The organism is Streptomyces daliensis, assembly GCF_054782395.1.
In genome coordinates this window covers 61,797-108,655 of record NZ_BAAGSO010000089.1, presented here as the reverse complement: position 1 = coordinate 108,655, position 46,859 = coordinate 61,797, and the positions used below count along the sequence as shown (strand labels likewise).

At 72.5% G+C, this 46,859-nt stretch carries 44 protein-coding genes, 1 pseudogene and 1 riboswitch; of the genes and pseudogenes, 14 read left to right on the top strand and 31 right to left on the bottom strand.

Annotated features, from left to right (window positions below; genetic code table 11):
- Positions 1-345: 345 nt before the first annotated feature.
- Together ACYVOO_RS22005 and ACYVOO_RS22000 are read right to left on the bottom strand one after the other, a co-directional pair.
- The gene (locus ACYVOO_RS22005; protein ID WP_461017392.1) at positions 346-579 is read right to left on the bottom strand and encodes a hypothetical protein; all 234 of its coding nucleotides are present in this window, start codon (positions 577-579) and stop codon (positions 346-348) included.
- Between the two features lie 98 nt (positions 580-677).
- Complete coding sequence (locus ACYVOO_RS22000; RefSeq protein ID WP_461017391.1) at positions 678-1,919, bottom strand: helix-turn-helix domain-containing protein; 1,242 nt, start codon at positions 1,917-1,919, stop codon at positions 678-680.
- Between the two features lie 302 nt (positions 1,920-2,221).
- Between ACYVOO_RS22000 and ACYVOO_RS21995 the strand changes: the two genes are divergently transcribed.
- Together ACYVOO_RS21995 and ACYVOO_RS21990 are read left to right on the top strand one after the other, a co-directional pair.
- Positions 2,222-2,749 carry a GNAT family N-acetyltransferase gene (locus ACYVOO_RS21995; RefSeq protein ID WP_461017390.1) on the top strand — a complete coding sequence of 176 codons (528 nt, stop codon included), beginning with the start codon at positions 2,222-2,224 and terminating at the stop codon, positions 2,747-2,749.
- A 255-nt stretch (positions 2,750-3,004) separates the two neighbouring features.
- On the top strand, positions 3,005-3,301 hold the full coding sequence (locus ACYVOO_RS21990; protein ID WP_461017389.1) for a hypothetical protein: 297 nt from the start codon (positions 3,005-3,007) through the stop codon (positions 3,299-3,301).
- Positions 3,302-3,455: 154 nt separating this feature from the next.
- Here the strand turns inward: ACYVOO_RS21990 and ACYVOO_RS21985 are convergent, their stop codons facing one another.
- From ACYVOO_RS21985 to ACYVOO_RS21970, 4 genes are all read right to left on the bottom strand, one after another.
- Positions 3,456-3,743, bottom strand: coding sequence for a hypothetical protein (locus ACYVOO_RS21985; RefSeq protein WP_461017388.1), 288 nt, complete (start codon positions 3,741-3,743; stop codon positions 3,456-3,458).
- A gap of 118 nt (positions 3,744-3,861) precedes the next feature.
- Positions 3,862-4,566, bottom strand: coding sequence for a dienelactone hydrolase family protein (locus ACYVOO_RS21980; protein WP_461017387.1), 705 nt, complete (start codon positions 4,564-4,566; stop codon positions 3,862-3,864).
- Positions 4,567-4,684: 118 nt separating this feature from the next.
- Positions 4,685-5,869 carry an alkaline phosphatase PhoX gene (locus ACYVOO_RS21975; protein WP_461017386.1) on the bottom strand — a complete coding sequence of 395 codons (1,185 nt, stop codon included), beginning with the start codon at positions 5,867-5,869 and terminating at the stop codon, positions 4,685-4,687.
- A 387-nt stretch (positions 5,870-6,256) separates the two neighbouring features.
- A complete protein-coding gene (locus ACYVOO_RS21970; RefSeq protein ID WP_461017385.1) occupies positions 6,257-7,336 on the bottom strand; it encodes a transglycosylase family protein in 1,080 nt (359 codons plus the stop codon).
- A gap of 114 nt (positions 7,337-7,450) precedes the next feature.
- A riboswitch (cyclic di-AMP (ydaO/yuaA leader) is annotated at positions 7,451-7,636 on the bottom strand.
- A gap of 447 nt (positions 7,637-8,083) precedes the next feature.
- Here ACYVOO_RS21970 and ACYVOO_RS21965 point away from each other — a divergent pair.
- Positions 8,084-9,478: an MBL fold metallo-hydrolase gene (locus tag ACYVOO_RS21965; RefSeq protein WP_461017384.1), complete on the top strand. Its 1,395-nt coding sequence runs from the start codon at positions 8,084-8,086 to the stop codon at positions 9,476-9,478.
- A gap of 46 nt (positions 9,479-9,524) precedes the next feature.
- Here ACYVOO_RS21965 and ACYVOO_RS21960 read toward each other — a convergent pair whose 3' ends face one another.
- Positions 9,525-9,824, bottom strand: a complete 300-nt coding sequence (locus ACYVOO_RS21960; RefSeq protein ID WP_453348522.1) for a metal-sensitive transcriptional regulator — start codon at positions 9,822-9,824, stop codon at positions 9,525-9,527.
- 79 nt (positions 9,825-9,903) lie between these two features.
- Here ACYVOO_RS21960 and ACYVOO_RS21955 point away from each other — a divergent pair, with 79 nt between their 5' ends.
- Entirely contained in the window at positions 9,904-10,518 is a 615-nt protein-coding gene (locus tag ACYVOO_RS21955; protein WP_461017383.1) for a rhodanese-like domain-containing protein, read from the top strand.
- Between the two features lie 39 nt (positions 10,519-10,557).
- Here the strand turns inward: ACYVOO_RS21955 and ACYVOO_RS21950 are convergent, their stop codons facing one another.
- From ACYVOO_RS21950 to ACYVOO_RS21905, 10 genes and pseudogenes are all read right to left on the bottom strand, one after another.
- Complete coding sequence (locus ACYVOO_RS21950) at positions 10,558-11,352, bottom strand: response regulator (protein WP_461017382.1); 795 nt, start codon at positions 11,350-11,352, stop codon at positions 10,558-10,560.
- 87 nt (positions 11,353-11,439) lie between these two features.
- Entirely contained in the window at positions 11,440-11,607 is a 168-nt protein-coding gene (locus ACYVOO_RS21945) for a hypothetical protein (protein ID WP_461017381.1), read from the bottom strand.
- A 37-nt stretch (positions 11,608-11,644) separates the two neighbouring features.
- On the bottom strand, positions 11,645-12,562 hold the full coding sequence (locus tag ACYVOO_RS21940; protein WP_461017380.1) for an oxidoreductase: 918 nt from the start codon (positions 12,560-12,562) through the stop codon (positions 11,645-11,647).
- Between the two features lie 64 nt (positions 12,563-12,626).
- Entirely contained in the window at positions 12,627-13,886 is a 1,260-nt protein-coding gene (gene pcaDC / locus ACYVOO_RS21935) for a bifunctional 3-oxoadipate enol-lactonase/4-carboxymuconolactone decarboxylase PcaDC (RefSeq protein ID WP_461017379.1), read from the bottom strand.
- Between the two features lie 599 nt (positions 13,887-14,485).
- The gene (pcaB, locus tag ACYVOO_RS21930) at positions 14,486-15,898 is read right to left on the bottom strand and encodes a 3-carboxy-cis,cis-muconate cycloisomerase (protein WP_461017378.1); all 1,413 of its coding nucleotides are present in this window, start codon (positions 15,896-15,898) and stop codon (positions 14,486-14,488) included.
- Positions 15,885-16,487, bottom strand: coding sequence for a protocatechuate 3,4-dioxygenase subunit alpha (pcaG, locus tag ACYVOO_RS21925; protein WP_461017377.1), 603 nt, complete (start codon positions 16,485-16,487; stop codon positions 15,885-15,887). Before pcaG ends, pcaB begins: the two co-directional genes overlap by 14 nt.
- Complete coding sequence (gene pcaH / locus ACYVOO_RS21920) at positions 16,487-17,254, bottom strand: protocatechuate 3,4-dioxygenase subunit beta (RefSeq protein WP_461017376.1); 768 nt, start codon at positions 17,252-17,254, stop codon at positions 16,487-16,489. Before pcaH ends, pcaG begins: the two co-directional genes overlap by 1 nt.
- Before the next feature lie 265 nt (positions 17,255-17,519).
- Positions 17,520-17,708, bottom strand: a pseudogene (locus tag ACYVOO_RS21915) (3-oxoadipyl-CoA thiolase); the annotation flags it as partial.
- A gap of 71 nt (positions 17,709-17,779) precedes the next feature.
- Complete coding sequence (locus ACYVOO_RS21910) at positions 17,780-18,460, bottom strand: CoA transferase subunit B (protein WP_461017375.1); 681 nt, start codon at positions 18,458-18,460, stop codon at positions 17,780-17,782.
- The gene (locus ACYVOO_RS21905; RefSeq protein WP_461017374.1) at positions 18,460-19,293 is read right to left on the bottom strand and encodes a CoA transferase subunit A; all 834 of its coding nucleotides are present in this window, start codon (positions 19,291-19,293) and stop codon (positions 18,460-18,462) included. The genes ACYVOO_RS21910 and ACYVOO_RS21905 overlap by 1 nt, the downstream gene beginning before the upstream one ends.
- A 270-nt stretch (positions 19,294-19,563) precedes the next feature.
- On the opposite strand from ACYVOO_RS21905, the gene ACYVOO_RS21900 reads away from it, so the two are divergent.
- Complete coding sequence (locus ACYVOO_RS21900; RefSeq protein WP_461017373.1) at positions 19,564-20,001, top strand: MarR family winged helix-turn-helix transcriptional regulator; 438 nt, start codon at positions 19,564-19,566, stop codon at positions 19,999-20,001.
- Positions 20,002-20,061: 60 nt separating this feature from the next.
- Here ACYVOO_RS21900 and ACYVOO_RS21895 read toward each other — a convergent pair whose 3' ends face one another.
- Positions 20,062-20,802 carry an IclR family transcriptional regulator gene (locus tag ACYVOO_RS21895; protein WP_461017372.1) on the bottom strand — a complete coding sequence of 247 codons (741 nt, stop codon included), beginning with the start codon at positions 20,800-20,802 and terminating at the stop codon, positions 20,062-20,064.
- A 222-nt stretch (positions 20,803-21,024) separates the two neighbouring features.
- Here ACYVOO_RS21895 and ACYVOO_RS21890 point away from each other — a divergent pair, with 222 nt between their 5' ends.
- Entirely contained in the window at positions 21,025-21,351 is a 327-nt protein-coding gene (locus ACYVOO_RS21890) for a hypothetical protein (RefSeq protein ID WP_461017371.1), read from the top strand.
- 2 nt (positions 21,352-21,353) lie between these two features.
- The gene (gene aroQ / locus ACYVOO_RS21885; RefSeq protein ID WP_461017370.1) at positions 21,354-21,833 is read left to right on the top strand and encodes a type II 3-dehydroquinate dehydratase; all 480 of its coding nucleotides are present in this window, start codon (positions 21,354-21,356) and stop codon (positions 21,831-21,833) included.
- Between the two features lie 37 nt (positions 21,834-21,870).
- On the opposite strand, the gene ACYVOO_RS21880 is transcribed toward aroQ, so the two are convergent.
- The 10 genes from ACYVOO_RS21880 to ACYVOO_RS21835 all read right to left on the bottom strand — a co-directional run bounded on the left by ACYVOO_RS21880 (position 21,871) and on the right by ACYVOO_RS21835 (position 34,240).
- Complete coding sequence (locus tag ACYVOO_RS21880; RefSeq protein ID WP_461017369.1) at positions 21,871-22,326, bottom strand: NUDIX domain-containing protein; 456 nt, start codon at positions 22,324-22,326, stop codon at positions 21,871-21,873.
- Positions 22,327-22,364: 38 nt separating this feature from the next.
- Positions 22,365-23,186 (bottom strand): hypothetical protein, encoded by an 822-nt coding sequence (locus tag ACYVOO_RS21875; protein ID WP_461017368.1) that lies wholly within the window; start codon positions 23,184-23,186, stop codon positions 22,365-22,367.
- 2 nt (positions 23,187-23,188) lie between these two features.
- Positions 23,189-24,202: a hypothetical protein gene (locus ACYVOO_RS21870; RefSeq protein WP_461017367.1), complete on the bottom strand. Its 1,014-nt coding sequence runs from the start codon at positions 24,200-24,202 to the stop codon at positions 23,189-23,191.
- A gap of 18 nt (positions 24,203-24,220) precedes the next feature.
- Positions 24,221-24,955, bottom strand: coding sequence for a TauD/TfdA family dioxygenase (locus ACYVOO_RS21865; protein ID WP_461017366.1), 735 nt, complete (start codon positions 24,953-24,955; stop codon positions 24,221-24,223).
- 167 nt (positions 24,956-25,122) lie between these two features.
- Positions 25,123-25,887: a DUF1152 domain-containing protein gene (locus ACYVOO_RS21860; protein WP_461017365.1), complete on the bottom strand. Its 765-nt coding sequence runs from the start codon at positions 25,885-25,887 to the stop codon at positions 25,123-25,125.
- A 358-nt stretch (positions 25,888-26,245) separates the two neighbouring features.
- A complete protein-coding gene (gene nirD / locus ACYVOO_RS21855; protein WP_461017364.1) occupies positions 26,246-26,635 on the bottom strand; it encodes a nitrite reductase small subunit NirD in 390 nt (129 codons plus the stop codon).
- Complete coding sequence (gene nirB / locus ACYVOO_RS21850) at positions 26,632-29,223, bottom strand: nitrite reductase large subunit NirB (protein ID WP_461017394.1); 2,592 nt, start codon at positions 29,221-29,223, stop codon at positions 26,632-26,634. The genes nirD and nirB overlap by 4 nt, the downstream gene beginning before the upstream one ends.
- Positions 29,224-29,335: 112 nt before the next feature.
- Positions 29,336-30,757, bottom strand: a complete 1,422-nt coding sequence (locus ACYVOO_RS21845) for an NAD(P)/FAD-dependent oxidoreductase (protein ID WP_461017363.1) — start codon at positions 30,755-30,757, stop codon at positions 29,336-29,338.
- An 854-nt stretch (positions 30,758-31,611) separates the two neighbouring features.
- A complete protein-coding gene (locus ACYVOO_RS21840) occupies positions 31,612-32,916 on the bottom strand; it encodes an FAD-dependent monooxygenase (RefSeq protein WP_461017362.1) in 1,305 nt (434 codons plus the stop codon).
- Between the two features lie 106 nt (positions 32,917-33,022).
- On the bottom strand, positions 33,023-34,240 hold the full coding sequence (locus ACYVOO_RS21835) for a cytochrome P450 (protein ID WP_461017361.1): 1,218 nt from the start codon (positions 34,238-34,240) through the stop codon (positions 33,023-33,025).
- A gap of 362 nt (positions 34,241-34,602) precedes the next feature.
- On the opposite strand from ACYVOO_RS21835, the gene ACYVOO_RS21830 reads away from it, so the two are divergent.
- Positions 34,603-35,352, top strand: a complete 750-nt coding sequence (locus tag ACYVOO_RS21830; RefSeq protein ID WP_461017360.1) for a helix-turn-helix transcriptional regulator — start codon at positions 34,603-34,605, stop codon at positions 35,350-35,352.
- Positions 35,353-35,398: 46 nt separating this feature from the next.
- On the opposite strand, the gene ACYVOO_RS21825 is transcribed toward ACYVOO_RS21830, so the two are convergent.
- On the bottom strand, positions 35,399-35,803 hold the full coding sequence (locus tag ACYVOO_RS21825) for a VOC family protein (protein ID WP_461017359.1): 405 nt from the start codon (positions 35,801-35,803) through the stop codon (positions 35,399-35,401).
- Between the two features lie 129 nt (positions 35,804-35,932).
- Here ACYVOO_RS21825 and ACYVOO_RS21820 point away from each other — a divergent pair, with 129 nt between their 5' ends.
- The 3 genes from ACYVOO_RS21820 (at position 35,933) to ACYVOO_RS21810 (ending at position 38,591) form a co-directional block, all read left to right on the top strand.
- A complete protein-coding gene (locus ACYVOO_RS21820) occupies positions 35,933-36,979 on the top strand; it encodes an ornithine cyclodeaminase family protein (RefSeq protein WP_461017358.1) in 1,047 nt (348 codons plus the stop codon).
- A gap of 71 nt (positions 36,980-37,050) precedes the next feature.
- Positions 37,051-37,389 (top strand): divalent-cation tolerance protein CutA, encoded by a 339-nt coding sequence (gene cutA / locus ACYVOO_RS21815; RefSeq protein ID WP_461017357.1) that lies wholly within the window; start codon positions 37,051-37,053, stop codon positions 37,387-37,389.
- Between the two features lie 122 nt (positions 37,390-37,511).
- The gene (locus tag ACYVOO_RS21810; protein ID WP_461017356.1) at positions 37,512-38,591 is read left to right on the top strand and encodes a hypothetical protein; all 1,080 of its coding nucleotides are present in this window, start codon (positions 37,512-37,514) and stop codon (positions 38,589-38,591) included.
- A gap of 50 nt (positions 38,592-38,641) precedes the next feature.
- On the opposite strand, the gene ACYVOO_RS21805 is transcribed toward ACYVOO_RS21810, so the two are convergent.
- Positions 38,642-39,349 (bottom strand): SanA/YdcF family protein, encoded by a 708-nt coding sequence (locus ACYVOO_RS21805; protein ID WP_461017355.1) that lies wholly within the window; start codon positions 39,347-39,349, stop codon positions 38,642-38,644.
- Positions 39,350-39,426: 77 nt separating this feature from the next.
- Positions 39,427-41,640, bottom strand: a complete 2,214-nt coding sequence (locus tag ACYVOO_RS21800; protein WP_461017354.1) for a molybdopterin oxidoreductase family protein — start codon at positions 41,638-41,640, stop codon at positions 39,427-39,429.
- Positions 41,641-41,949: 309 nt separating this feature from the next.
- Here ACYVOO_RS21800 and ACYVOO_RS21795 point away from each other — a divergent pair, with 309 nt between their 5' ends.
- From ACYVOO_RS21795 to ACYVOO_RS21785, 3 genes are all read left to right on the top strand, one after another.
- Positions 41,950-42,909 carry a sirohydrochlorin chelatase gene (locus ACYVOO_RS21795; protein ID WP_461017353.1) on the top strand — a complete coding sequence of 320 codons (960 nt, stop codon included), beginning with the start codon at positions 41,950-41,952 and terminating at the stop codon, positions 42,907-42,909.
- A gap of 33 nt (positions 42,910-42,942) precedes the next feature.
- Positions 42,943-44,334, top strand: a complete 1,392-nt coding sequence (locus ACYVOO_RS21790) for a deoxyguanosinetriphosphate triphosphohydrolase (protein ID WP_461017352.1) — start codon at positions 42,943-42,945, stop codon at positions 44,332-44,334.
- Between the two features lie 158 nt (positions 44,335-44,492).
- Positions 44,493-46,697: a LuxR C-terminal-related transcriptional regulator gene (locus ACYVOO_RS21785; protein ID WP_461017351.1), complete on the top strand. Its 2,205-nt coding sequence runs from the start codon at positions 44,493-44,495 to the stop codon at positions 46,695-46,697.
- The last annotated feature ends 162 nt before the right edge of the window (positions 46,698-46,859 follow it).

Below are 46,859 nucleotides of genomic sequence, written 5' to 3'. Positions count from 1 at the left end.
CAGCTTCACCGCACTGCTGCGACAGCACAGCGGCGAAGGTCTCTCACCTCCACTCGGAAAATCAGCGCCTCACGGCGCACGATTGTCGCGTCCCACTCGCGCCCGGCGGGCCGGATCTCCCAGCGCATCCGCCCGGGCGGAATCTCGGCGCTCACCGCCGAGGGCCTTTCCGTGTGCATCGTCGACAGCTGCACGGTGGGAAGACGCTGCTCGTGGGAAGCGGCTCCGGAATGGGATCGGCCACCACGAGCGTGGCGGGGCCGCGCTCCAAGGTGCGCGAGTTCACCCTGTAGATCTTCATCGTCAGTCCCGGGTGTCCGGTGGCTGCCGCAGGCGTCACTCGCATCAGGGAGCCACCGCCCCACGTCGATGCGGGAGGTCGGTGCGCGGAGTCAGCAGGCGGGAAAGCGCCGCGTGCAGCAACTCGGCCTCGACGCGTGACAGCACCAGCGGTGCGTCGCCCTGATGATCATCGATCTTGTGGAGGGACAAGGGGATACGGATCTCCCCCGTCGCGCTGTCGGTGGTTGCTACAGCCCCGTCCTGGGGTGAGGCGTGCCAGCCTCGGACGCCGCCCATGCCAGCTCCTTCGCCGCGTGGTCAGGAGCCTGCGACTGTAGGAGCGCACAAGCGCGGACAGGGGGGCGATCTGTCCCCCTGTCCCAGGCTGTCCCCTTCTACGGGGCGGCGATCCCCACCTTCACCGCGAGATCCCCTGCCTCGTCCCGCAGGGCACGCGGTGCCTTCCGCCACAGCTCCGCCGTGGCGGTACGGGCGGAGGGTGTGTACGCGACAGTCTCCGCGCCGATCGTGTGCGCGCGCTGCATGACGTGCAGCGCGGCCGTCGTATCCCCCCTCTGGAGGTGTCCGCGGGCGACCTCGACCCACAGCCGGGCCCGGCGCTCGATGGAAGGCATCACGTCGGGGTCGATGTCGTCGGCCAGGCCCAGAGCCTTGTGGGACTTCATCAAGTCGGTCGCCACGGATACCTCGTGGAAGTCGACGTTCGCCCGGCCGAAGACGGTGCTCGGATGAACGTAGCTAGCGGGCAGCGACTTCGCGGTCTGGTGCCCGGCGTCCCAGTACCGCCAGGCGTCGCCCTCGCGTCCGTCACGCGCGCAAGTGACCGCAGCGTGCAACTGGAGTGCGCCGTAGATGCCCCGCCAGTCGTCCGGTGCCCCGTCCAGGTGCGGGCGGATCAGCTCGGCGGCCTCGGTCGCCGTCCGCAGCGCCTCCTCCGGATACGCCGTCTCGCGCAGGATGTTGCCCAGGTTCCACGCGGCAGCGGCTATGGCGGCAGGTGCGTCAGCCTGCTGGGCGGCAGCCAGCGCCCGGTCGGCGACCACCCACGCCAACTCGGCCGGGGCCACGTAGGCAGTGGCCTGCCCGGTGAGCCGGTAGGTGTCGGAGAGCGCGACCAGCGCGGCCCGGCGCTCCGTCCCGTCCAGAGCACGGACCGCGGCCTCCGCCTCCCTGATCAGGTCCGGGAGCAGTGCCCCGACCTCGGTCCTGTTCTGCTTGGAGGTGTGCCACAGCCGCCAGGTCTGGTCGACGCGGCCCTGAAGCAGGGACACATCGACCGGCTCGGTTGCCGCCGGGGTGAAGCCGCGGTTCATCACGGCCGCCCAGATGTCCGGCATGGCCGGGTGGTTGAGCCTGCCGAGCGGTACGGGCTGCACGATGTCGGAGTCCCCTCCAGTGAGGGCGGACAAGTCGGCGAGCTGAAGCGCGGCAGCCAGCCGCAGCAGCAACGTGTAGGAATCGAGGTCGCGTTCGCCTGTTTCGATTTTCTTGAGCCAGTCGGGACCGCGCCCACACAGCCCGGCGAGAACTGCCCGGCTCATCCCGCGCGACTCGCGGAGGCGGCGGACGCGTTCGCCGGTACTGAGGTCTGCTGGAGTGTCGTCGTACTGGGGCATACTGGCCCTCCCGTTCTCGACCTGGACACTTGCGACGGTACGCCTCCGGCCGCTGCCGGGGCAGTGGTCCAAGGCCCTCAGTGCCCGGGGGGCTTCGTCTTACCGGGCCCCGCGCCGCTCGGGCGACCGTGCTGTAACGCTGTGCGCAGGGGAACGCCGGCCGTATGGCCGACGTGACGCTCTCATCAGGCCGAGTCAGAGCCAGTCGCTGAAAACGTTTGAGCAGCAACTTACGAACGCTGCCCCGGATGCCACTGTCACACGTGAATGGACCGAAGCTCACTACGCAAGGAAGACGCCTCATGCCCCTCACGATTAAGCATTACGGACACGCGGACGCCCCCGCTCTGCGGGAGGTGCTGCTCGATATCCACGATGCCGTTTACCGCGACGACCAGGACACCTTCCACAGCCGAGCGCGCTTTGCCGAGTTCGTCGATTCGTGGTCGGGAAAGGGCTCGTGGAGCTGTGTGATCGGCTACGACGGTGACGAAGCCGTCGGCTTCGCTTACGGGGCCGCGTTCCAACCGGGCGGCTGGTGGAAGGGCTCACCACTACCGCAGGACTACGGGTCGGAAGCAACCTCCTTCGCACTGTCAGAACTGATGATCCGCGAGGGCTGGCGCAAGACGGGAGCCTCCTCGCAACTCCACGACGCACTGGTCAGCCAGAGAGCGGAGGACCGCGTCACGCTGCTGGTCGACACCGAGCACCCGAAAGTACAGAAACTGTACGAATCATGGGGGTACCGGAAGGTGCAGGAACAGCGCCCCTTCAGCGACTCGCCGCTGTTCGCCGTCATGGTCAAAGACCTTCGCAACGGCACGTGAGCGCGCTGTGGAGAGTCGGGGCCCGTCGACCACCGGGGCTCCGGTGACCGGGGGCGGATGACTCGTCGGACCATCCCCGCTTGCGCGGGGACGACGCGTCGCTCACGGAGGAGCTGCATCCGCTGGCCGAACGTCAGCGGCTCGGCTCACCGGCCCCGCCCCACGGGCCCCGAGGTGGCTGAACGGATGTGCCTCTCCGTCCGTACCCAGTGAAGAGGTCAACCGAATCCGAGCGACGAGGGGCAGGGATCGACGATGCAGCGACCATCTGGACAGATGACCCGGGGTGCGCTCTTCGTGGCCGGGACGGCGGCGGCGTTGCTGTCCGTCGCCGCGCCCGCGATGGCGAGCACAGCGCAGTACTGCGGCGCTGGGCGCGGTCTGACCGCCGAGGTGGCGGTCCAAGGCGCGATCGACGACGCGCAGAACTCGGCGAGCGGCGACGGCAGGTTCCACTGCGAGCTGGAGGGCCAACCGCAGATCTTCGAGATATTCGACGATCCGAACTTCGGCCACATATTCCGCGCCAGCGTCATCATGAACTGCGATTGACCACCCGCCGTACCCGTCGGCGCGAGGATGAGCGTGCTGGACACCGCAGGCTGTGCCGGTAGCGCTTCCCCGCCGAGGGCGGAAGGCGCGCTCTCCTCGCGCCCGTACGGCCCCGGCCGTCCCGTGCCCTCGTCCGAGGGCACGGGAGCGGGGCTCAGGAGGGGCGGGAGAAGTTCTGGCGGGAGGTGTTCTGGACGTTCTCGGCGTGCGGGCGCTTCACCGGGGTCGTGTGGGCGACGTGGTCCGTGGCGCGGTCCGGGGTGGTCTCGGCCTTGCCCGTGACGTGCGCCGGGACCTCGGGGACGGGCCCCGCGCCCTGGGCCTGCGCGCTGCGCGCGCCCTCGTCGTCGCCCGCCAAGCCCGTGGCGCCCGCCGCGCCCGCGCCGCCCACCACGCCCGCCGCCGCGAGGGCGGCTGCGGCGATCACCATACGCATGCGCATCGTTCGTCTCTCCTGTCGTCGGCTGTCGTCGGTCGTGTGACGTTGCTGTTGTCCGCCACACGGCGCCGATAACGGGAGCGGGCCCGAAGACACCCGAACGGCCCCCGGCCGCCCCCGGTCAGCCCTCGCCGAGCCGGGCGCGGAGGAAGGCCAGGGTGCGGTCCCAGGCCGTGGCGGCGGAGGGCGCGTCGTACGTCGCCGGGTTCGCGTCGTTGAAGAAGGCGTGGCCCGCCGGGTAGAGGTGGAAGACCGGGGTGATGCCGGACTGGGCCTCGATCGTGGCGCGCAGTTCGTCCAGCGACGCGAGGGGAACCGTCGGGTCCTGCTCGCCGTAGTGCCCCTCCACCTCGGCCTTGAGCCCCGAGAAGTCGGGGAGGGCGCCCGGGATGACGCCGTAGAAGGGGACCGCCGCCGAGACGCGGGGTTCGCGGGCCGCCAGCGCGAGGACGAAGCCGCCGCCCATGCAGAAGCCGACCGCGCCCACGGTCCCGCCCGTCGTCTCCTCGCGGCCGAGGAGGTAGTCGACGGCGCCGGAGAGGAGCCGCGCGCCCTCGTCGGTGGGCAGCTCGGACATCATGCGGGCCGCCTCGTCGGCGTCGTGGGCCACCTGGCCGCCGTAGAGATCCGGCGCGAGGGCGACGAAACCGGCCTCGGCGAACCGGTCGGTGACCTCCGCGATGTGGTCCGTCAGACCCCACCACTCCTGGATGACGACCACGCCGGGTCCCCGGCCCGAGGGCGGGAGGGCGAGGTAACCGTGCGCGGTACCGGCGTCAGTGGTGCTGGGGAAAGTGACGTTCTGGCGGGGGTTCGCAGCGGTCACGGTGACTCCACGGTTCGGGGAGGGGAATGGGGGCGTGTCCCGAGCGTAGGGGTGCGGGCTGTGGATCGCCTGGCACGGTCCGTCGTACGGCGGGCCGTGCCAGGCCGGGGCGGGCGCTTCAGGCGCGGAAGGGCCCCGTGACCTCGAACGTCACGCCCGCCGACGAGCTGTTGCCCGTCCCGCGCTGGCTGGAGAAGTAGAGGCGGCGCCCGTCGGGCGAGAACGCCGGTCCTGTGATCTCCGAGCCGCTGTGCCCCGTGACGCGCAGGAACGGGGCGACGACGCCCTGCGGGGTGATCACGCAGATCTCCATGTTGCCGCCGTCCTCCGCGACGTAGAGGTCGCCGGACGCGGTGCCGGTCACGTTGTCGACGCCCGTCAGCGGCGCCTGGCCGCCCGTCACCAGGCTGTCGTCGTAGGCCAGCTCGATCGTGTCGGCGGCGCAGTCGAGCTGCCAGACGCGGTTGTCGCCCTTGGTCGTGAACCAGCAGGTGCCGTTCGCGTAGTAGCAGCCCTCGCCGCCGTCGAAGTGCTTGGCCGCCGCGACCTGCGCCCGCGTACGGGTGCCGAAGACGCCCGGCGACGGGTTCGGCACCGCGGCCCAGCCGACCGGGCCCGACGTGCCGTCGCCCATGGTCAGCACCTCCAGCGTGCCCGTGGACAGGTCGCCCCACGTGGCCGGCCGGAAGCGGTAGAGGCAGCCGTCGCTCTCGTCCTCGGTGAGATAGACGACGCGGCGGTCGGGATCGGCGGCAGCCGCCTCGTGCTTGAAGCGGCCCATCGCACTCCTGCGCGCGGCAGAGACGGTGCCCCACGGGTCGGTCTCGTAGACGTAGCCGCGGTCGATCTCCTCGCAGGAGAGCCAGGTGTTCCACGGGGTCCGGCCGCCCGCGCAGTTCACGCTGGTGTTGCTCAGCACGCGGTACGCGCCCGTCACCGCGCCCGAGGAGGAGAAGCGCACGGCGCTCGCGCCACCGGTGAGGGCGACCTCGGAGTTGGAGACGTAGATCCAGCCGCCGCCGCTGTCGGCGAAGCAGGCGCCGCCGTCGGGCGCCGGGTGCCAGGTGTACGAGGTGCCGGAGACCGCCTGGCCCGATCTCGCGATCACCCTGCTCGTGAAGGACTGCGGCAACTGGACGCCGTTCGCGTCGGCGGGGCCGAGCGCCCCGTACGGGCCGGTGCCCGGCTGCGCCGGGTCCGCGTGCGCGGCGCCGCGCCACAGCGTGCCGCCGAAGACGGCGGCCGAGCCGGTGAGCACGGCCGCGCGCAGGAAGGTACGACGCCGGAAGTCACGGCGTTCCACGGTCACTCCACGTTCCACGGTCACTCCACTCGACGAGTCTGCGGTGCCCGGCGGTGTCGCGTCCGCCGGGGAGAGCGGTGGTGCGTGCGGTGCGTGTGCCTTGGTGCCTTGCGGGTGCTGCCCGTGCTGCCCGTGCTGCCCGTATGGCCGGTACCGCCGGTACGGGACGGTCCGGTCCGGTCCGGGCGGGGTGGAACCTAGCGCTCGGGCGTGACCGGCGCCACAACTCCCCGTGAACCGGAGGCGCGACGGAGCGGGGCCGAACGCCGGATGCCCGGTGTCCCTGGCGGGGACACCGGGCATCGGTGTGGCTTCGCCTGCCGCTTTCCGGAGGACGCGTGTGGCCCGCGCCCTCCGGTCCGTTGCGGGCGTAGGGGAGGGAACGCCTCAGACGGAGAGACCGTGCGACTGGAGGTAGCTCACGGGGTCGATGTCGGAGCCGTAGTCGGGACCGGTGCGGACCTCGAAGTGCAGGTGCGGCCCTGTGCTGTTGCCGGTCGAGCCGGAGACGGCGATCTGCTCGCCCGCGTCGACCTGCTGGCCGGGCTGGACGGAGGAGGAGGTCAGGTGGCCGTACTGGGTGTACTTGCCGTCGTCGTTCTTGATGACGACCTCGTTGCCGTAGGCGCCGCCCCAGTCCGCCGAGACGACGGTGCCGGAGGTGACCGACTTCACCGGGGTGCCGGAGGAGGCGGAGAAGTCGACGCCGGTGTGGCTGCCGCTGGACCAGGAGCCGCCGGACGCCTTGTACGGGGTGCTGGTGCCCGCGTCGACCGGCTTGACGTAGTCGCTGGAAGCGGACTGGCCGTCGTCGGAGCCCGCGTCCGAGGTCTCGGCGGTCTTGGAGGCGCCGCCCTGCGGCTGCGTCTTCACCTCGTCGCCGGAACCGGAGGCGGAACCGGAGAGGGTCAGCTTCTGGCCGGGGACGATGACGTTCGGGTCGCCGCCGATGGTCTGGCGGTTCGACTCGTACAGCTTCTTCCAGCCGCCCTCGACGCCCTCGGACTTGGCGATCTTGGCGAGGGTGTCACCGCTCGCGACGGTGTACGAGCCCGAGCCGCCCTGGGGCTTGCTCTGCTGCTCGGTCTGCTTCGGCTGCTCGGTCTGCTGCGGCTGCGCGGACTTCGTCGCGGAGTCGTCGGAACCGGAGCCGGAACCGGAGTCGGGGTTCACGTCGGGGGAGCCGCTGTTCTGGCTCAGCCCGGCCTTGGGGCCGCAGTTGGGCCAGGCGCCCGGACCCTGCTTGGCCAGCACCTTCTCGGCGATGGCTATCTGCTGGTCCTTGGTGGCCTTGTCGGCGGTCGGCGCGTACTGCGAACCGCCGTAGGCGTCCCAGGTGCTCTTGTCGAACTGGACGCCGCCGTAATAGCCGTTTCCGGTGTTGATGGACCAGTCGCCGCCCGACTCGCACTGGGCGACCTTGTCCCAGGTGCTGACGTCGGCGGCGTGCGCGTTCGCGGCGCCCATCAGCGGAAGGGCGATACCCGCGCCACCTGCGGCGAGAGCGAGCGAGACGCGGGAAATGCGCCGCGCGTTACGGCCATTGGACTGTCGGTTAACGCTTTCGCGTGCAAACACAGAAGTGTTCCTCTCCTACGCCTGCGAGGTGAGCTGTCGGATTCGGGCTGGAGTTGCCCGGCCACCTGCGCACATGCCCGTGGCATGTGCGCGAGGGGGCTTCACCCCAAGCCGGTCGCGTTTCCGCGACGCGGCACTTACCTGTGGTTCCCCCGCTCCTGCCGCCCTTGGGTCGGGTGATTTCCGCTGACCGGGCGGCAGGATTCGGCGTCCCGGTCACGGGCCACCGCATGGGACGTGCGATGGCGGATGCACCGTAAACAGATGGAATTCGCGGGGACAACTAAAGACAGGGAAGGAGAGCCATGTGGGGACCCGCGCATTTCTCATACGGAGTGTCGAATAAGTCCGTAAGAGAACGCTGTGCGCAGGGCATTCGAAACACGCGTGCCGCGTCCGCGTCAAAACCGGAACCCTTTCGATCTTGCCTTCCTGTGTCGCTCCTCACGCACCTCCTGTGGAACGCGTCACGTCATTTCCGGCTCGCGCGGGGGCACTCGGCACGATGCCGGGCGTGTGTGGAATACCCCCTGGGGTACCCGTGTTACGGTCGATGATGGATACCCCGGGGGGTACATGAACGAGTCGGTCCGGGAGAACCGGAGCGAACGGAGAGCGGAGAGGAGAGGGTCGGCCGTGTTCTTCGTCGACACCATCGGGACCGAGGGCCTGGGCAACCGCGGCTATCTGGCGGGAGGCGCGACGGAAGCCGTCGTCGTGGACCCGCCCCGCGACATCGACCGCGTGCTCGCGGCGGCGGCACGCAGGGGCGTGCGCGTCGGCCTCGTCGCGGAGACCCATGTGCACAACGACTACGTCAGCGGAGGCCTGGAGCTGGCCCGCGTCACAGGCGCCCGCTATCTCGTCCCCGCCGAGGCGCACGTCGCCTTCGCCCGCGTGCCCGTACGCGACGGCGACACCGCGACGGTCGACGCCGGCGCGGGCCTGACGCTGCGGGCCCTCGCCACCCCCGGCCACACCCCGCACCACACCTCCTACGCGCTGGAGGAGAACGGCCGCGCCGTGCTGGCCTTCACCGGCGGCTCCCTCCTCATCGGCACCACGGGCCGCCCCGACCTGGTCGAACCCCGGCTGACCGAGCCGCTCGCCCGCGCCCAGCACGCCTCGGCGCGCCGGCTGGCCGACGAACTGGCCGACGACGTGCGCGTCCTGCCCACCCACGGTTTCGGCAGCTTCTGCTCCTCCGGCGGCTCCGGTGGCTCCGGCGCGGGCTCCGGCGGCTCCGACGGCTCCACGACGATCGGCGAGGAACGCGCGCACAACGACGCGCTCACCCGCGACGTGGACGACTTCGTCAAGGACGTACTCGCCGGGCTGGAGGACGTGCCCGCCTACTACACGCACATGGCCCCGGCCAACGCCTCGGGCCCGGCCCCCCTGGACCTCACCCCGCCCCGCCCCGCCGACGCGCACGACCTCGCGCGGCGCCTGGCCGAGGGCGAGTGGGTGGTGGACCTGCGCTCGCGGGTGGCGTTCTCCGAGGGGCACCTCGCGGGCGCGTTCAACTTCGAGGGCGACGGCAAGCTCGCCACGTATCTCGCCTGGCTGATCCCCTGGGGCAAGCCCGTCACCCTGCTCGCCGAGACCCCCGGGCAGATCGCGGCGGCGCAGCGCGAGCTGGCCCGCGTCGGCATCGACCGCCCGGCGGCGGCGGCGACCGGAGGCCCGTCCTCCTGGCTGCGTACGGGCGAGCGCCCGCACTCCTTCCCGCGCGCCGGCTTCGCCGACCTGGCTGCGGCCAGGGAGCGGGACGGCGGCGAGGGGATCGTGGTGCTCGACGTGCGCCGCGCGTCCGAGCGCGCGAAGGGCCACGTCGAGGGCTCGTTCCACCTCCCCGTCCACGAGGTGCACGGCCGCGCCGACGAGGTGCAGCGCGGCGTGGTGTGGGTGCACTGCGCGAGCGGGATGCGCGCCGCCGTCGCCGCCTCGATGCTGGCCGCCATGGGCCGCGACGTGGTCGCCGTCGACGACGCCTTCCGGGCCGAGGACTGGGTGCGGGGCGCGGAGTGAGGGGGTGCGGGCCCGGACCGGGTCAGGCCGGAGAGCCCGCGCCCGGTCAGGCCAGGGAGAGGAAGAGCTTCTCCAGACGGGCCCGCATCTGCTCGCGGTCGGCCGCCTGGACGGCGCCGTCCTCGCCGTCGGCGCCCGGCTCCGCGAGACAGCGCTGGAGACCGGTGGCGATGATCGCGAACCCGGCCTTGTCCAGCGCGCGCGATACGGCCGCGAGCTGTGTGATCACGTCCTCGCAGTCCCTGCCCTCCTCGATCATCCGGATGATCCCGGCGATCTGGCCCTGCGCCCTGCGCAGCCGGTTGAGAACCGTCTTCAGGTCGTCGGCCGCCAGTTCAAGATCCACGGCTTCTCCTCACGTATACCCTCTGGGGTATAGCGTACCCCCGGCGGAGCCGGTGCCACCGAACACGAAGGACCCTCCTGTGACCACCCCTCCCTCCCCCACCCCCACTGCCACGTCCTCCACCGCCCTGGCTCCCGTCCAGGCGCGCCCGCGCCTGGACGAGTTCACCGTCGTCGACGTACGCGCCCCCGGCGAGTACGCCTCCGGACACCTGCCCGGCGCCCACAACGTCCCCCTCGACCGGCTCGGCCGCGCCCTGCCCGCGCTGCGGCACGCGGCCGGGCGGCGCCCCCTGCTCATGGTCTGCGCCTCCGGGGCGCGCTCGGCCAAGGCCGTCGGCGCCTTGGCCGACGGTGGGATAGCCGCCTCCCGGCTGGCCACCCTCACCGGCGGCACCAGCGCCTGGACTGCCGAGGGCTACGAGGTGGACAGGCCGGAGACGGGCCGCGCGACCTGGGCCATGGAACGCCAGGTGCGGCTGGCGGCGGGCTCCCTCGTGCTGCTGGGCCTGCTCGCCGACCTCGTGCTGCCGGGCGCGCGCTGGCTCTCCGCCGCGATCGGGGCCGGGCTGGTCTTCTCCGCGCTCACCGACACCTGCGGCATGGCCGCGCTGCTCGGCAGGCTCCCGCACAACAGGCGCGGCGGACGCGCGGCGGACCTCGACGCGACCCTGACCCGGCTGACCGCCGACTGACTCCCGACCGGTCCCGGCCCCCCGTCCCGTGCGAGGCTCTCAGGCGGAGCCGTGCCGCTCCGTGCCGGGGGCGCCGGGGCCGTGTGCCGGGGCCGGGGGGCGGCCCTCGCGGTGGTAACGGCGCTCGGGGCGGCCCGTGGTGCCGTACCGGAGGGTGACGCGGGCGCTGCCCGTCGCCACGAAGTGCTCCAGATAGCGGCGCGCGCTCACCCGCGACAGCCCGCTGCGCTCGGCGCACTCGGAGGCCGAGACGCCCTCGCCCTCCACGCCCGCGTCGAGCGCATCCCGCACGAGCGCCGCCGTCTGCTCGGTGAGCCCCTTCGGCAGCGAGGCGGGCGTCCGCCCGCCGCCGTGGCCCTGGGCCGCTCCCGCGCCCAGCGCGCCGCCCGCGCCGCCTGTCCCGCCGAAGAGGCGGTCCACGTCGTCCTGGCCCGGCGCCGCCAGGGCCGCCAGCTCCTTGCGGCGCTCCGCGTACTGCCGCAGCCGCTCCTGGAGCAACTGCCCCTCGAAGGGCTTGATGATGTACTGCACGGCTCCGCCGCGCTGCGCGCCCCGTACCGTTCCCGCGTCCCGTGCGGCGGTGACGACCAGCACGTCGGGACCGCCCTCGGGGGCCCCGCCGCCGCGCAGCTCGCGCAGGACCTCCAGGCCGGGGATGTCCGGGAGGTAGATGTCGAGCAGCACCAGATCGGGTGCCAGCTCGCGCACGGCCGTCAGCGCCTCGGCGCCGCTGTGGGCCACGCCAGCGACGGCGAAGCCGGGCTCGCGCTCGACCAGGGTGCTGTGCAGCCGGGCGACCATGAAGTCGTCGTCGACGACAAGGACGCGGATCACTGGCCTCTCCTTCCCGGTGGCCGCCGGTGGCCGCCAGTGGCCCCTGTCGGCCCAGCGGCCCTGGTGAGCGGGGCCGTCCAGGGCCTTTCAGGCCACGGTAGCGCACGCCCGCAAGGCCCCCGGTGCCCGTCCACCGGGCCGTACGGGCCCCGCGCCCGTGCGGCGGCGCAACGATCCGGCCACCGCGTCGGCCACCGCGCCGATCACCGTGTCGGGCACCGCGTCGGCCACCGCGCCGATCACCGCGTCGGCCACCGTGGCCCCGGAAACGCTCCCGCACGCCGCACCCGCGTCACAGCGCCCCGTAAGTGACCCCCGTGAGCTGCTCCGACGCGGCCCACAGCCGCTCGGCCGCCACGTCGTTACGGGTCCACGGCGCGCGCCACGACGGGCCGGGGCCGCCCCGCAGCCCGAGGAAGCGCGGGCCCGTGAAGGAGTCGCCCCGCACCTCGGGGGACGTCGCCGCGTACAGCGTCGGGGACGCGCCCTGCTCGGCCGAGGTCGCCACCAGCACGCCACCTGCCCGCATGAACAGCTCCGTGGCGCGCCGCCCGGCCAGGCGCGGGCCCTTGGCCTGAAGCTCCGTCGACGCGTAGCCCGGGTGCGCGGCGGCGGCGATCAGGGGCACGCCCTTGCGGTCGGCGCGACGGGCCAGCTCGTGCACGAACAGCAGATTCGCGGACTTCGAAGCCGCGTAGGCGAGCCAGCGGCGGTAGCGGCGCTCACTGTTGAGATCCGCTATGTCGATGTTGGCCAGCGTGTGCGCCATGCTCGACACGGAGATCACACGCGGGCCAGGCGCGGCCAGCAGCCGCTCCAGCAGCAGCCCCGTCAGCGCGAAGTGGCCCAGGTGGTTCACGCCGAACTGGGTCTCGAAGCCGTCCGCCGTGCGCGCGTACGGCACGGCCATCAGACCGGCGTTGTTGACGAGCAGATCGACGCGCGCGCAGGGCAGCGACTCGGTGAAGGCCCGCACGGAGGAGAGATCGGCGAGGTCCAGCTCTCTGAACTCGGCCGCCGCCTCCGGCACCTCCTCCTGGAGCCGGTCCCGCGCCTCCTGGCCCCGTCGCACGTCGCGGCAGGCCATCACCACCCGCGCGCCGCGCCGGGCCAACTCCCGTGCTGTCACATATCCCAGCCCGCTGTTGGCACCGGTCACGACGACGGTGCGGCCCTTCTGATCCGGAATGCTGCGCGCCGTCCAGCCCATGCGGGTCAGGGTAGGCGCAGCGCCTGCGCGGGGGGAGGCCGCCGACGAGGCCGGTTCCCCGGGGTCACCCCTGGTCCGTGCCGCCCCGGTCCGTGCCGCCGGATGCCGGGGCCGCGCCGTCCAGCTCGTCGAAGACCCGCTGCGCGATACCGAAGGCCGCGTTCGCCGCGGGCACACCGCAGTAGACGGCGCTCTGGAGGAGGACGTCGCCGATCTGCTCGCGCGTCAGGCCGTTGGTGAGGGCCGCGCGCACGTGCATGGCCAACTCCGCGTGGTGCCCGTGCGCGATCAGCGCCGTCAGCGTGACGCAGCTCCGCTGCTTGCGGTCGAGCGCTTCGCCGGTCCAGATCTCGCCCCAGGCGTAGCGGGTGATGAAATCCTGGAAGCGCGCGGTGAAGGGCGTCGTCCCGGCGACGGCGCGGTCCACATGCGCGTCGCCCAGCACCGCGCGGCGCACCGCCATCCCGGCGTGGTGGCGCGCGCTGTCGTCGCCGTAGCCGCCCAGGTGGGTGAGCAGCGCGTCCGTCACGGCCTCGGGGCGCTCGGTGTTGGCGAGGTGCGCGGCTCCGGGGATCTCGGTCAGGGCCGCGCCGGGCACGCCGTCGGCGATCTCGCGCGCGTGCGACGGTGGGGTCGCCGGGTCCTCACGGCCCGCGACGGCCAGGGTCGGCGCGAGGACGTCGCCGAGGCGGTCGCGCAGATCGAAGGCGGCGAGCGCGTCGCAGCAGGCGGCGTAGCCCTCCGGATCCGCCGTGCGCAGGTCCTCGACGAGCGCCGCGCCGCGCGGGGTCGTCTCGAAGCCCGGCGCGAACCAGATGCCGGGGCGGGTGTCCACCATGGCCTCGGTGCCCTTGGCCCGTACGGTGGCGGCGCGCTCGCGCCACGTCTCCGGTTCGCCGAACCTGGCCGACGAGCAGACCAGGGTCAGCGAGGCGACCCGGTCCGGGTGGTGCGTGGCGAGGTGGAGGCCGACCGCGCCGCCGAGCGAAATGCCCGCGTACGCGAACGTGTCCCAGCCCTGGGCGTCCGCCAGCCGCAGCACGGCGGCCGCCAGGTGGGCGACGGTGGCGGAGCCGTCGGAAGGCAGCAGCGCGGAGGGGGTGGACGCGGAGGGGGTCGAGCCGTGGCCCGGCAGGTCCCAGCGCAGCACGCGGTGCGCGCGGGTCAGGGCGGGGAGCTGGGGGTCCCAGACGGCGAGCGACGTGCCGAGGGAGGGGCCGAGGATGAGGGGGGCGCCGTCCGGGGGGCCGTCCAGACGGTGGTGGGGGATGAGGGGCGGCACCGGGTCCGGCGCCGGGTCCGGGGTCTTCGCTGGGGTGGGCATGGTGACGATTCTTCTCCGGGGGCGGGTCCCCTTCGCGGGGTGCGGAAGGAAACGGGGGGTTCTGGTTGTCCGGGGGTGTTGCGCGGGACGGTTGGCCGGTGTGGTGGGCACTGTAGGGTCCCGCGCTGATTTTTGTGCGGCTTCACGGGGGTGCCGTCGTGTGGCGGGGCGCCGTTGTTTTTCGGGTGCGGGTGGGTGGCTTCGGCGCGGTGTGTGGTTGCGGTGCGGTGCGGCTTGCGCCGCGTGATTCCGGGTTTCGACCGTGGTCGTGTGGGGTTGGTGTGTGGTGGGGGTCGGTGCCGCGGTGTCGGTTTTTCGGCTGCCTGTACATACTCGTCGCCACCACTTGCGGGGACACCCCACCACGTCCCCTCCCACCCGGTGGCCAACTCTCGGCCGGTGACCCCTCCGCTTGTTCCCATGCTGTGTGCCGGTGCCGTGCCGGAGGGGCTTCGCCCCTGTCGGGGTAGCTGACGGCGACGGCGCCCCACTGTTGTGGGCAGGCGTTCCGCATGGCGAGGGGGTACCTCCCAGCGTTAGCTGGGGGAGGGTGGGCACAACCCACCCACCGGCCCGCAGCCGCGCAACGAAACCCCTGGTTAAGGGAGCAGGCGCTTCGGGGTGCGGGCCAGGGCGCGGTCGGTGAGGGTGGGGGCTGAGCCGGTGTAGTGGGTGGGGTCCGTGAGGTCGCGGAGGCGTTCCTTCGAGAGGAGGCGGCGCAGTTCCGGTTCCTCTTCCTCCAGGGCCTCGTCCAGGGCGATCCCCTCGTCCACCGCCTTGCGCGACGCGTCGGCCAGCAGCCGCTTGGCCCGCGCACGCCCCAGCAGCGGCCCGAGCGCGGCGGCGATGCGCTCACTGACGATGAGCCCGTCGGTGAGCGCGAGGTGCTCGTGCATCCGGTACGGGAAGACCCGTAGGCCCTCCGCGAGTTCGGCCGCGTCGCGGCACGCGCCACCCGTCAGCCGCAGCAGCTCCCGCAGCGGCTGCCACTCGGCGTGCCAGGCGCCGCCGGGCCGTTCGTCCTCGGCGACGAGGGAGTGGAGGAGGGTGGCGGCCAGCGCCGGTGCCTGTCGGGCAGCGGCGGAGATGAGGGTGGCGCGCACGGGGTTGCTCTTGTGCGGCATCGCGGACGAGCCGCCACCGCTTCCCTCGGCGACCTCGCCCAGCTCCGTGCGCGAGAGCACCAGCACGTCGGCGGCCAGCTTCCCGAGCGCGCCGCAGGCGAACGCGAGCGCCGAGCCCAGGTCGGCGACCGGTGTGCGCAGGGTGTGCCAGGGCAGGGCGGGTTCGGTGAGGTCCAGTTCGCGTGCGTACGCGGCGAGCAGGCGCAGTCCGGTGTCGTCGGCGCCGTCCCCCGCGCGGGCTTCCGCCTGTGCGTCGAAGGCGGCCAGCGTGCCCGCCGCGCCGCCGAGTTGGGCGGGCAGCGTGGCCCGTACGGAGGAGAGCCGGTCGTGCGCGTCCAGCACGAGGCTGCGCCAGCCCGCCGCCTTGAGCCCGAAGGTGGTCGGGACGGCGTGCTGGGTCAGCGTCCTGCCGGGGAGCGGCGTCTCACGGTGCTCGACGGCCAGCGCGCGCAGGGCCTCGGCCGTACGGGTCAGGTCTGGCAGCACCCCGTCCAGGGCGCGGGCCGACATCAGGACCAGGGCCGTGTCCAGGATGTCCTGGCTGGTGGCGCCCCGGTGGACGTACGGGCCGCCCTCGGCGCCCGCCGCCTCGGTGAGGTCGGCGACGAGTGGGATCACCGGGTTGCCGCCCGCGCGGGCGCGCAGTGCCAGGTCGCGGGCGTCGAAGCGGTCGGCGCGTGCCGCCGCTGTGACCGCTTCGGCGGCGGCCTCGGGCGCCAGGCCCAGCGTCGCCTGGGCGCGGGTCAGCGCGGCCTCGGCGTCGAGCATGGCCTGGAGGATCGCGCGGTCGCCCGTCGCGGCCTCGGCGGCCGAGCCGGCGCGTACGGGCGAGAGCAGCCCCGCGTCGGAGCCTGGAGCCGGGCCCTCGCCCGAGTCAGTGGAAGTCAAGGAAGACCGTCTCCTTCTCCCCTTGCAGCCGGATGTCGAAGCGGTACGAGCCGTGGGGCCCGGCCGAGGCCACCAGCGTCTCGCGGCGGGCCGGTTCCAGCGAGGTGAGGAGCGGATCGGCGGCGTGCGCCTCGGCGTGTTCGGGGAAGTACAGCCGCGTGAACAGGTGGTGGAGCAGTCCCCGCGCGAAGACGCACACGCTGATGTACGGCGCGTGCCCCGGGCGTGCGCCCGGGACGAGGGTGCGGGCGGCCCACTGTCCGTCGGCGTCGGTGGCGATACGGCCGAAGCCGGTGAAGTCCACACCATTGCGGCCGAGGTAGCCGCCGTCGACGGGGTCCCTGCGCAGTGAGCCGGGCGCGCCGGTCAGCCCGCCCGAGGGGTCGGCCTGCCACAGCTCGACGAGCGCGTCGGGCACGGGCTCCCCGGCGCCGTCGTAGACGTGGCCGTGCACGGTGACGGTGCCGGGGCGGCCGGGGGGCGCGAGGTCGCCGCCGTCGGGGAAGGGCAGCGCGTACCCGTAGAAGGGGCCGACGGTGTGAGAGGGGGTGGGGCCGAGGGGCGTGGCGGGGGTGTTTGCGGCGGTCATCAGCGGCCTTCCTCGATCCAGGTGGCGGACGGGCCGTCCAGCACGATGTCCCAGCGGTAGCCCAGCGACCACTCGGGCCGCGACAGGCCGTGGTCGTAGGCGGCGACGAGCCGCTGACGTGCCGACTCGTCGGTGACGGACTGGAGGATGGGGTCGTACGCGAACAGCGGGTCGTTCGGGAAGTACATCTGCGTCACCAGGCGCTGGGTGAACGCCGTGCCGAACAGCGAGAAGTGGATGTGCGCCGGGCGCCAGGCGTTGTCGTGGTTGCGCCACGGGTAGGCGCCGGGCTTGATGGTGGTGAAGCTGTAGCTGCCGTCGTCGCCGGTCAGTGTCCGTCCGACGCCGGTGAAGTTCGGGTCCAGGGGCGCCGGGTGCTGGTCGCGGTGGTGGGCGTAGCGGCCCGACGCGTTGGCCTGCCACACCTCGATGAGCTGGCCGCGCACGGGCCGCCCGCCGCTGTCCAGGAGCCGCCCCGAGACGGTGATCCGCTCGCCCTGCGGTTCGCCCTCGTGCTGGCGGGTGAGGTCGTGGTCGATGGCGGTGACGTCGGTGGGGCCGAAGACCGGGGTGTGCAGCTCGACGGTCTCGGGGTCGCCCGCGACGCCGACGAGCGGCTGCTTGGGGTGGCGCAGCGCGCTGCTGCGGTAGGGCGCGTAGTCGCGGGGCGGGTGGTCGGCGGCGGGCGCGCCCGCAGCGCGGGACTTCTCGTACGCCTCGCGCAGGTCGGCGACCTCGCGGTCGATGTCGTGCTGAGTGAGTGCCATGACTCCTCCTGAACTGCTGCGGTCAGTGAAGAAGCGTGGGGGCTCGGAGGCCCGGTCGCCCGTGCGTGCCGTGCGTGCCGTGCGTACTGTGCGTCGGCCCGGTGCGGCCCGGTGCGGCCGGGCGCTGCCGGGAGCCGCCGCGGAGAGCTTTCCCCGCGCGTCGGCGCGCGCCCCGGCGGCGTGGTCGCCGCGACCTCGGTGACCTCTGTGGCCTTCGAGGTCTCCGTGGCCGGGCCCGGTGCCGAGTGCCGCCGGACGCCGGGTGTCACCGTTCGAGGACCAGCGCCAGTCCCTGCCCGACGCCGGTGCACGGGGAGGCGACGCCCACGCCTGTGCCCTTGGCGGCGAGCTGGTGCGCCACGGCGCCGGTGAGCCGGGCGCCGGAGGCGGCGAGCGGGTGGCCGATGGCGAGGGCGCCGCCGCGCGGGTTGACGAGCGCGGGGTCCAGCTCGGGGAGCAGGGCGCCGCCGTACTTGCCGGCCGGGGTGCGGACGGCGTCGACGATGTAGACGTCGCGCGCGCCGTTCACCGGGAGCCTCCCGAGGCCGTACCGGGCGCTCCACCGGAGACGTCGCCGGGCACGGCGACCGGTGCGCCGGTCTTCGTCACGACCTCGTCGGACGTCACGCCCGGCGCCGTCTCGACCAGCACGAGGCCCTCGTCCGTGACGTCGAGGACCGCGAGGTCGGTGATGATCCGGTCGACGCAGCCCTTGCCCGTGAGGGGCAGCGTGCACTCGTCGACGATCTTCGGGGTGCCGTCCTTCGCGGTGTGCTGCGTCAGCGCGACGACGCGACGGGCGCCGTGGACGAGGTCCATCGCACCGCCGATGCCCTTGATCATCTTGCCGGGGATGGCCCAGTTGGCGAGGTCACCACGGGCCGAGACCTGCATGGCGCCGAGCACGGCGGCGTCGATGTGGCCGCCGCGGATCATGCCGAAGGAGAGCGCGGAGTCGAAGAAGGAGGCACCGGGGAGCACGGTGACCGTCTCCTTGCCCGCGTTGATCAGGTCCGGGTCCACCTCGTCGTCCGACGGGTACGGGCCGACGCCGAGGATGCCGTTCTCCGACTCCAGCACGACGTGCACACCGTCGGGCAGGTGGTTGGGGATCAGCGTCGGCAGCCCGATGCCGAGGTTCACGTAGGAGCCGTCCGGCAGTTCCAGCGCCGCCCGCGCGGCCATCTCGTCCCTGGTCCACGCCATCAGTCCCGCTCCGTCCCTCGCGCCGATGCCTGTCCCGATGCCTGTACCGCTGTCTGCGCCGGTTGTCCTTGTGCCGTCGGCGCGGAGACCGTGCGCCGCTCGATCTGCTTGTCCGCCGCCTGCTCCGGGGTGAGCGCCAGCACGTGCTGGACGAAGATGCCCGGCAGGTGGACCTCGTCCGGGTCCAGCGCGCCCGGCTCGACCAGCTCCTCGACCTCGGCGACGGTGACCCGTCCGGCCATCGCGGCGAGCGGGTTGAAGTTGCGGCTCGACTTGTTGAAGACGAGGTTCCCGTGCCGGTCGCCCTTCGCCGCGCGCACGAGGGCGACGTCGGTGCGGATGCCGCGCTCCAGCACGTACTCGGCACCGTCGAACTCGCGCACCTCCTTGGGCGGGGAGGCCAGCGCGACGGTGCCGTCGGGGGCGTAGCGCCAGGGCAGGCCGCCCTCGGCGACCTGGGTGCCGACACCGGCGGGGGTGTAGAAGGCGGGGATGCCGCAGCCGCCCGCGCGCAGCCGCTCGGCCAGCGTGCCCTGGGGGATCAGCTCGACCTCCAGCTCGCCCGACAGGTACTGGCGCGCGAACTCCTTGTTCTCCCCGACATAGCTGCCGGTGACGCGCGCGATGCGCCCGGCGGACAGCAGGACGGCGAGGCCCGACTCCATGGCGCCGCAGTTGTTGGAGACGACGCCGAGCCCGCTCACGCCGGAGTCGTAGACGGCCTGGATGAGCACGTTCGGCACGCCGCTGAGGCCGAAGCCGCCGACGGCGAGCGACGCGCCGTCGCTGACGCTGGCCACTGCCTCGGCGGCGGTGGCGACCACCTTGTCCATCGCTGCGCGCACTTCCCTTCAGGGCGCCTCCGCGGCACCAACTGCTCAGTGTGCTGATTAAATCTTCGACGTTGCGAAACGCTGCCACCGCCAGGTCAGCACGTCAATACTTCCGCAGTAGCGGGTTTTCGCTCGACACTCCTTCCCTTTCCGGGGGAGAATCAGTCAGCACGCCAATCAAGTGGGCGGGTCTGTTTCCATACGCCGCCGACGCGCCGACGCGCCGCCGGAACGCCGTCAGTAGGTTGCCAGTACGCGAGGGAGAGCCCAATGGCCGCGGTCGATCTGAGCACGCACCCGGGCCATCTGGCCAGGCGTCTCCAGCAGGCGCACAGCCTGCTGTGGGGGGCCATGGTCTCCGAGGAGACCACATCGCCGCAGTTCGCCGTGCTCAACGCGCTGGAGGAGAAGCCGGACATCGACCAGCGCACGCTGAGCGAGCATGTGCACCTGGACCGCTCCACCATCGCCGATCTGGTCGCCAGGCTGTGCAGGCGCGAGCTGGTCGAGCGGGTGCGGGACCCGCTCGACGGGCGGCGCAACGTGCTGAAGCTGACGGCCGAGGGCAGGCGCGTCCACAAGAAGCTGGTCACCCGCACCGCCCGGATGAACCGGGTCTTCCTCGCCCCGCTCGCAGCGGACGAGCAGGAGCAGTTGCTGCGGCTCATCGCGCGGGTGGCGGGCGCGGCGGAGGATCTGCGGGTGTAGGGGCGGGGGCGTCGCGGCCCTGGCGTCGACGACGGGGCCCGTCAGTCATCGACCCCCTCGTCACCCCTCCGTCGGCAGGCCGCCGAGGCCGTCGGCGGCGACGGTACGCGCTGCGGCGGTCAGCGCCCGTACGAAGTGCGGCAGCCGCTCCTTCGTGAAGCGCGGCGAGGGCCCGCCGAACGACAGCGCCGCGACGACCTTGCCGCCGGGCGCCCGCACAGGGACGGCCACCGCGGACAGTCCCTCCTCGTGCTCGCCGTGGCTGACCGCGTAGCCGTGCCTGCGCGCTTCGGCGACCCAGCGGCGCAGGGTGTCCACGTGTGCGACGCCGTGCGGGGAGTGGCGGGCGATCCGGTCGAGCAGCACGTCGTCGGCGGACGTCAGCAGCACCTTGGAGGGGCCGCCCGCCCACAGCGGCAGCTCGTCGCCGACCCGTACGACATGGCGCAGCGCCTGGGGGCCCTCCTCCTGGGCGACGCAGATGCGGTGCAGATCGCGGCGTACGTACAGGTGCACCGTCTCCCGCTGCTCGGCGGCGAGTTCGCGCAGCGTGCGCCGTACGGGCGCGGGCAGCCGCCAGCCCTCCTCGGCCATGCGGGCCCAGCGCAGGAAGGCCGGGCCCGCGATGTAGCGGCCGTGCTCGTCGAGCCAGAGCAGGCCGTTGACGCGGAGGGTCTGGAGCAGGCGCAGCACCGTGGTCTTGGGCAGTCCGCTGCCGCTGACGATCTCCTTCAGGGAGAGCGCGGGGCGCTGGTCGCTGAAGAGCCCGAGCACGTCGATGGCCCGCTGCACGGTCCGCATACCCCCGGCCGCCTCGCTGCTCACTTCGCCGTGCCTGCCTCTCCGTAGTCGGTGGCGCGTGGCGGACCGCTGACCGGTCCGGGGGACGCCCTGAACTGCGGACAGTATGGGGTGCGGTCCGGTGCGTGGACCAGAACGCATGGGGGTTCGCCGGGGCACGAGGTTGGTCCGCTGAGCGGACCAGCCGAACCATTCGACGGTCCACGCCACTAGGGTGATGCCATGACCGTGACTCCGGAACTCCCCGCTGCCACGCCCGGCGACTGGTGGGTCACCGCCGGCCGGTCGCTCGACCGCGTCCAGGACCGCGACGCGGGTGCCCGCACCGCGCCCGACCTGTTGGGTACGCTCTCGGAGCTGGGCGAACTGCGCCGGGCCGCCGACACCGCTCTGGGTGCCGCCGTACGGGCGCTGCTCGCGGCGGGCCGCGACTGGGCGGAGATCGCCTCCGCGCTCGGATACGGGAGCGAGGAGGAGGCCCGCCTTGCCACAGCCCTCGCCATGGACGAGGCCAGCCTCGCCCTCGACCGACGAATCGGACACCACTGACGATGACTTCGACGCACGGCACCCCGCGCATCCTGCTGCTGCACGGCCCCAACCTGAACCTGCTCGGCGAGCGCGACCCCGCTCAGTACGGCAGCACCACGCTCCGCGAGATCGAGGAGCGGACGGCGGCGCTGGCCGGGGAACTGGGCGCCGAGGTGCACTGCGCGCAGTCCAACAGCGAGGGCGAGCTGGTCGGCCTCATCCACGAGGCGCGGCACGCCGACAGCGGCATCGTCTTCAACCCGGGCGCCTACGCCCACTACAGCTACGCACTGCGCGACGCCATCGACGCCGTGGCCGGCCTCGGCGTCCCCTGTATCGAGATCCACATCTCCAACGTCCACGCCCGCGAACCCTTCCGCCACACCTCGGTCACGGCACCGGTCTGCCAGGGCCTCGTCGCGGGCCACGGGGTCTTCGGCTACGAACTGGCACTGCGCGCTGTCCTGAACCGCATCGCGGAGGCGGGCAAGGGGGAGTGAGACGGGAACAGCTGAAGTCCTCGTTGCTCACGGGGAATCAGTTCACTGTGTGCCTGATCCTCCAGGAATCAATGGTGCGCTTGTAGGGTTGCGGCATATTCAGAGCTGAGATGTCCTCGTACGGAAACAGTCCCAGCTCCTTGTGCTCGTTCGAGAGCCTGGGCCGCTTTGTGCCCAGGTACTCGGCTCCATAGCTGACGACGAACACATGGCGATGGACGAAGATCTCGTAGACCCAGCTGTCCACGATCTGCAACCCTGTCAACTTGTTGGCCTCAAGCCCGAGTTCCTCCTCCACCTCCCGCAGCGCAGTCGATTCTGGCGTTTCTTTGAGCTCCAGCTTTCCCCCCGGGAGTTCCCATTCCTCTCGCTCGTTCTTGAGTAGAGGGATCATCCCCGAAAGGTTGAGCACGACTTTCACGGAGACTGGAAGCTGATACTCGAAATACCCGCGGTTTCGTTCAACGAGGTAGGGCTGCTGCTCGGTGTTCATGCGGTTCCGCCTTCAGTGGTGGGGAGGTGAGCAAGCAATTAAATTTTTACGAGCAGGGCTGTGGCGTCGTCCGACTTTTTGAAATGGCCCTGCTCTTCTTCTTTTCCCCCTCTGGGGCGGTCTTTCTCGTGTGAACGGATTTGATCGACAACTCTTGATAGCCCATGTTCCAGAGAAGTCCTCAGAAGCGTTGGCCAGTCCGGATAGATTCCGTAGTCAACCACGGCCCGCGCGAACCCGTCGCTGCACAGCAGGACGTACTGGTATCGGGTCGCTTCCACCGTCGCTGACTCAATGTGAAGGCGTGCCTTGGGGTGTCCAGAGAAGACAGACTCCTCCCACTTTCCTTCAATGTATTGCTGGCGGCGCTCCACGATGCCCCGACGGTTCTCTTCTTGACTCAAGTCTCCAGATTTCGAGCGGTTGACAGCCTGGGCTTCACGTCGTCCAAAGAAGTCGGTGGACAGCTCTACGGTTTCAGCGCCGAAAGCCAGACAGGTCGGATCTCCAACGCGAGCCAACTGTAGATTCTGAGGCCCAGAGATAAGCAACCCGATTGAGCATGTCGGGTGAATGCGGTCTTGAGGGAATTTCTCTTCTCTGATCTCTTCTCCGAGACGTGAGGACAGCGACGCCAGAAGACTCCTTGCGTCAGCCGAGGTGGAGCTTGTGCCGATCTCGGTAAGATGTTCGCCGAGCCGGTCTACTAGCCATTGCACATCTGTTTCGGCTGGGAGGAAAGAGTCATGAGAAAGATCGGTGGCTCCGTCGATCACCCAGGCGAAATTTCCCGAGTTTCCTAGACGGTCTTCGTTGCTGTGCCGGCCGCCCGGTGAGGTGACTCGGTCCAGGATCATCATTTTCAATGCACCAGCCAATCCGGAGCCATGAGGCCGACGGCAAGCAGGAGTGCGCCGAGCGAAGCGGAAAGTGCGTATTTTCGCCAGTCACGTCCACCGCTCATCCAGAAAAATGAGGAGAAAACCAAGATCAATGCTCCCGTCATTGCGGTCACCAGCCGCACACCGGAGGATCCTGTGACTTGACTCGCAATGTTCGCGGTGCTCGCGACGAAGGCAACAATTCCCGCGAGAAGGCCCAACAGTTCTAGCTGTTGGGTTCTGAACTGCCCCAGCTCGCGACGGAAGTCATCCCGATCCTTGAGCCAATCGGCGCGCTGGGCGAAGACATCGATCTTCACTCTCGTGGTCTGATACTGAGAAATGCGCCGAAGGTAATCATGGCCTTCTCTCGGCTCAAGTTCTATGGCTCGACGTACCAGACCGCGCGCCGTCTCAAAATCATTATTGAGACACAGGATGCGTGCCTTTGTTTCGAAATAGTGGGCGACGCGTCCGTTGGTGAGAGTAATGGACCGATCCACGAGTTCTTCGGCCTCTTTCAACTCGTTGGGCTGCGGTTTGTTTTCGCGCCGTTCCATATATTCGACGATGAACTCTGCTACCTGATGCTGTACTCCCGGAACCCCTGGAAGTAGGCGTGCTGCTTCGCGGGAATGCTCGATCGCTTGAAGCAAGCCCGTAAGATTTCCTTCCAGGCGCAAGATCACGGCACGGAATGTATGAAAGTACGGTTCATTTCCAAATTCTTCCTCGTGCCGGTCAGTCAACTCTGCATAGTCAGTCAGGCGCTCTTCTCTGCGTAGCCGAAGAAGTGCCGCATACAGTGCTGCGAACCTGATGTCGCGAGGGCGAGAGCGATCCTCGCAAATCAGCCGGAAGATTTGTTCGGCGTCGTTCGTGCGGTCGATTACACGGCGAATCTCCTGAAGGAATGATGGAGCCGTGGTGTTTGGCAAGGATGCAAGAGCCGATTCAACCTGTTCCCGGTCCGTGTAAGAGGGCTGTCTTGTCATATGTATTCTTTCGTGTGGCTACCATTGACGAATTGCGAAGCCTCGGTTCATCCACTGGTGTGCTGAGGTGTCGGCCACTGTGGCCAATAGGCGAACGCCTAGGCGGGAACCAGTAAATCTTGTTCTGCCATGAAGAAAACGATGATTGTGTATCAGGTACCCCTGTCCCGGTAGCATTTCGATCTGAGTGGGATGTGCCGCAGCCTTCTGTAGTTCTCTCAGCAGGTCCTCGGTGCGCCGTGAAAAGGGAATCGGGGCTGCTATGTGGTCGATCCGGTAACGGCTTATGCAAAACCCGTCATCGACCGTGAAAAGATTTTGTCTTATTCTGTAGCGTACACTTTCGAGCCATAGCTCGTGTTGTAGTTTTGGCAGCTCTTCGATGCTGACGCTTCGGTAAACTTTTGCCGTGTCAACCAACAGGGCGTCACCCCCTGACGAAGGGCATCTCAGTAATAGGAAAAACAGGATGGAAGGGGGTTGATTCAGGAGGCCGCGATCTGTGTGGGGTGGCAAGGCGGCGCTTGTGAATCCCTTTTCATCTGCTGTCTTACCGGGTTCGTGATGCGGATGGATCAACGTCCATCCGTCACCTGTGGCGTGCGGATGGGGGAAAATCTTCAGCAGGGGTGAAAGTTGATCCATAAAATCTTCGCGACTGGCTTCGAAAATATGAACTATTCCATCCTTTTCTAACGCGGACATGACATCATCTCTTGCGAGAGGGGTGCCGGATCGATCGGTGATCTTCATGGCCTTCCCTTCGCTCGACCATGAATTCTAGGGGAATCTCAGGCGTGAGTCGGATGGTTCTGGTGAGTTTCGGCCGGTGATCACAATTGGCACTTCTTCGTGCGCGTGCGCGGCCTCTCCCGGGCGCCTTGGGGCTTCCAATGCCTCGAACCCGTAAAGCTCCTCGCTCAAGTCCCGGGCGTGATCCGCCACAGCGGGGCCTCGTACTGCTCCGGGCGGGTGGCGAGCAACAGGTCCCGGAGGTGCGGGCGTTGGGCTACGTTGAAGCCCAGTGCCTCGGTGAGGCGGCGGAACGTGGTGTGGGTGATGCCTCGGGTGCGGGCCTCGGTCTCGAACCGGGTGAGGTGGTGGAGGACCGTCTCCGGGGTCAGGGTGAGGACAAGGGGGCCGAGGCGGTCGCGGAGTTGCTGCGGCGGGAGTTCGCCGTCCAGGCCGGGGCCGGCGACGAGCAGCCGGACCGGGGCATCGAGGCGGGCGCAGGCGGCCAGGGTGAGCGCGTCGGCGAGAGGGCTGCGCAGGGTGGGCTCGTCGCCCCGGGCGAGGATGTCGCCCCCGACGTCGAGCAGATCGATCGTCTCCGGGGCCAGGTGGGCGATGAGTTCTTCGAGCTGACGTGTCATGCCGAGCACGCCGTGACGTGGGTCGATCAGCGCGAAGGTCTGCGGGAGGACGTCGGCCAGTCGCGGGAGCGTGGAGCCTGCCGGGGCTACTGGCGCGGCCCCGGCCGGTACGGCTTGGACGCTCGGCGTCAGTGGACGAAGACCCGTGAAGTCCCGGGGGCTGCGGGGCCCCGGCGCGGGGTCGATCAGGAGGCGGTCCCACGAGTAGGTGAGGATCACCGCGGGCCTCTCGGCGCCATACCTCGCGGTATCCCATACCGACGCGGCGACCGCGTCGCCCCCTCCGCCTGCTGCCACGATCAAGCGCGTCACCCGCGTCAGCGTAGGGGCTGGCGACGCGGAGTTCTGGGCGGCTCTCGCGCGTGGCCCGCCGCTACTGGGCCGTCGCCTCGATGGTCTCGAAGATGTCCGCGTCCGTCTCCTTCTGCCAGTCCGGGAGGTCGGGCCAGTCGGCTACGTAGGCGGGCGGCGATCGCGGCCGTACGAACGGAGACCGGCCCGCAGCGTCCGGAATCCCGGTGCGGAATGGGTCAAGGCGATGGAGCAGGCCGTACGGGCATGGGCCCATCATCGGGGTGTGCGGCCTGTGGGGTGAGCGGTGCGGCACCCGCACCGCTCACCGGTGCCCGCACCCGCGCGGCCCCGCCCACCAGGCGTACCCCTGCACGCTTTACCCCACCGTCCGGGCCGTGAAGGCCGGGATCGTCACCGTGTCGTCGTCCAGGCAGTGGCCCGTGCGGAGGTCGAAGCGCTGCTTCAGCAGGGGGGAGGCGACGAAGGGGGTGCCGTTGGAGGTGCCGAGGAGGCCGCGGGAGAGGACGCAGGCGCCGGTGAAGGGGTCGCGGTTGCCGATGACGTAGGGGGTGCCCGTGCGGTCGAGGAAGACGGCGACCTGCGCGCCGTCGGGCAGCAGTGCGGCGGCGCCGCGGCCAGGGGTGAGGCGGTCCAGGTCGCAGACCGTGAACCAGCCGCCGGGGAGCCGTACTTCGACGCGTGCGGTGGTGCGTCGGACGGTGGCGGTGCTGAGGGCCGGGGCCGGTGCGGGGGCGGTGGTGGTCATCGCGAGGGGGTTCCTTCCAGGGCGAGGTCGAGGTCGAGGTCCGTCGTGCGGACGGGGATGTCGGGCCCCGACAGCAGCGTCAGGTCGGGCTTGATCTGCTCGCGCTCGGACACGAACCCGACGGTGGGGTCGGGCGCGTCCGGCGCGTTCACGAAGGAGACGAAGCGGGCGAGCTTCTCGGGGTCGTCGAGTGCCGAGGCCCACTCGTCCTTGTAGTGCGCCACGTGGTCGGCCATCAGGGCCTCCAGCTCGTCGCACAGGCCGAGCGAGTCGTGCACGACGACGTCCCGCACGTGGTCCAGGCCGCCTTCGATCCGCTCCAGCCAGGTGGAGGTGCGCTCCAGGCGGTCGGCGGTGCGGATGTAGAACATCAGGAACCGGTCGATCAGCCGGACCAGTTCGGCGTCCGAGAGGTCCTGCGCGAGGAGGTCGGCGTGGCGGGGCGTCGCGCCGCCGTTGCCGCCGACGTACAGGTTCCAGCCGTTCGACGTCGCGATGATCCCGAAGTCCTTGCCCATTGCCTCGGCGCACTCGCGGGCGCACCCCGAGACGGCCGACTTCAGCTTGTGCGGCGAGCGCAGCCCCCGGTAGCGCAGCTCCAGGTCGATGGCCATGCGGACGCTGTCCTGCACGCCGTAGCGGCACCAGGTCTGCCCGACGCAGGACTTGACGGTGCGCAGCGCCTTTCCGTACGCGTGCCCCGACTCGAAGCCCGCGTCCACCAACCGCCCCCAGATCGCGGGGAGCTGGTCCACCCGGGCGCCGAACAGGTCGATGCGCTGGCCGCCGGTGATCTTGGTGTAGAGGCCGAAGTCCCGCGCCACCTCGCCGATGACGATCAGCTTCTCCGGGGTGATCTCGCCGCCGGGCACGCGGGGGACGACGGAGTAGGAGCCGTTGCGCTGGAGGTTGGCCAGGAAGTGGTCGTTGGTGTCCTGGAGCGCGGCCTGTTCACCGGCCAGCACGTGTCCGTCGGCGCCGATGCTGGGCGCGAGGGAGGCGATGATCGAGGCGACGGCGGGCTTGCAGATCTCGCAGCCGTCGGTGTTCCTGGCGCCCTCGCGGCCGTGCGAGTCGAGCAGTTCGGCGAAGCTGGTGAGGCGCAGGGTGCGCACGATCTCGTACAGCTCGGCCCTGGTGTGCGCGAAGCAGCCGCACAGGCCCTTGTCGACGGTGACGCCGTTCGCCTCCAGCTCCGCGTCCACGAGCTGCCCGAGCACCTTGACGCAGCTCCCGCAGCCCGTGCCCGCCCTGGTGCACTTCTTGACGGCGGGCACGTCCGTGCACCGGTGCTCGGTGACGGCGGCGCGGATGGTGCCCTTGTCGACGTTGTGGCAGCTACAGATGACGGCCTCGTCCGGCAGCGCGGAGGGCCCCAGCGCGGCGGGCGCGCCCGCCCCTGCGGGCAGCACCAGCGACTCGGGGGAGACGGGCGGCACGGACCCGGTGAGGGGGCGCAGCATGCCGTACGCGTCGGCGTCCCCGACGAGTACGCCGCCGAGCAGCACCCCGTCCCCGTCGACGACGAGCTTCTTGTAGACGCCGGCGCGGGAGTCGGAGTAGACGACGTCGAGGCAGCCCTCGGCCGCGCCGAGCGCGTCGCCGAAGGAGGCCACGTCCACGCCGAGGAGCTTCAGCTTCGTGGAGGTGTCGGCGCCCGTGAAGGCGGCGCCGTCCGGCTCGCCCTCCGCCTGGGCGGCGATGGTCCCGGCCGCCGTCTCGGCCATCTCGTAGCCGGGCGCGACGAGCCCGTAGACCATGCCGTCGACGGCCTTGGCGCACTCGCCGATCGCGTACACGTGCGGGTCGCTGGTGCGGCAGTGCTCGTCCACGACGACGCCGCCGCGCTCGCCCACGTCCAGGCCGCACTCGCGGGCCAACTGGTCGCGGGGGCGCACGCCCGCCGAGAAGACGACGAGCCCTGTGTCGATGGCGGAGCCGTCAGAGAGGGTCATGGAGGTGACGGCGCCGGAGTCGTCGGCGGTGATCTCCTTGCCGCCGACGCCCGTGTGCACGGCCAGGCCCATGTCCTCGATCTTGCGGCGCAGGGCCGCGCCGCCGCCCTCGTCCACCTGGAGGGCCATCAGGCGCGGGTTGAACTCGACGATGTGGGTCTCCAGGCCCAGCCCCTTCAGCGCCCCCGCCGCCTCCAGGCCGAGCAGCCCGCCGCCGACGACGACGCCGGTGCGCACCTTGGACGCGTACTCCTCGATGGCGAGCAGGTCCTCGATGGTGCGGTAGACGAAGCAGCCCGCGCTGTCCTTGCCGGGGACCGGGGGGACGAAGGGGTACGAGCCCGTGGCGAGGACCAGCGTGTCGTAGGCGAAGGTGTGCCCGGCGCGCGAGGTGACCGTGCGCGCCTCGCGGTCGACGGCGACGGCCGGGTCGCCCACGTGCATCTCGATGCCGTACTTGTCCATGAACCCGTCGTCGACGAGCGAGAGGTCCTCGGGAGTGGATCCCTCGAAGTACGAGGTCAGCCGGACGCGGTCGTACGCGGGACGCGGCTCCTCGCAGAGCACCACCACCCGCGCGCCCTCGGTCGCGCCGCGCGCGGCCAGGCCCTCCAGGAAGCGCTGCCCGACCATCCCGTGGCCGACCAGCACGATCGCCCGCTCGTGCTCGTGCTCGTGCTCGTGCTCGTTGTCGTGCGCGGCGCGCGGCGCGGGCGAGGTCTGCGCGGGTGTCTCCGTGGACATCTCAGGAGCCTCCATCATTCGTCAGCAGGTGGAGCAGCGGAGCGGAGGGCAGCGGCTCGTCGCCCTCCCAGGTACGGGCGAGCGCGCCGACGGTGCCGAGATCGCCGAGGAGGATGCCGCCGACGAGCCGGTCACCGCGGACGACGACCTTGCGGTACCTGCCGCGGGTCGCGTCCGCGAGCCGTACGACGTCGTCGTCGGGCAGCGGGTCGGTCTCGCCGAAAGCGGCGAGGTCCAGGGGCAGCCCCTGCGGGTCCCCGGCGAGCGTGAGCCGGGTCAGGGCGCGGGTGCCGCGGTATCGGGGGGCGACGGGTGCGGGCGCGGCTCCGGTGGCCGGGGCGTTCGCCGTGAGGACGCGGGCGAGCGTGTCGGCCTGCTCCTGGGCCGCGCCCGCGAGGCCGTAGAGCACGCCGTCGTGCTCCGCGCAGTCGCCGATCGCGTAGATGTGGGGGTCGCTGGTGCGGAGCTGGTCGTCGACGACGATTCCGCGTCCGGCGCCGCTGCCGAGGGCGAGCCCGGCGGCCTGCGCCAGCCCCGTGCGGGGGCGGACGCCGCAGGCGAGGACGACGATATCGGCGGCCAGCTCGTAGCCGTCGGCCAGAGTCACCGCGCGCACGGCGCGGGTGGCGTGGGCCGGGCCGCCCCCGGTGCGCTTCGCGGGCCGGGTGAGCAGGCCGCGCGCCCGGCACTCCGTGTGGACCTCGACGCCCAACTGCCCGAGGTGGTCGCGCAGCAGTTCGGAGGCGCCCGGGTCGAGCTGGCGCTCCATGAGGTGTTCGCCCTGGTGGGTCAGGACGACCTGGGCGCCGCGCCGGGCGAGCGCCCGTGCGGCGGAGACACCGAGCAGCCCGCCGCCGACGACGACGGCCCGCACACCGGGGCGCAGCTCGCGCTCCAGCGCGAGGCAGTCGTCCATGGTGCGGAACGCGCGGACGCCCTCGGGAAGCCCGTCCCCCGGGGCGCTGGTCCGGGCGCCGGTCCTGGCGCGACGGACCCCGGCCCCTGTTTGCTCCTCGGGACCTTCCTGCGCGGCGGTCCGTCCGAGGGCCTGGCCGATCGTCCGCTCGGGCCCGAACAGGCCGCGCAGCGGCGGCAGCACGGGGTTGGACCCGGTGGCCAGGACGAGCGCGTCGTACGGGAGTGCCGCGCCGTCGTCGCAGACGACGAGCCGCTCCGCGCGGTCGACGCGCACGGCTCGCACCCCGCTGAGCCAGCGGGTGCGCGGGGGCGGCGCCGGGAGGGCGACGACCTCGGCGGGGTAGCGCCCGGCGAGCACCTCGGCGAGCAGCACCCTGTTGTAGGCGGCGTGCGTCTCCTCGCCGACGACGGTGAGGTCCACGTCGTCCGCTGCGGCGAGCTGCTGGGTGAGCCGGGCACCGGCCATGCCGCCGCCGACCACCACCACACGCTGTGTCGAGGTCATGGAACGAGCGTGCGGTCCCGCTGTTACCCGTCCGCATCACCACCGTTTCCCGGAGGCAACGCTGCCCTCAGCGGCCCGGGGCCCCCGCTGTGAGCCGTCGCGAGGACTCGGCGCCCGGCTCGGGCCCGGCCTCAGCGCCCGGCTTGGGTCCGGTCTCCGGGCCCGGGCCGGCGCCCGGCCTCGGGCCCGTCTGCGGCGCCAGGTCAGGGTCCGGTCTGCGAGCCCGGTCCTGGGCCGGCCTCGGCACCCGCTGTGAGTCGTCGCGAGGGCTCGGTGCAGGCACCCGCCAGCGCTCAGTGCCCGGCCCTGGGCCCCCGGGCCACTGCTCAGCCGCGGCGGCTCGGGCCCGGGGCCCCCGCTGTGAGCGTCCCGAGCTCCCAGCGCCCGGCTTGGGTCCGGTCTCCGGGCCCGGGCCGGCGCCCGGCCTCGGGCCCGTCTGCGGCGCCAGGCCAGGGCCCGGTCTCCGAGTCCGGTCCTGGGCCGGCCTCGGCACCCGCTGTGAGTCGTCGCGAGGGCTCGGTGCAGGCACCCGCCAGCGCTCAGCGCCCGGCCCTGGGCCCCCGGGCCACTGCTCAGCCGCGGCGGCTCGGCCTCAGCGCCCGGTCCTGGGCTCGGCTTGGGGGCCGGGCCAGTGCTCAGACGCGGCGCCCAGGTCAGCGCTCAGCTCCTGGGCCCGGGCCAGTACCCGGCCCAGGCCAGTCCCAGTCCCAGTACCCGGGCCAGTGCCCGGCCCAGGCCAGTCCCAGTCCCAGTCCCAGTACCCGGGCCAGTGCCCGGCCCGGGCGCCCGCGTCCGGCCCCGGCGCCCAGGGCCCAGGGCCCAAGGCTCAGCGCTCAAGGCACAGCGCCCAGCGCTCAGTGCTCCGCCTCGCTCCCGATGTAGAGCCCCGCGACCGCCGACCCCGCCAGGTCGGACCCGGTCATGCGCCGCAGCCGGGCCCGCGCGAGGCCCGCGCGGTAGACGTTGCCGGAGGAGGGGCCGTGGAAGACGTCCGAGAGCCACTGGGTGAACTCGTGGTACTGCCACACGCGCCGCAGGCACGCGGCCGAGTAGCCCGCGAGGCCGCTGTCGTCTTCCCGGGCGTAGTGGCCGGTCAGCGCGTCGGCCAGCAGGATCGCGTGGTGCAGGGCCAGGTTCATGCCCTTGGCGCCGATCGGGGCCAGGAGCTGCGCGGCGTCGCCCGCGAGGTAGAGGCGCCCGTACGACATGGGCTCGACGACGTAGTTGTGCATGCTCAGCACGCGCCGCTCGATCAGCTCGCCCTCGATGAGCGGCGCCGCGTCCTTCGCGTCGAGCCGCTGCCGCAGCTCGCTCCAGACGCGCTCGTGCGACCAGTTGTCCGGGCTGTCGTCCGGCGGGCACTCCAGGTAGTAGCGGGTGACGTCCGGGGTGCGGGCCATGTGCGCGGCGAACCCGTGCGGGTGCAGCCCGAAGGTGACGCGTTCGCAGGACTGCGGCGCCTGCGCGAGCAGCGCGAGCCAGCCGACGCCCAGGTCGTGCCGTGCGACGGTGATCCGGTCCTCGGGTATCGCCGCGCGGCTGACACCGCGAGCGCCGTCGCAGCCCGCGACGAAGTCGCACGCGACGCGGTGGCGCAGGCCCGTCGCCGGGTCGGTGTAGGAGACGGAGGGGTGCGGCGAGTCGACGGCGTGGAGGCGGACGTCGGCGACGTCGAAGCGGACGTCACCGGGCGGGATGCCGGGCGCGCCCGTGGCGCCCGTACCGGGCGCCTCCTCCGGGCCCTCAGGGCCGCCCTCGGCGCCCGCGTACGCGCGCAGCAGGTCCGTGACCAGCAGCGGCTGCGGATACGCGAAGTGCCGCTGCCCGGACAGCGCGGCGTAGCGGAACAGGTGCCGCACCCCGTCCATCCGGAACTCGCAGTCCTCGTGCGTCCCGGCCCGCTCCAGCAGGCGGTCCGCGAGCCCGCGCCGCTCCAGCGCGCGCACCGCCCACTCCTCGACGAAGCCCGCGCGGGGCCGCTGCTCGATGAACGCGCGGCTCTCCGCCTCCAGCAGCACGCACGGGACGCCCGCCGTGCGCAGCAGGTTGGCGACGGTGAGCCCGGCGGGCCCCGCACCGACGACGACCACGGAGGTCCGTTCGTCGACCGTGCGTGGGTGTGCGGAGGCGGCGTCCTCGCCGGGGGAGTGCTGCGTCATCCCGGAAGTATGCACAGGCGTTCGGCCGCGCGCGCCCCGGGTGCCCCGAGTGCCGGAGCTTGTTGCCCAACCGTTCTTGCGGCGGCTCCGAAGCGGTACGTAACGATCACCCCACCGGCGTGAACCGCACCGGGAGCGCGTCCGGACCGCGCGTGAACACGCCGCGCTCCACCGGGACATGGCCCTCCACGAGCGCCATGTCGGGCATGGCGTCCAGCAGTTGGCCGACGGCTACCTCCACCTCGGTCTTCGCCAGCAGCGCGCCGACGCAGAAGTGGCGGCCCAGCGCGAAGGCCAGATGGTCGGCGGCGGCCGAGAAGGCGGAGGTGGAGTCGAGGTCGTCGCGGAAGATGTCGAAGGTGTCGGGGGAGGCGAAGCGTGCCTCGTCGCGGTTGGCGGCGGCGATCAGGCAGTGGACGGTCGCTCCGGCCGGTACGACCCCGCCCGAGAGCTTCACGTCCTCGGCGGGCTCACGGTTGATCATGTGGACGGGAGGCGTGTAGCGCAGCGTCTCGGCCAGCGCCCTGCCGATCAGCTCGCGGTCCTCGCGCACGGCGGCGAGCTGCGCCGGATGCTCCAGCAGGTTTCTGAAGACGCTGCCGAGCGCCTTGTCCGTGGTCTCGCCGCCCGCAGCGAAGAGCAGGCTGATGAAGGCTTTGACCTCCTCGTCGCTCATCCTCGTCCCGTCGATCTGCGCCTCGCACAGGGAGGAGAGCAGATCGTCGCCGGGGTGCGCGCGCCGCTCCCTGATGACCGGGAGCATGTAGGCGGCCAGCTCGTCGCGCGTACGCAGGCCCGCCGCCGCGACCTCCGGGTCCTCGGAGAGGTTGCCGAAGAACGCGACGATGGCCGTGTACCAGTCGTGGAAGAGCGGGTGGTCGGCCTTGTCCAGGCCGAGCATGTCCACGATGACGTTGATGGGGAAGCGGGTCGCGAAGTCGTCGACGAGATCGGCCGTACCGGCACCGCGCACCTTGTCGATCAGCTCGCGCGCGTTGCGCTCGATGACGGGCAGGAACCGCTCCTCCAGCATCCGCCCCCGGAACGCAGGTGCCACCAGGGCCCGGCGCACCGCGTGCTCCCGGCCGCTCATCTGGATCATGGTGCGGCCGTGTACGGGTTCGAGCTGCCAGTCGTAGTTGCGCGTGGTGAACACCGGGTCGCGGAAGGCGCGCTGGACGTCCTCGTGCCGCGAAATGACGTAACTGCCGGTGCTCGGGTGCCAGTACAGCGGGAACTCCTCCCGCATGACGCGGTAGGCGGCGTACGGGTCCCGGGTGAATTCCGGCGACAGGATGTCGGGCGCTTCTCGGGTGGGTGCCATGGCGACGCTCCCTCGGCGAGCGGCGAAGGCGGCCGGGCGCGGGGCCCCGTGCGTGACCTGCGCGGGCGCCGGCCCGGCCGGCAGTCGGCTCCGGACGGCTCCGGACGGAGCTCCGGACGGGATTCCGGATGGGTTCGGGTCACGCTAGAGAGCGCCGTGGCGACGGTCCAGGGCGCGCACAGGGGAGCTTCGGACGCCTCCCGGGGCGCGAACGGCTGCGCCCAGGAGCGCGCGAAGAGGGTGCGCGCGGCTCGGGCCGCGGACGCTGCGGACGCGGGGGTCCGGATCCCGTCGACGGGCGCTGAGCTGCGAGAACGCCCGGCCCTGGGGCGGTTGTCAGTGCGGGGGTCCATCCTGGGCACATGTACGAGGAACGGCCTTCACTGCTGCGTGGCGCCGTCGTCTGGACGCGGGAGGACACCTCCGGCGGGTCGGGGCGCGTGCTGCCCGACGGGTGCATGGATCTGCTGCTGTGGGGCGAGGAACTGGTCGTCGCGGGTCCCGACACCCGCGCCCACCTCGTGTCGGGCGAGGCGGGGTCCCGCGCGTGCGGGCTGCGGTTCGCGCCCGGCACGGCGCCGCTGGTCCTCGGCGTGCGGGCGTGGGAGCTGTGCGATCAGCGGGTGCCGCTCGCCGCGCTGTGGCCGGAGCGCGAGGTCCGGGAGCTGACGGAGCGGGCCGCCGGTGCCCCGGATCCCGGCGCGGTGCTGGAGGCGCTGGCCCAGGAGCGGCTGCGGCGCCGCGAGGCGGGCGGCGAGGCGGGCGGGGCTGGCGGTGCGGCCCTGTCCGGGGGCGCCGATTCCGTGCGGGGCGCGGTGGTGGCGGGGCTGCGGCGCGGGCTCGGCGTCGCGCAGGTCGCCACGTCGGTGGGCCTGAGCGAGAGGCAACTGCACAGGCGGTGCAGGGACGCGTTCGGATATGGGCCGAAGACCCTGGCCAGGGTGCTGCGCATGCGCGGGGCGCTGCGGCTCGCCCACTCCGGCCGCCCTCCGGCCGAGATCGCCCCGGCCGTGGGGTACGCGGATCAGGCCCACCTCGCGCGGGAGTTCAGGGCGCTGGCCGGTGCGCCGCTGACGGAGCTGATACGGACGCGGGCGGGGGCCGCGTCCTAGCCGGGCGCGCGGACGCGGACGTGGGCCCCGCCCGCTTCAGGACGGCTCAGGACGGGTCGGTGAGGGGTGCGAAGAGGCTGATGCCGTTGCCGTCGGGGTCGTCGACGAGCGCGTAGCGCTGGCCCCACTCGGCGTCCCAGGGCTCCTTGTGCCCCTTGTACCCGTCGCCGGTCAGCTCGGCGTACAGCCGGTCCACGTCGGCGGGCCCGTCGCAGAGGAAGGCCAGCCCGATCCGGCCTTCGGCGCCCTGCGCGGGGGAGTAGGAGGGGTCGAAGGAGCGGATGACGTCGTCGCTGTCCCACGCCATGCGCAGCCCGCCGGGGAGCGTGGCCTCGACGTGCGGGGAGGCGTCGGCTTCGGCCGGGATGTCCAGGCCGAGGCGGCGGTAGAAGGCGAGGGAGGCGGCCATGTCGGAGGTGACGATGCCGATGAGATCGAAACGTGCGGTCATGCCCGTGAGTCTGACTCGCGAGCGGCCCCCTGTCTTGAACGAATCGGACACCCCGCACCCCGAGGGCGGTGCCGAAGATGGCGATACGCGAACTGCCGCCCGCGCGCCCTCTGTCGGTACGATCCCGCGATGGACGACGACCACGGGATACACGGAGCGTCCGGGGCCGACGGCGTCGGGGCCGACGGTGCGGGGGAGGGCGCCCGGGAGGCGGCCCCCGTCACCCGCCCGGTCTTCCTCGGCGACGAGGATGTGCGGGCCCGGCTCGACGCGCCGACGGCCGTCGCCGCCGTACGGCACGCGCTGCTCGCCCACCACGCCGGGCGACTGCACGCGCCGCCCCGCCTCCACGCGCCCGTGGGCCTCGTGGGCGCGCCGGGCCCGGGGGAGCTGGTCTTCACGGCGGGCGGGCTGGAGGGCGAGCGGGCGCTGTACGGGTTCCGCGCCTATGCGACGGGTCACGGCGGCGGCCAGCAGATCGTCGCGGTGTGGAGCGCCGAGGAGGGGCTGCTCGGCGTCGTCCACGGCGCCGAACTCGGCCCGCGCCGCACCGGTGCCATCGGCGCGGTCGCCGTCGACGCGCTGGCCAGGCCGGACGCGACGCACCTCGGCCTCATCGGCACGGGCCCGCAGGCGTGGGCGCAGATCTGGGCTGTGGCCTCCGTGCGGCGGCTCTCGCGGGTCTCGGTGTACGGGCGCAGGGCCGAGCGGGCGAACCTCTTCGCGTACCGCATACGCCGGGCGCTGGGCGTGGACGCGCACCCCGTGGCCACCCCGGAGGAGGCGGTGCGCGGCCACGGCATCGTGATCACGGCCACCCCGAGCGAGGTCCCGGTGCTGGAGGCCGAGTGGGTCGAGCCCGGTACGCACGTGTCCGCGCTCGGCCCCAAGAGCCGTGCGCGGCACGAGATTCCGCCCGCGCTGGTGGCCCGCGCCGACGCCGTCGTCACGGACTCGCGCGCGCAGGCGGCGCGGTACGGGACCCGCGACGGGGGCGATGGGGACGGGCCCCGCGACGGGGACGGACCGCTCGTCGATCCGGCCGCCGCGACCGAGCTGGGCGCGGTGCTCGCGGGCGCGGTCCCGGCCCGTACGGGGCCCGGACAGGTCACGCTGTTCTGCTCGGTCGGCCTCGCGGGCACGGAGGTCGCGGTGGCGGCGACGCTGATGGGGTGAGCGGCGGGCGGCTAGCGTGGGCGTGCCCGTACCCGTACGACGACGTAGTGACGTAGCGAGGAGACGCAGTCATGGCCGGGGACCCGAGCGTGCTGACCGTGCTGACCACCACCGACAGCGAGGAGAAGGCCCGGGCCCTGGCCGCGGGCGCCGTGGAGAAGCGGGTGGCCGCGTGCGCGCAGATCAGCGCGCCTGTGACCTCCGTGTACCGGTGGGAGGGCGAGATCTGCGACGACCCCGAGTGGCAGGTGCTGTTCAAGACGGCCGCCGCCCGCTACGAGGCGCTGGAGGCGTACATCCGGCAGGCGCACGACTACGACGTACCGGAGATCATCGCGACCCCCGTGGTCAGGGGCGGCGCGGACTATCTCGCGTGGGTGGAGGCGGAGACGGCGCCGCCGGTCCCGTGACCGGTCCCCGGCCCGGTGGTCCGGCCACGTGTCCTTGGACGCCCCCCTGTGAAACCCGGGAAAAGCGAACAGGCATACTCCGGTTCACCACTGTGACGTAAGTGAAGAACGGGGATTATGCGATGAGGAATTCGGCACGGGGGCTCGCCGGTGTGGCCTGCGCGGGCAGCCTGGTCCTGGTCATGGCAGGTTGCGGCGGCGATTCCGGCGGGGGCTCCGAGTCCGGGTCCGGGTCCGGTTCGGCTTCGGACGGGGGGAGGGGTGCGGCCCCCGCCGGAGTCGTCACCAAGGCAAAGGCCGCGAAGCTCGTCGATCGTTACGAGAAGGTCAACAGTCAGGCAAACGAGAAGTCCGACCCGAAGCTGCTGTCCACCGTCGAGGGCGGCGCGGTCTTCGAGCAGAGCAAGGCCACGTACAAGATGCAGAAGAACTGGTCGAGGAAGGAGATAACCGAGTACCGGGAGCCCTTCGTCTACGTCGACCGGGAGTACTACATCCCCAGGAAGGGCACCGCCGACTGGTTCGCCGTGGTCGCGCACTCCAAGAACCCGGGGAAGAGGAAAGGTGAGTTCCCCGGCATCCTCATCATGGAGAAGCAGTCCGACGGTGACTGGAAGCTGGTCGCGGGCAGCTACAGCGAGACCAAGTGGATGCCCAAGTTCGCGAAGGACAAGGACGGCTTCGCGGTCCCCGTCTCCGACCCCGCGAAGAAGACCGGCCCCATGGCCCCCGAGAAGCTCTCCGACGGCCTCGTCGAGCTGTACACGTCACAGGGCTCCACGGCCTCGACGGGCTTCGCCGACTCGGAGACCGTCACATCGGTCCGTGCCATCCCGAAGGAGCAGAACAGGCTGCTGAGCCCGCACGGTGAGGCCAAGTTCAGCCGCGGCGAGCCCACCCACGAAGAGGTCCACGCGCTCAAGACGGCGGACGGCGGCTTGCTCTCCGTCTTCAGCACGGAGATCCGCGAGCACGACCGGGGCACCTCCGCCATCGCCTCGGTCAACCCGTCCGACTCGATGCAGGTCTATCTCGGCAGCGCGTCGGCCATGCCCTCGTTCTTCGTGGACTGGCTGCACCAGACCAGCGCGTACATACCGCCCAAGACCGGGAAGGTCCGGCTGCTCGGTACCGAGTACGACATGACCGACGCGAAGCCGGGCGCCGGCATGAACGGCGACATGCCCGGCACCAACACGTAGGCGAGGGCGGACGTGGTGGGCGCCGACGCCGCGGCTACCGCCTGGTTCGTCTATTCCGCCGAGGCCAGGGCGCGCTGGACGCCGCGTTCGCGGGGGCCGAGGAAGTGCGGGTCGGGGGTGAACGTCGCGTCGAGCGCCGCCTTGGCCGCGCTCGGCAGCTCGCGGACGCCACCGAAGAACCAGGTGGCGTCGCGTGGTTCGGGCACGGGGACGCCGTACGCGTCGATCCCGGCGGCCTCGCAGAGCGCGGCGGCGCGCCGGATGTGGAAGTCCTGGCTGACGAGCAGCGCGCGCCGCACCCCGAAGACGCGGGCCGCGCGGGCGCACGAGTCCCAGGTGTCGAAGCCCGCGTAGTCGGCGACGATGCGCTTCTTCGGCACCCCGCGTGCGGCGAGGTAGGCGCGCATGGCGTCGGGCTCGTCGTAGTCGTGCCGGCTGTTGTCGCCGGAGACGAGTACCGCGCGCACCGTGCCCCGCTCGTACAGCTCGACGGCCGCGTCCAGCCGGTGCGCCAGATACGGGGACGGCTCGCCGTCCCACAGTCCCGCGCCGAACACGAGCGCCACGGGGGCCGAGGGCACGGACGCCGCGCCCGCGGGGACGAGGCGGTCGGCGGTGGACAGCCGCAGCCATGTCGCGGGCAGCAGCCCCAGCACGCACAGCAGCACCAGCGCCTGAACGGCGCGCCGTTGCCCCGCCCGCGTCCGTGGGAGCCGGACGCGGCGAAGGAGGGCGAGGGCACGTGGGCGGTTCGGCACAACTGCTGCGACGCGGTACGGGGGCTGCCGGTTGCGGGCCGCGCGGCGGAGGGGGCCGCGCTACGTCCCCCGTCACGTCACGCCAGTTCGACGCGTACGGCGCACACCTTGAACTCCGGCATCCGCGACGTGGGGTCCAGCGCGGGGTTGGTGAGCGCGTTGGCGTTGCCCTCGCCCGGCCAGTGGAAGGGCATGAAGACCGTGTCGGCGCGTATGCCGGTGGAGAGGCGGGCCGGTGCGACCGCCCTGCCCCGCCGCGAGACCACGGCGAGCCGGTCGCCGTCCGCCGCGCCCAGCCGCTCGGCGAGCCTCGGGTGCAGCTCGACGAACGGCCCTGGCGCCGCCGCGTTCAGCTCCGCCACCCGGCGGGTCTGCGCCCCCGACTGGTACTGGGACAGCACGCGGCCCGTCGTCAGATACACGGGGTACTCGTCGTCCGGCTCCTCGGCCGCCGGACGGTGCGTGACGGGCGCGAAGCGCGCGCGGCCGTCGGGCGTCGCGAAGCGGTCGAGGAAGAGCCGGGGGGTGCCCGGGTGCGGGGGCGGGGAGGCGCCGTAGTCGTTGGCCGGGTCCTCGTCGGCCGCCCACCCCTCCGGAACCCCGGACTCCCCGTCCACCTCGGGAGCCCCGCCCACCTGGTCCCCGTCCAGCTCCGGGCAGGGCCAGAAGACGCCGTCCTCCTCCGCGATGCGGCGGTAGGTGATGCCCGAGTAGTCGGCGACGCCGCCCGCCGACGCGCGGCGCAGCTCGTCGAAGACCTCCTCGGGGTCGGCCGGGAAGCCCTTCTCCCAGCCCAGCCGCTCCGCGAGCCCGTGCAGTACCGCCAGGTCGCTCCGTACGCCGCGCGGCGGGTCCACCGCCTTGCGCCGCAGCAGCACGCGACCTTCCAGGTTCGTCGTCGTGCCCGTCTCCTCGGCCCACTGCGTCACCGGGAGGACGACGTCGGCCAGCCGCGCCGTCTCCGAGAGGACCACGTCGCACACGGCCAGGAAGTCCAGCGAGCGCAGCCGCCCCTCGACGTGAGTGGCGCGCGGCGCCGAGACCACCGGGTTGGAACCCATCAGCAGCAGCGACCTGACGTCGCCGCCGAGCGCGTCCAGCAGCTCGTAGGCGCTGCGCCCCGGCCCTGGCAGCGTGTCCGGGTCCACGCCCCACACGCCCGCGACGTGCGCGCGGGCCGCCGGGTCGTCCAGCTTGCGGTAGCCGGGCAACTGGTCGGCCTTCTGGCCGTGTTCGCGTCCGCCCTGGCCGTTGCCCTGGCCCGTCAGACAGCCGTATCCGGACAGCGGGCGGCCCGCGCGCCCCGTTGCCAGGCAGAGGTTGATCCAGGCGCCCACCGTGTCGGTGCCCTTCGACTGCTGCTCGGGGCCGCGCGCCGTCAGCACCATGGAGTGCTCGGCGCCGCAGAAGAGCCGCACCGCCTCGCGCAGCTCGGGCACGGGCACGCCGGTGACCCGCTCCACCAGCTCGGGCCAGTGCGCCATGGCGGCGCTGCGCGCCTCCGCCCAGCCGCTGGTGCGCGCGTCCACGAAGTCCTGGTCCACGTGGCCCTCGGCGACCACCAGGTGCAGCATGCCCAGCGCGAGCGCGAGGTCGGTGCCCGGCCGGGGCGCGAGGTGGAGGTCCGCCTGCTCGGCCGTGCGGGTGCGCCGGGGGTCGACGACGATCAGCTTGCCGCCGTTCTCGCGCAGCTCCGTGAAGTAGCGCAGCGCGGGCGGCATGGTCTCGGCCGGATTCGAGCCGACGAGGACGACGCAGCCCGTGCGCGGAATGTCCGCCAGCGGGAAGGGCAGACCACGGTCGAGCCCGAACGCCTTGGTACCGGCAGCGGCTGCCGACGACATGCAGAAGCGCCCGTTGTAGTCGATCTGCGAGGTGCCCAGCACGAGGCGGGCGAACTTGCCCAGCGCGTACGCCTTCTCGTTCGTCAGACCGCCGCCGCCGAACACGCCGACCGCGTCGGGCCCGTGCGCGGCGCGCGTACCGGCGAGCCTGGCGGCCACCCGGTCGAGTGCCTCCTCCCAGCCGGCCGGTTCGAGGCGTCCCGTGGCCGGGTCGCGGAGCAGGGGGGTCGTCAGCCGGGCCGACGGGGAGAGCACGTCGGGGGCCGTGCGGCCCTTGCCGCACAGCGCGCCCCGGTTCACGGGGAACGCGGGCCGCTCCACGACCTCCACGACCTCGGCGACCGGGGTTGGGGCGCCACCGCTCCCGGCGCCGACGGTGGGACGCAGGGCCATGCCGCACTGGAGGGCGCAGTACGGGCAGTGGGTGTCGGTCGTGGTGGCGTTCATACGGGCCAGCGTGCGGCGGACGTGTTACGGGCGGCGCCCGGCCGCGTTACGCGCCCGGCAACCCCCGCTCAGCGCGGCCCCCGGCGGCCGGTGAGCCCCGCCCGTAAGGGGACGGTGCGCGGGGCGGGGCCAGGGCGGCCGGGGTGGCGCACGGTGTGCGGGGGCGGACTGTGAGCCGTACGCAATCAGTCGTCACCGCCGCGCAACGGTCAGGCAACGCCGCTTCGCCACACTCGGTCCATGACGGCGTCGCCTTCTCAGGACCCAGGCACAGGACCGTTCACCGGCCTCGACAGTACGGCGCAGCTCATGACTCGGTTCACCTCGCAGCTCACCTCCCAGCTCCACGCGATCCGCCCCCCGCACCCCTCGTCCCCTTCGCGTTCCGCCATGTCCGACGCGCCCACGCTGGTCGCGGTGGGCCACGGCTCCCGTGACCCGCGCGCCGAGCGGACCCTGCGCGAGCTGTGCGTACGCGTACGGGCGCTGCGGCCGGGGCTCCGCGTCGAGCTGGCGCACATCGAGCTGAACGCGCCCCTGCTCCCCGACGCGCTCGCCGACCTGCCCGCGCCGCGCCCCGGTGCGGAGACGGGAGGGGAGAGCGGTCCTGGCGCGGGCTGCGGTGCCGTGCTCGTACCGCTCCTGTTCGGGCGCGGCTTCCACGTCAAGCACGACATCCCGCGAGCCTTGGCCGCCGCACCGCACCTGGACGCCAGGGCGGCGGCACCGCTCGGGCCGCACCCGCTGCTCGCTGAGGCGCTGTACGAGCGGCTCGCTGAGGCGGGCTGGGTGACGGCGGGGAAGCGGCGCGGGACCGCCCGTACACGCGGACCGGTCTCCGGGCCCGGCCCCGGCTCGGGAGCCGTCGTGCTCGCCGCCGCCGGTTCCCGCGACCCGGAGTACGTGGACGGCGTCGAGCGCATGGCGGCCCAGCTCTCCGCGCGCCTCGGCGGGGTGCCCGTGCTGCCCGCCTACGCGTCGGCCGCCGCACCCACCGTCACCGAGGCCGTACGGGCGCTGCGGGCCCGCGGCCACCGGCGCATCGGCCTGGCCTCGTACTTCACCGCGCCCGGCCGGTTCGCGTCCGAGTGCGCCGCCGCGTGCGTGGCCGAGGCGCCGGACGCCGTCGTCGCGGCACCGGTGGGCGCGCACACCGCGCTGGCGCGGCTCGTACTGCACCGTTACGACGAGTCCCGCACTGAGTCCCGCGCCGGGGCCGAGGGTGCCGTCGGCGGCCCCGTACCGGAAGCCTCGCTGGCGCGGGCGTAGGCCGCTGTCAGTGGGCCCGGTTACCGTCGGCACATGCACGGCACGTACGGCACAGGGCCCGCGGTCGGTTTCCCCGACCCCTTCTACTCCCCCTCCGACGCCGAGCGCTGGGCCGAGGAGCACGACAAGCGGCCAGGGCGTACGGCCTTCCAGCGCGACCGCGCCCGGGTGCTGCACTCCGCCGGGCTGCGCCGTCTCGCGGGCAAGACACAGGTGGTCGCGCCCGGCTCCAGCTACCAGGCGTGGGACGCCACCCCGCGCACGCGGCTCACCCACTCGCTGGAGTGCGCCCAGGTCGGGCGCGAACTCGGCGCCGCGCTCGGCTGCGACCCCGATCTCGTCGAGGCCGCCTGCCTCGCGCACGATCTGGGCCATCCGCCCTTCGGGCACAACGGCGAGAGCGCGCTGAGCGAGATCGCCGGGCCCTGCGGCGGCTTCGAGGGCAACGCGCAGTCGCTGCGGCTGCTCTCCCGGCTGGAGCCCAAGCGCTTCGTGGACGCGGCACCGGGCGAGCGCGGCCCGTACGGCGCCGGGCCCGGCTCCGGCTCTGAGCCCGGTTCCGGTTCCGATTCCGGCGCGGAGCACGGCCGGGTCTCCGTCGGCCTCAACCTCACCCGCGCGGCGCTCGACGCCGCCACCAAATACCCCTGGCCCAGGGGCGGCCACCCGACGGACCCGGCCTCCGCGAAGTTCGGGGTGTACGAGGACGACCTGCCCGTCTTCGAGTGGGTGCGGCGCGACGCGCCCGAGCACCGCACGTGCTTCGAAGCCCAGGTCATGGACTGGTCCGACGACGTCGCGTACTCCGTCCACGACGTCGAGGACGGCCTGCACGCCGGGCACCTCGATCCGAACGTGCTGCTGGCCGAGCCCGAGCGCCAGGACATCTTCGCCGTGGCGGCCCGCCGCTACGCGCCGGGCGCCGGGTCCGGCGAACTGTCCGCCGCGCTCGACCGCCTGCTGGACCAGGAGTGGTGGCCGCACGGCTACGACGGCTCGGCCGTCGCGCAGGCCCGCCTCAAGGACGCCACGAGCCAGCTCATCGGCCGCTTCTGCCTGGCGGCCGAGGGCGCGACGCGCGCCGCTTACGGCTCGGGGCGGCTGACGCGGTACGCCGCCGAGCTGGTCGTGCCGAGGGAGATCCGCCTGGAGTGCGCGGTCCTCAAGGCCGTCGCCGACCGCTATGTGATGCAGCGGCCCGATCTGGAGCGGCTGCGCGCCGAACAGCGCGTCGTGCTCGCCGAACTGGCCGAGGCGCTGCTCCTCCGCGCACCGGAAGGGCTCGATCCGCAGTTCCGCGCGCTGTTCACGGAGGCGTCGGGGGACACGGAGCGGCTGCGCGTCGTCGTGGACCAGATCTCCTCGCTGACCGACGTCTCGGCGCGCGGCCTGCACCGTCGCCTCACACGGGGTGGCGCGGACTGAGGGGGGCCGGGGCCGGAAAGGGTGCCGGAACAGGCTGTTCCGCCACCCGGCACGGGCGGTTGTGCCGTCGCACAGCGGCCTTGTCCGCAGGCTGGGCCGACGCAGTGCCCGTTGTGCGGTGCATGGACTCCGACGAGGGGTGATGTTCTCCTGACCGCATGCACAGCAAGTACGCGGTGCACCACGAGATCGGCGCGCTGCTCGCCCGTACCCGCGCGGGACACGGCGGCGCGCTCGTCATCCGGGCCACGCCCGCGGCCGACAACACCGTCCTCCTGGACGACGCGGCGGCCTCCTTCGCCGACGCCCCGGGACAGGGGCAGGGGCAGGGCGCGGGCACGGTGCTGCGTGCGCGCGGCGTCGCGGCCGAACGGACGCTCCCGTACGGCGGTCTGCACGCGCTGCTCCAGCCCGTCGCGCACCTGCTCGCCCCCGCCGAGGACGCCACCGCGCCCCCGTACCCGGCCCTGGCACAGGCCCTCCGCCTGGAGGAGCACGACGGGCACGGCCGCCGCACCCGCGGCCCCGGCCCCGTCCTCGCTGACTTCCTCGCGCTGCTGCGGGGGCTGGCGGCGGAGCGGCCCGTGCTGTGCTGCGTCGACGACGCGCATCTGCTCGACGCCCCCTCGCGCCGCACCCTCGGCTTCGCCGCGCGCCGCCTCGGCCCGCCGCTCCCCGTCACCATGCTGCTCGGCCTCCCCCGCCAGGGACTGGACGGGGCGGACGGGCCGGACGGCGCGTCCTCGCCGTTCGCCGGGCTCCCCGTCCGCACGCCCGTGCGCGGGATCGCCGAACTGGCACACGGCGTCGCCGAGTTGCGGGACGGCGTGCTCGCCGACGCGCGCGAGGTGCTGTTCGAGGCGGCACGGCTGCTGGAACCGTACGAGCCCCGCTCGGCCCGCGAGGCGCTGCTGCACGCGGCCGAGGCGTCCTTCGGGCTCGGCGACACGGAGGGATACCTCCTCGCCGCCGACCGCGCCGTGGCCCTCCCCGGCTCCGGAACCGGCGAGGACGACCTGCTCGACGCGTACACCACCGGCATGGCCGCGATGATGCGCCGCCGCTGGGCCGAGGGAGCGGTGGCGCTGCGCCGGGTGCTCGGGCTCACCGAGCGGGAGGAGCGCCCGGACCGGCTGCTGCACGCGACCGTCGCGGCCCTCGTGCTCGGCGACGTCGCCGCGTCGCGCCGCATCGGCGTACGCGCCCTCGCCGCCGCGCGCACACGCGGCCCTGCCGCGCTGGTGCCGCGCGTACTGGAACGGCTCGCCTACGGCGAACTCCGCGCCGGCCACCACACCCGTGCCCGCGCACACGCCCGTACGGGGCTCGCGCTCGCCCTCCGCACCCGGCAGCGCAACTGCGCGGCACACCACCACGCGGTGCTCGCCATGGCCGCGGCCGTCGACGGCGACGACGCGGCCTGCGCGGGCCACGCCCGCGCCGCAGGCCGCGACGCGGGCCCGCACGGGCTCGGCATCGCCGCCACGCTCGCCCAGTGGAGCCTGGCCCGGCGCGACCTCGGCAGAGGGCACGCGCAGGAGGCGGCGGCCCGACTGGCGCCGCTGGTACGCGGCGAGCCGGGGCCCGGCGCCAACGAGTCCGAAGGGCGCCCGGGGCAGGGGCACTTCACCCAGCGCATGCTGGCCGTGCCCTGCTACGTCGAGGCCGCGGCGCTCTCCGGCGCGGCGGAGGCGGCCCGTTCGGCACTCGCGGCATTCGTACGGTGGACCGCCGCCACCGCCGACCCCCTCGCCCCCGCGCAGCTCGCCCGCTGCCGCGCGCTGCTCGCCGGGCCCGTCGAGTCCGACGCGCTGTTCGCCCGCGCGCTCGCCGAACACGCCCGCTGCGACGGCGAGTACGACCGGGCGCGCACCCTCCTGCTGTACGGCAAGTCGCTGCGCCGGCAGCGCCGACCGAGCGAGGCGCGCGATGTGCTCCGCGACGCGTTGTTCGCCTTCGAGCGCTGTGGGGCCAGGCCCTGGGCCGAGCAGGCGCGGGCCGAACTGCGCGCCACGGGTGGGGGGTCGAGCGCGGGGGAGGGGAACGGTGCGCCTGCCGCGCTCGACGGGCTCACGCCGCAGCAGCTTCGTATCGCGCGGCACGTGGCGGAGGGCGCGACCAACAGGGAGGTCGCCATCCGCCTCTCGGTGAGCCCCCGCACCGTCGACCACCACCTGCGGAACGTCTTCTCCGCGCTGGGCATCCGCTCCCGCGTCGAGCTGACCCGCCTGTTGGCGGGGTCGGCCGAGGCGGTTCCCCTTCGCGGGGTGCGGGTTCCCTTCGCGGGTGCGGAAGGAAACGGGGGGTTGGCCCTTCACGGGGGTGTTGCGCGGGACGGTTCGCCGGTGAGGGAGTTGCCGTAGGGTCCCGCGCTGATTTTTGTGCTGCGGCACGGGGGCGGTGCGCGTGTGGCTGGGCGCCGTGTTCGGGTGCGGGTGTGTGGCTACGGCGCGGCCTATGGTCCGGTGCTTCGCGGCTGGCGCCGCGTGATTCTTGGCTGGCGCCGTGGTTGTGGGTGCGTGGGT

What these genes read in the sequence shown, in the direction of transcription:
- ACYVOO_RS21865 (WP_461017366.1), bottom strand. Translation starts at nt 24,955, where the DNA reads ATGAAGATCACCGATCGATCCGGCACCCCTCTCGCAAGAGATGATGTC.
- pcaDC (WP_461017379.1), bottom strand. Translation starts at nt 13,886, where the DNA reads ATGCCCACCCCAGCGAAGACCCCGGACCCGGCGCCGGACCCGGTGCCG.
- ACYVOO_RS21785 (WP_461017351.1), top strand. Translation starts at nt 44,493, where the DNA reads ATGCACAGCAAGTACGCGGTGCACCACGAGATCGGCGCGCTGCTCGCC.
- ACYVOO_RS21990 (WP_461017389.1), top strand. Translation starts at nt 3,005, where the DNA reads ATGCAGCGACCATCTGGACAGATGACCCGGGGTGCGCTCTTCGTGGCC.
- nirD (WP_461017364.1), bottom strand. Translation starts at nt 26,635, where the DNA reads ATGACCACCACCGCCCCCGCACCGGCCCCGGCCCTCAGCACCGCCACC.
- ACYVOO_RS22000 (WP_461017391.1), bottom strand. Translation starts at nt 1,919, where the DNA reads ATGCCCCAGTACGACGACACTCCAGCAGACCTCAGTACCGGCGAACGC.
- ACYVOO_RS21895 (WP_461017372.1), bottom strand. Translation starts at nt 20,802, where the DNA reads ATGCGGACCGTGCAGCGGGCCATCGACGTGCTCGGGCTCTTCAGCGAC.
- ACYVOO_RS21940 (WP_461017380.1), bottom strand. Translation starts at nt 12,562, where the DNA reads ATGGGCTGGACGGCGCGCAGCATTCCGGATCAGAAGGGCCGCACCGTC.
- nirB (WP_461017394.1), bottom strand. Translation starts at nt 29,223, where the DNA reads ATGGTCGGGCAGCGCTTCCTGGAGGGCCTGGCCGCGCGCGGCGCGACC.
- ACYVOO_RS21870 (WP_461017367.1), bottom strand. Translation starts at nt 24,202, where the DNA reads ATGACAAGACAGCCCTCTTACACGGACCGGGAACAGGTTGAATCGGCT.
- ACYVOO_RS21845 (WP_461017363.1), bottom strand. Translation starts at nt 30,757, where the DNA reads ATGACCTCGACACAGCGTGTGGTGGTGGTCGGCGGCGGCATGGCCGGT.
- ACYVOO_RS21910 (WP_461017375.1), bottom strand. Translation starts at nt 18,460, where the DNA reads ATGGCGTGGACCAGGGACGAGATGGCCGCGCGGGCGGCGCTGGAACTG.
- ACYVOO_RS22005 (WP_461017392.1), bottom strand. Translation starts at nt 579, where the DNA reads ATGGGCGGCGTCCGAGGCTGGCACGCCTCACCCCAGGACGGGGCTGTA.
- ACYVOO_RS21890 (WP_461017371.1), top strand. Translation starts at nt 21,025, where the DNA reads ATGACCGTGACTCCGGAACTCCCCGCTGCCACGCCCGGCGACTGGTGG.
- ACYVOO_RS21880 (WP_461017369.1), bottom strand. Translation starts at nt 22,326, where the DNA reads ATGAACACCGAGCAGCAGCCCTACCTCGTTGAACGAAACCGCGGGTAT.
- ACYVOO_RS21830 (WP_461017360.1), top strand. Translation starts at nt 34,603, where the DNA reads ATGTACGAGGAACGGCCTTCACTGCTGCGTGGCGCCGTCGTCTGGACG.
- ACYVOO_RS21970 (WP_461017385.1), bottom strand. Translation starts at nt 7,336, where the DNA reads ATGGGCGCCGCGAACGCGCACGCCGCCGACGTCAGCACCTGGGACAAG.
- pcaH (WP_461017376.1), bottom strand. Translation starts at nt 17,254, where the DNA reads ATGGCACTCACTCAGCACGACATCGACCGCGAGGTCGCCGACCTGCGC.
- aroQ (WP_461017370.1), top strand. Translation starts at nt 21,354, where the DNA reads ATGACTTCGACGCACGGCACCCCGCGCATCCTGCTGCTGCACGGCCCC.
- ACYVOO_RS21790 (WP_461017352.1), top strand. Translation starts at nt 42,943, where the DNA reads ATGCACGGCACGTACGGCACAGGGCCCGCGGTCGGTTTCCCCGACCCC.
- ACYVOO_RS21840 (WP_461017362.1), bottom strand. Translation starts at nt 32,916, where the DNA reads ATGACGCAGCACTCCCCCGGCGAGGACGCCGCCTCCGCACACCCACGC.
- cutA (WP_461017357.1), top strand. Translation starts at nt 37,051, where the DNA reads ATGGCCGGGGACCCGAGCGTGCTGACCGTGCTGACCACCACCGACAGC.
- ACYVOO_RS21795 (WP_461017353.1), top strand. Translation starts at nt 41,950, where the DNA reads ATGACTCGGTTCACCTCGCAGCTCACCTCCCAGCTCCACGCGATCCGC.
- ACYVOO_RS21900 (WP_461017373.1), top strand. Translation starts at nt 19,564, where the DNA reads ATGGCCGCGGTCGATCTGAGCACGCACCCGGGCCATCTGGCCAGGCGT.
- ACYVOO_RS21825 (WP_461017359.1), bottom strand. Translation starts at nt 35,803, where the DNA reads ATGACCGCACGTTTCGATCTCATCGGCATCGTCACCTCCGACATGGCC.
- ACYVOO_RS21810 (WP_461017356.1), top strand. Translation starts at nt 37,512, where the DNA reads ATGAGGAATTCGGCACGGGGGCTCGCCGGTGTGGCCTGCGCGGGCAGC.
- ACYVOO_RS21820 (WP_461017358.1), top strand. Translation starts at nt 35,933, where the DNA reads ATGGACGACGACCACGGGATACACGGAGCGTCCGGGGCCGACGGCGTC.
- ACYVOO_RS21905 (WP_461017374.1), bottom strand. Translation starts at nt 19,293, where the DNA reads ATGGACAAGGTGGTCGCCACCGCCGCCGAGGCAGTGGCCAGCGTCAGC.
- pcaG (WP_461017377.1), bottom strand. Translation starts at nt 16,487, where the DNA reads ATGACCGCCGCAAACACCCCCGCCACGCCCCTCGGCCCCACCCCCTCT.
- ACYVOO_RS21985 (WP_461017388.1), bottom strand. Translation starts at nt 3,743, where the DNA reads ATGCGCATGCGTATGGTGATCGCCGCAGCCGCCCTCGCGGCGGCGGGC.
- ACYVOO_RS21800 (WP_461017354.1), bottom strand. Translation starts at nt 41,640, where the DNA reads ATGAACGCCACCACGACCGACACCCACTGCCCGTACTGCGCCCTCCAG.
- ACYVOO_RS21995 (WP_461017390.1), top strand. Translation starts at nt 2,222, where the DNA reads ATGCCCCTCACGATTAAGCATTACGGACACGCGGACGCCCCCGCTCTG.
- ACYVOO_RS21835 (WP_461017361.1), bottom strand. Translation starts at nt 34,240, where the DNA reads ATGGCACCCACCCGAGAAGCGCCCGACATCCTGTCGCCGGAATTCACC.
- ACYVOO_RS21875 (WP_461017368.1), bottom strand. Translation starts at nt 23,186, where the DNA reads ATGATGATCCTGGACCGAGTCACCTCACCGGGCGGCCGGCACAGCAAC.